Source organism: Enterobacter cloacae complex sp. I2 (genome assembly GCF_014896205.1).
Lineage (GTDB): Bacteria > Pseudomonadota > Gammaproteobacteria > Enterobacterales > Enterobacteriaceae > Enterobacter > Enterobacter quasihormaechei.
Genome location: NZ_JADBRA010000029.1, coordinates 1 through 50,297 on the forward strand (window position 1 = coordinate 1; position 50,297 = coordinate 50,297).

Here is a 50,297-nt window from a genome sequence, read left to right on the forward strand (position 1 = left end):
ATAAAAGCATGGTTATTAAATATGGGTCTGATAATATTCATAAATTACATAAACAAAAAGACAAATAATTTCTGCTGCACTTCTATAGGCGCCAGAATTTTTGTTGAGTATGTCCAGAACAACTTGGAATAAGTTTTTCTAAGCGTATTACATTATAGCTTGGCCTAACTTAATCATGGGTTTTCCAGAAAAATTAATTTTTCAAATCCTAAAAACAGTTTCCCACAGCTTTCTCCTTCCCCCAGATCTACCCTACCCCCAACTCATAGCAGTACCCCTAAAAGCTTCCTGTTCTAAGACGAACTGTGACCTGTAAGAAGCGCCTTTGGCGGTCAGCCCCCCGGTCAACCAGGGAACGAAGCGTGGTCTGAAACTGACCTCCTGTCTCGATACAGGTGACCACACCCTTTATCGCTACCCTGTTGCAAGCGTAGCGACAGACAGAACGCTGTAGAGAAGTCGGACGGCATTGCCGAAGGCTTTGCGTCCGTACTTCCTGCTAAATGTGCAAAACGCGGCGTCATTTTTAAGAGCGTAAGCGAGTGAAAGTGACGCCAGCGCGCAGATCAGCATCAACCCAGCTACTGCCTGCAAATCCACTGCAACAAATAGGCTGACACTCAAACAGATGTCAGAAATTCACTTACCAGGAGGAGAAACCAGCACTACCGAACCGATACCGGAGGACAGGTTATTTTACCTGTGGGGATATACCTGCCTGAGCAGGCGGCTGCATTCGTACATCACCGTACCCCGTCTTACCTCATCCGCGCATTCTCCGCCGCACCGGTATCGTTCAGCACAGCACGCTGTGTCCAACCGCGCGTCGGAGAATTGAGTGGAGAATAGCTATGTCGAAACTTACAAAACGCATGGAAAAACTCCCCCTGCTGGTTGGTGGCAGTTTTAAAACAGTCCATGATCGCCTCCGTATCGCCAGGCGTTTAAGCCAGCATCTGCACAAGCTGAATATCCAGATTCAGGCTCTCCAGCATCTGAAATCGTCACATATCGAAAGCTACGTGATGGCACGACGGGAAGCAGGCATTACGCCACGCACGCTACAAAACGAGATGGCCGCCCTGCGCACCATTTTTGCTCAGGCTGGACGCGAAAGGTTTACCCAATCGGAACGAAGCGTTCGAGTTGGGCAACGCTAGGCTCACTGGTAGTGAACCAGACAGGGTTGGCGTACCGGTTATCCGACCCCGTGCTTTTTTCGAAGCCCCTGCTGGGGGCTGAAATCTATTAGAATGAAAGCTTACATTAGTTAAGTAACCATCTGATATATAGAAATTTATAGGACATAGATAATGCCCTCAAAACAGTGTCTTTTTAATCAAAAATGGGCATCGCTAGTAGCTAAATCCAGTTGTCGCTCTTTTTGCCTTTTCTCTTAGTCTTCCAGTACGCTATCGTAATTAGTCATACGAAAAACAGGGATTTTCCCGCCACACAGACAGGAAGTCATCATGATTATCAGCCCGCCTTTTATCCGCGAACAGAACGCTGGTGAAAATGATTATACCTGGGTAAACAATATGCTTCCCATCGATGCACGCCGAAGTTTTCCGCTGAATACACATGGTTCTTGGCATGGTGGCGTGCATGTCACCCATACCGATGCAACCAGCCGCCCGGAAATGCTCCGGGCTATTGCTGATGGTGTGGTGGTTTCTTTTCGCAAACCTTCTGGTCTGGAAAAGCGCGATGCGTTCCCGCTGAACTACAACGGAAAAACAGATGACGGCTATGTGCTGCTAAAGCATGAAACAGCCATTGGTAGCGGAGACAGCGGCAGCATTGTTTTCTATTCCCTGTACATGCATCTGCGGGAGCGGCTGGACCCAGCCATCGTGGAAGGGGCCAAAATCTGGCGCAAGGATGTCATTGGACAGAGTGGCATGGTGGATGGCGCGAATGCCTTCCATTTTCAGGTGTTCTGTGACGATCAGAACATGATGAAGCTAACCGGCCGCACCACTCCGGGGCTGAATATTGCGTCAGACGGCAGAACGGACACCGTATACGGTGATATTCATTTTTATCTGCCTGCCGGGACCGTGTTTTACGAGCAGATCCCGGACATGGCGTCACCGGATGCCTCTCAGCTCAAAGTCATTCATACCAGCACAGAGTCGCTATACGTCAGTATGACCTTCGAAAAAGGTAGCTGTACGATGGTTACACGCAGGAAAAATTCTACTTGTGATGCTGCCTATGATGTTATCGGCGAAGCTCTGATTGATGTGGACCACAAAAATTATGAGTACACACTCTATGAACTGGCAAAACAACTTTACCCTCAAAACCGTTCTGCTGGTTTTGAGTTACTACGTTTTGGGCGCGTCATCAGTACCAATGTCACACTAACGCCAACAGATTCGCCATTATGGCGAACGATTAACTTCCCTGGTGGTTCAGGCATGGTCAATCTGGCCGTCCCAGAGATAAAAAAATTCAGCGACGCTGATTTCCCCCACTGGACAGGATGGTGGATGGTTGACGACGATACCGACAACAACAGCCAGTGCAATTCGTTATTCGTGAAATCATTACAGAAAGATGGGCATTTCAGTGCACTCAGCAATCGGCTGGTTTGCCAGTTCCCACTGGAGTGGAATGCAGCCACCTTCGATCAGCGTTATTCGTGGCTAAAGTCGGGCAACGACGATATTACAGCCATGCAGGATGCTGATTACGACAAACTGAAAACCCACGCATCAGCGTTATGTTTCGACCTGGGAGAACTGGGCTCAGGCCGTTTATGGCATTTTCACCCGGCTGAGTTTATTAGCCATTTCCGCAAATGCGGCTGGCTAAGCCAGCAGGAACTGAAGCAAATAGTTCCCATGCACGCCATCCGTAATGCAGGGAAAGTAAAAGGTATGGTGTGGGAATCCATCCCTTGGCATGACGGGGAAAAAAGCCTTGCTGAACTTCTTAATATCCCTCTGAACCGGGCGATGCAGAAATACCTTATCACTACTCCTCTGCGCACTGCCTGCTTCCTGGGAAATGCCATTCAGGAAACCCAGTGGCTAACGCGCACGGAAGAAGGCGGAAGCACTCACCTCTGGTACTACCCGTGGCACGGCCGCGGGCTGCTGCAACTAACGAATCCAATCAACTATTTCACCTATTTCACTTTCTGCGGCAAATCATACCCGGAAACGGTCAGTCAGAATCTGATGACGGAATACAGACGATTATCTAACCTCCCGGCAGACCAGCGGCATAAAAACAGTAAGCTGCCCGACGACGATCACCCTGATTTACCAGCAAATGTGATTGAGTGGCGAAATTATGTCGCCAGCTCTGATGAAACAGTAGCAGACAGTGCAGGGTTTTACTGGGCTTTAAACCCAATGGCCTTTTATGCCGATGAGGAACACAGCTTAGAACGATGCGCTGTTAGTGCCGGTATGCAAACACGTGTTTATTATCGTAGCCCAGCATTCTGGAAGGCTTGCGCCACAGTGAATCTACCAGGGAAAAGAGATGATCAATATTCACACGCCCTGAACGGTTTTGAGGCCCGCTGCTGTGTGTATGGTAATGCCATCTCTGTGCTGACGGAGATGAAATTCCCGAATGCAAATCAGAAGACAGTAAACGATAAACCAGAATCAAATCAGCTAAGGAGAGCAAAATGAGCAAACATTTTTTACCTATAATATTAATTCTTTGCTCATCAACAGCATGGGGAAATATCACACCAGGCATAACCATGCCTGATGGATTTAAAAAGAGCTCATTTTCAGCCGTTCGTCTTGATGCCGGTGGATTTGAAGGATACAACGCAGTGACAAATAACGGCTGTGGAGGGGTGACATATAAAGACTTCACTCCAACACCCTATCGCACCCTAAAAGATAAAAACAACGATCCTGTGTATAAAGGGATAGATTTTTGGTACTGCGAGTTTGAGAACACAGTAAGAAAGGATGGGTATGGTCCTGGTCGCCTGCTCCCGGAAAAAGTCTATTTTGATGAAAAAAACGGGATCTGGAAGAAAAAGAAATACCACCTGAGCAAGGAAGAAACGAAGGCGTCATTACGCACTTACGGGATCAGCGTTATCAACACCCTGCAACCGGTAACGGTATATAACATTGAGTCAGTGAACGCCAAAGGGTATGCCGTCATTGACAGCAACATCCCCAAAGAAGACCGCAACTACGGAATGAAAGGTAAAAGAATTTCATTCTGCCTAATGCACGATGGCGATGCTCTGTGTGGCTCTGGCCCGATGGTTTACACATTTGACGGCAAGGATGTTGATTTCAGCCCCTATGTGCTCAAATCCCTTGAAACGATTGAAATGGGTCTTCCGGCAAAGCTGTAAAAGAGTGGCTCCGATAAAGAACCAGGAAGCTATTAACGTCTTAGCCATTTCCCGGTTGCTGTATCGGTGATTTCCTCCCGGGAAATCACCATTGTCCAAATGGCAACTCGCTTTATCCCCTTCATGCCCCCTATCCTGCATGCCTGCATCCATGGGGGATTTATGGCTCGTTTTCTGTTCTGTAGTTTTGCACTCGTTCTGCTTTATCCATCCGGCATTGATATGTATCTGGTAGGGCTACCGCATATTGCCCGCGATCTGGGGGCCAGCGAGGCGCAGCTGCACATCGCGTTTTCGGCTTACCTTGGGGGGATGGCGTCGTCGATGGTGTTTGCCGGGAAAATCGCGGATAAAGCCGGTCGTCAGCCCGTCGCCATTACGGGTGCGGTTATCTTTGCGCTGGCATCGGTCCTGTGTTCAATGGCTCAGGAAAGCACAATGTTCCTGGCAGGGCGCTTTATTCAGGGCATTGGCGCGGGTGGATGCTACGTGGTGGCGTTTGCCATTCTTCGCGATACCTTAAGCGCCCAGCGCCGCGCCAGGGTGCTGTCGATGCTGAACGGCATTACCTGCATCATCCCGGTGCTGGCGCCGGTCGTGGGCTACCTGATCATGCTGAAATTTCCATGGCAGAGCCTTTTCTGGACCATGGCCACCATGGGCACTATGGTCTTTATTCTGTCCGTGACGGTGCTGAAAGAGACCCATCCCGGTTCGCAGCAGATGCACCACGCTGCTACCTTTCATCCGGCTGAAAAGCTTCTGAATCGCTTTTTCCTGAGCCGCCTGACCATCATCACGCTCAGCGTGGCGGTGATCCTCACCTATGTAAACGTTTCCCCGGTGTTACTGATGGAAACGATGGGCTTCGATCGCGGTGAGTATTCGACGATGATGGCGCTCAATGCGATGGTCAGCATGGTGGTTTCATTCTCGATGCCCTTTGCACTCAATATTTTCCGCCAGCGCACGATGATGCTCACTTCACAGACGCTGTTTCTCGCCGCCGGCGTGATTCTGGCGACCGCCACCTCACACGCGCTGATGCTGGTGAGTATGACCCTGATCTGCGCCGGATTCTCCGGCGGCTTCGGCGTGGCGATGAGTCAGGCGCTTGGTCCGTTCTCACTGCGGGCTGGCGTGGCAAGCTCGGTGCTGGGCATTGCGCAGGTCTGCGGTTCGTCGCTGTGGATTTGGCTGGCGGCAGTGATCGGCCTTCACGCGCTGAATATGCTGATCGGGGTGCTGATTGGCTGTAGCATACTTAGCATTATCTTACTTATGGTCATCCAGCCCGCGGCGCACTATGAAGAAGCCCATCAGCAGTCTCGATCTTAATCTTTTACTTTGCCTGCAACTGTTGTTGCAGGAGCGCAGCGTCACCAAAGCCGCGAAGCGGATGAACGTGACGCCGTCCGCGGTGAGTAAATCGCTGGCGAAGCTGCGCGACTGGTTCGACGATCCGCTGTTTGTAAAAACGCCTTTAGGGCTACTGCCCACGCCGCTGACGGTGAGCCTGGAACAGGACCTGGCCGACTGGATGCAGATTGGTAATCAGATCGTCGATAAATCTCACCACAGCTCTCCTGGCGGGCTCAAGTTTGTGCTCGCCGCCGAAACGCCGCTGATGCTGATTCGCTTTAACACCCTGCTGGAGCAGGTGAATCAGCGCTACCCGCAGGCGACGGTGAAGTTGCGCCAGTGGGATTACGATTCGCTGGACGCCATTACGCGCGGGGAGGTTGATCTCGGTTTTACCGGCCGCGAAACGCACCCGCGCTCCCGCGAGCTGCTGAAGCTGATGCCGTGGTTTGTTGACTACGAAATCCTGTTCAGCGACCGTCCGTGCGTCTATCTGCGAGAAGACCATCCGGCACTTCGCGAAGCGTGGAACCTCGAGACGTTTCTGCGCTACCCGCACATCAGCATCTTCTGGGAGCGCAGCGACACCTGGGCGCTTGATGAAGTGCTAAAGGAGATGGGCCGCGAGCGCAACGTCGCCATGTGCCTGCCCGGCTTTGAACAGTCGATGTTTGTGGCGGCCCAGCCGGACCACAACTGCATTGCCACTGCGCCTTACTACTGCCATCACTATAATCAACTCCACCAGCGTAAACTGGTCTGCCTTCCCATTCCTATCGCTGAGGCACAGGCAGAAAAGTTGACCGTCCCCTTCACGCTCATCTGGCATAAGCGGAACAGCCATAATCCGAAAATTATCTGGCTGCGCGAAACCATAAAAGCCCTGTATACCGCGCCAGGTCAGGTTTTTGCCTAAGATAATGTAAAGTTCGGTCCTCAGGCTTCTCTTATTTCTATTTACTGATTAAAACAGAAGCTGAGTTAAGCGATAATCATGTAACCGTTTAACCGACTACGACCATTATCAAGGAGCGAAAAATGGCTACGCACTTTGCACGAGGAACATTAGCGGAAGGGCATCTCGTATCGGCCAGAATGTCTTCAGCCTGCCACAGTGAGGCGCTCAAGCTACCTGAACACCGCAGGACGCGGTTTTTAGCCTCCAGAGCACTTCTCGCAGAACTGCTTTTTATGCTGTACGGCACCAGCGAATTACCGGACATACTCACCCAGCCAGAAGGTCGCCCGGTTTTTGCGGACCCGGCACTCCCCCATTTTTCCATTGCGTACACCGGCAACATTGTTGGCGTCGCGCTGACCACCGAAGGCGATTGCGGGCTGGATATGGAGTTGCAACGCGTCACGCGCAGCTTCCACGGGGCTAACGCGCTTGATGAATACCCGCTCTCCAGCAATGAAAGGCTGTGGATACGTAACCAGAACGACCCCGTTGAAGCCAGAGCGCAGCTCATTACCCTTCGCCAGAGCATCCGCAAACTGAGCGGTGCGGCGTCAGACGACGCCAGCCTGTTGCAGCTGCTGCCTGGCTCCGGACGCCTGCGGGCCACAAAAGCCTCGCTGGTAGAGGCGCTCAGCGACGCTGAGGACGTGTTGATCTGGTCTGTTGCGGTGAGTCCCGCCATCGAACGGCTGAAAATCTGGGAATTTGACAGTATTCGCGGTTGGCGTAGTCTTCCGGATGTCCCCGAGCGCGCCAACGAGCCCGCCGCGCGCCTGATGCGATTAACCAGTTTACCGGCAGAAAAAGCATACACCCATAGCTGATCCGTCCAGGATCATCATGATGAAACAGGAGTAATCATGTCTGATACGTTGAAAGTTGTTACGTTACTGGGAAGCCTGCGCAAAGGTTCTTTTAACGGGATGGTTGCCCGTACGCTGCCGCAGCTGGCGCCTGCGGGAATGGAAATCAGTGCCCTGCCGTCTATTGGCGACATCCCGCTTTATGATGCTGACGTTCAGCAGGAAGAAGGGTTTCCGCAGAGCGTGGAAGCGATAGCCGAGCAGATCCGCCAGGCTGACGGCGTGGTGATTGTAACGCCAGAATATAACTACTCGGTGCCGGGTGGCCTGAAGAACGCGATTGACTGGTTATCCCGTTTACCGGAGCAGCCGCTGTCAGGCAAACCGGTGCTGATCCAGACCAGCTCTATGGGCGCTATCGGCGGCGCGCGCTGCCAGTATCACCTGCGTCAGATCCTGGTATTCCTGGATGCGATGGTCATGAACAAGCCGGAATTTATGGGCGGTGTGATTCAGAACAAGGTCGACCCGCAGACGGGTGAAGTGGTGGATCAGAGTACGCGTGACCATCTGTCTGGCCAGCTGACCGCGTTTGGGGATTATATTAAGCGGGTTAAAGCCTGATAAAAAAGCCCGGTGGCGCTAGCGCTTACCGGGCCTACACGCGTCAGTAGGTCAGGTAAGCGAAGCGCCATCTGACACCACAAACCGCACCTTAGTGCGCGTCAATAAACACAATCTTCAGCACAAACAGCAGCGCCACAATCATCACGCACGGGCTGAGTTCGCGGAAGCGACCGGTACCGATCTTCATCACACAGTAAGAGATAAAGCCCAGCGCGATCCCTTCGGTGATCGAGAAGCTGAACGGCATCATTACGGCTGTAATAAAGGCTGGCACCGCTTCGGTTAAATCTTCCCACTTCACGCGCGCCAGGCTCGAGGTCATCAGCACGCCGACATAAATCAGCGCACCCGCCGCCGCGTACGGTGGCACCATCCCGGCGAGTGGAGAGAGGAAGATCACCAGCAGGAACAGCAGACCCACCACCACCGCCGTCAGGCCGGTACGGCCGCCCACGGAGACGCCGGAAGAGGATTCAATGTAAGCGGTAACAGACGAGGTGCCGATGAAAGAACCCGCAACGGAAGAGATGCTATCCACATACAGCGCCTGCTTCATGCGCGGGAATTTGCCTTTCTCGTCCGCCAGACCCGCTTTGTCCGTCACGCCAATCAGCGTACCGGAGGAGTCAAACAGGTTGACCAGCATGAAGGAGAAGATCACCCCCGCCAGGCCCAGGTTCAGAGAGCCCGCCAGATCAACGTGACCAATCACGGTAGAGACGCTCGGCGGCGCAGAGACAATACCGCTGTAATGCACGTCACCCAGCATCCAGCCCAGCAGCGTGGTCACGATGATAGAGACCAGCACCGCAGCATGGATGTTGCGCGACGCCAGGATCGCGATGATGAAGAAGCCCAGCACGCCCAGCAGCACGCTGTGCGAGGTCAGGTTACCGATGCTCACCAGCGTTTCCGGGTTCGCCACGATCACACCGGCGTTTTTTAGCCCCATCATACCGATGAACAGACCGATACCGCTGGTGATACCCACGCGCAGGCTCACCGGGATATTGGCAATCATCCAGTAGCGGACGCGGAAGATGGTCAGCAGCAGCAGGCCGACCGCGCCCCAGAAGATAGCGCCCATACCAACCTGCCACGGCAGGCCCATCGCCTGAACCACCACGAACGCGAAGAACGCGTTCAGACCCATCGCCGGGGCCAGCGCCACGGGCAGGTTAGCGAAAACGCCCATCAGAATGCTGCCAAGGGCCGCGATCAGACAGGTGGTAACAAAGACGGCGCTGGTGTCCATGCCAGCCACGCCCAGAATTTGCGGGTTCACAAAAACGATATAGACCATCGTCAGGAAGGTAGTAAAACCGGCGATCACTTCGGTGCGTGCCGTTGTGCCGTGCTCGCGCAGTTTGAATACGCGCTCAAGCAGACCCTGACCAGATGTCTGGGTTGTGTGTTGTTGACTCATCATCAATTTCCGAACAAGGAGGGAAAATTCGTCGCTATCCTATACCAAAATGCGACAATAGTGGCGGTTACGGGATACTTTTTTCATTGATTTTGCTTATACGGCAACGATTGCGTCTCGTAAATCTGTCGTACGTAAACGTTAAACTTGTTAAAAGGGAAGGGCATGTCCGGAATTGAAGCGGTATTTTTCGACTGTGACGGTACGCTGGTCGACAGTGAGGTCATTTGTTCCCGCGCGTATGTCGCCATGTTCCAGGAATTTGGCATTACGCTCGATCTCGAAGAGGTGTTCAAACGCTTTAAGGGCGTGAAGCTGTACGAGATCATCGACATCATTAACGAAGAGCACGGGGTGGATCTGGCGAAAGCGGATCTGGAACCGGTGTACCGCGCCGAGGTCGCACGCCTCTTCGACGCCGAGCTGGAGGTTATCGCCGGCGCTAACGCGCTGCTGGATGCGATGACGGTGCCGATCTGCGTGGTCTCTAACGGCCCGGTCAGCAAAATGCAGCATTCGCTCGGCAAGCTGGACATGCTGCACCACTTCCCGGAAAAACTGTTCAGCGGCTACGATATCCAGCGCTGGAAGCCCGATCCGGCATTGATGTTCCACGCGGCGAAGGCGATGAACGTCAACGTGGAGAACTGCATTCTGGTGGATGACTCGTCTGCGGGCGCGCAGTCGGGGATTGATGCAGGAATGGAAGTGTTTTACTTCTGTGCCGACCCGCACAACAAGCCGATCGATCATCCAAAAGTGACGACCTTCACCGACCTGGCGCAATTGCCAGAGTTGTGGAAGGCGCGCGGGTGGGATATTACGCGTTAAGCTAACGTAGGGCGGGTAAGCGCCAGCGCCACCCGCCACAAACATCACTCTTTCGGATCTTTACCCGCCAGCAGCTTGTCCAGCTCGTCGCCGCCCACGTGACGGAAGTCCTGCCCCTTCACGAAGTAGAAGATGTATTCACAAATGTTCTGGCAGCGGTCGCCAATACGCTCGATTGAGCGCGCGCAGAACAGCGCGGTCAGCACGCTTGGAATGGTACGGGAATCTTCCATCATGTAGGTCATCAGCTGACGCACAATGCCTTCGTATTCCTGGTCAACTTTCTTGTCTTCACGGTAGATACGCACCGCTTCGTCCAGATCCATGCGCGCAAAGGCGTCCAGCACGTCGTGCAGCATCTGCACGGTGTGGCGACCGAGAGACTCCAGGCTGACCAGCAGCGGCTGATGCTGCTGGGAGAATTTCTCCAGCGCGGTGCGGCAGATTTTATCCGCGACGTCGCCAATACGCTCCAGCTCGGCGATAGTTTTGATGATCGCCATGACCAGACGCAGGTCGCTCGCGGTCGGCTGACGCTTGGCAATGATGCGCACACACGCTTCGTCGATGGCGACTTCCATCATATTGACGTTGTGATCGCCTTCGATAACGCGCTTCGCCAGCTCGCTGTCCTGGTTGTGCATCGCCGTGATCGCATCAGAAAGCTGCTGCTCGACCATGCCGCCCATGGTCATCACCTGGGTGCGAATGCTTTCCAGCTCTGCGTTAAACTGGCCGGAAATGTGTTTATTAAGATTGAGGTTGTCCATGGTTTCTCCACATGCACTAAGGCAAATCAACCGTAGCGGCCAGTAATGTAATCTTCGGTTTGTTTCTTCGCGGGCCGGGTGAACAGCGCGTCCGTATCGCTGAACTCAATCAACTCGCCCAGGTACATAAACGCCGTGTGGTCAGAACAACGGGCAGCCTGCTGCATGTTGTGGGTGACGATCACCACGGTGTAATCCTGCTTCAGCTCGGTGATCAGCTCTTCAATACGCCCGGTTGAGATCGGGTCCAGCGCTGAGCACGGCTCATCCAGCAGCAATACTTCCGGGCGAATGGCGATACCGCGCGCAATGCACAGACGCTGCTGCTGACCACCGGAGAGAGAGTACCCGCTCTGGTGAAGTTTATCTTTGGTTTCGTTCCATAATGCGGCCTTGGTCAATGCCCACTGCACGCGCTCGTCCATGTCCGCACGGGAGAGCTTTTCAAACAGACGCACGCCAAAGGCGATGTTGTCATAGATCGACATCGGGAACGGCGTGGGTTTCTGGAACACCATCCCCACCTTCGCGCGCAGCAGGGCGATATCCTGGGTATTGGTCAGGATGTTGTCACCGTCCAGCAGAATTTCACCTTCCGCACGCTGCTCCGGATAGAGCGAATACATTTTGTTGAAGGTGCGCAGCAGCGTGGATTTACCACAGCCAGACGGACCGATAAATGCCGTGACCTGGTTCTTCGCGATATCCAGGTTGATATTCTTCAGGGCATGGAATTTGCCGTAGTAGAAGTTCAAATCACGAACCTGAATCTTACCCGGGGCAGTATCAACCATACTCATTGACTCATTTCCTCATTCGGCGCCGCGATGTGCCGCGCCGTAAAAATTTAACCGTGTTTCTTCTTCGCGAAAATGACGCGCGCCAGAATGTTCAGCAACAGTACGCAAAGGGTGATGATCAGCACCCCGGCCCAGGCCAGCTGCTGCCATTCCGCGAATGGGCTCATCGCAAATTTAAAGATCGTCACCGGCAGGTTGGCGATCGGCTGCATCATGTCCGTGCTCCAGAACTGGTTGGAGAGCGCGGTAAACAGCAGCGGTGCGGTTTCACCGGCGATACGGGCGATAGCCAGCAGGATACCGGTCATGATCCCCGAGACGGACGCTTTCAGGGTGATCGCCGAAATCATCTTCCATTTCGGCGTGCCCAGCGCGTAAGCCGCTTCACGCAGGCTGTCCGGCACCAGTTTCAGCATGTTTTCAGTGGTACGAATAACGATAGGCACCTGCAACAGCGCCAGCGCAATCACACCTGCCCAGCCGGAGAAGTGTTCCATTTGAGCCACCACGATGGTGTAAACAAACAGACCCACAACAATCGATGGGGCAGACAGCAGAATGTCGTTAATAAAGCGGATGACTTCAGCGATCCAGGATTTACGTCCATACTCCGCCAGATAGATACCCGCCATGATGCCCAGCGGCGTACCGAAAACGGTCGCCCACAGGATCAGCAGGCCGCTACCCGCCAGGGCGTTTGCCAGACCACCGCCCGCCGTGTTTGGCGGCGGCGTCATCTCGGTGAACAGCGCCAGGGACATTCCATCGATGCCGCGGGTGATGGTAGACATCAGGATCCAGATCAGCCAGAACAGGCCGAACGCCATCGTGGCCATGGAAAGCGTCAGCGCAATGCGGTTTTTAATCCGGCGCTTTGACTGCATTTTGCGACGGGATTCCGCAAGCTGAGCGGTGTTTTGCATGTCGAGAGTCGCCATTAGCGTGCCCCCTCGTTTTTAGCCAGACGCATAATCATCAGCTTGGAGATAGCCAGTACGATAAAGGTGATAACAAACAGGATCAGGCCCAGCTCCATCAGCGCGGCAACGTGCAGACCGGATTCCGCTTCGGCGAATTCGTTCGCCAGCGCAGAGGTAATGCTGTTGCCCGGCATGTACAGAGAGACGCTGTCGAGCTGGTAGGTGTTGCCGATGATAAAGGTCACCGCCATGGTTTCACCCAGCGCGCGGCCTAAGCCCAGCATGATGCCGCCGATCACCCCATTTTTGGTGAACGGAAGGACGATGCGCCAGATAACCTCCCAGGTGGTGCAGCCGATGCCGTAGGCCGACTCTTTCATCATCACCGGGGTTTGTTCGAAGACATCGCGCATAACTGCCGCAATGTACGGAATAATCATGATGGCGAGGATCACGCCAGCCGCCAGAATACCGATACCGAATGCCGGGCCAGAGAACAGGGCGCCCACAAACGGAACGGCAGAAAGCACGTTACCGACCGGCTCCTGGAAGTACGTTGCAAACAGCGGAGCAAAGATAAACAGGCCCCACATGCCGTAAACGATACTGGGAATGGCCGCCAGCAGTTCGATGGCGATACCCAGCGGGCGTCGCAGCCAGCCCGGCGCCAGCTCTGTCAGGAACAGGGCAATACCGAAGCTTACCGGCACCGCAATCAGCAGGGCGATAAAGGAGGTTACCAGCGTGCCGTAAATCGGCACCAGCGCACCGTAGATATCGTTCGGCGCATCCCACTCTTTGGTCCACAGGAAGGCGAAACCAAATTTCTGAATGCTCGGCCAGGAGGAAAAGATCAGGGACACGATAATGCCGCCCAGCAGCAATAGCACAATCAGCGCAGCCAGTTTCACCAGGGCGCTGAAAATCATGTCACCTTTTTTACCCGGAGGGTTAAATGCAGGCTTGGTTGCAGCCATAAATTACTCTTCTTTTTGAGACGTCTTACGAATATGCCCGGTGGCGCTGACGCTTACCGGGCCTACAGGATGAACCGTAGGGCGGGATCGCTGCGCGCCACCCGCCATCTTCGTCAAAAATATCCTGTTAGTACAGCGCTTTACCGCTGCTGTCTTTCACGTTGGTTTTCCATGCAGCGCGAATCTGCTCAACCACGCTGTCCGGCAGGCTGGCGTAGTCCAGGTCGTTAGCCTGTTTGCCGCCGTTTTTGTATGCCCAGTCGAAGAATTTCAGCACTTCTGCACCCTGCTCAGGTTTCTTCTGATCTTTGTGGACCAGAATGAAGGTGGTAGAAGTGATTGGCCACGCATCGTCGCCTTTCTGGTTAGTCAGGTCCTGCGCGAAGGATTTACTCCAGTCTGCGCCTTTTGCGGCGTTAGCGAAGTTCTCTTCGGTCGGGCTAACCGGTTTGCCGTCAGCAGAAACCAGTTTGGTATAAGCCAGGTTGTTCTGCTTCGCGTAAGCGTATTCTACGTAACCGATAGAGCCCGGCAGACGCTGTACGAAGGCAGCGATGCCGTCGTTACCTTTACCGCCCAGACCGGTTGGCCAGTTAACGGTAGAGCCGGAACCGACTTTGGATTTCCACTCTTCGTTCACTTTTGCCAGGTAGCTGGTGAACACGAAGGATGTACCGGAACCGTCAGCGCGGCGAACCACAGCGATGTTCTGCGAAGGCAGCTTAACGCCCGGGTTCAGCTTAGTGATGGCTTCGTCGTCCCATTTTTTGATTTTGCCCAGGTAGATGTCGCCCAGGGTTTTGCCGTCCAGCACCAGCTCGCCTGATTTCAGGCCAGGGATGTTAACGGCCAGCACAACGCCGCCGATCACGGTCGGGAACTGGAACAGGCCTTCCTGATTCAGTTTTTCATCAGACAGCGGAGCGTCGGATGCGCCGAAATCAACGGTATTCGCGGTAATTTGTTTTACGCCACCGGAGGAGCCGATACCCTGATAGTTAACCTTGTTGCCGGTTTCTTTCTGGTAGGTATCCGCCCATTTGGCATACACCGGCGCAGGGAAGGTTGCACCAGCGCCAGTCAGGCTTGCTGCTGCGAAGGCAGAGAAAGCGCTCAGGGATAAGGTCGCGGCGACAACAGTTGCGACAGTGGTACGCATAACTTTCATAATGTCTCCTGCAAGGATTTCGTAAATCATTGTTTAAGTGGCTACGATGAGCAAAATAGGACAAACAGGTGACAGATAAATGTACGAATTATGACAGTTTTATGACAATCAACGCATTTGCGTTAAGTGCATGATTTAAATATCAATAAAATCACGTCCTTGTCATGAGAATGTCACACTGAGATGCGTTAAGCCTGGTTCAAAGACGGGAATATGACAACGGCTGTCATAAACAGCCGTCATAAGATCAGTTAGAAAATTCCAGGGTTATGGTGGCATCCGCATTAAACGTGCCGGGCTTCGGTCTGGCTCCGGTAGCGCTGGCCGGGGCGGCAGAGAACGTAATAGTGCCGTTACTTCTTCCCCCAATAATGCTTGTAGAACCCATCTCCGTTTTGAGCGCGCCGCCGTTCACCATCACCGGGTCGCCGTTTGTATCATAGATTTTGATCCCCACGTCGTTGTTTGACGTTGAAACCATCGTGCTGTCGGCGCTGGCTGCCGTAGCGTTAAAATCAGCGTTCACCTTTTGCGAGCGGTCCAGACCGGAACAACTCACCGTAACGGTTTTCTCAATTTTTTTACTGGTTATCGATGTGCCGGGCGTGGCGGAAAATTCAGAGGCGGGGATCTGACCAAAATCGATATTAATCACCTGCCCGTCGTTAATTTCACACTGCTGGGATGCAATGATTGAGCCTTTAATCCTGACTTTTGCGATCGCCTCTCCCCTGGGCAAATCATTAGATATTCCGCCGTAGACGAGGGCGACATCGGTCAGGGGAATCGTGACCAACCCGGTGATCGATTTTCGAATATAAAACGAGAGCATCGAAGACGTTCCGGTATCAAGCGTAATATCGTTTGACGAACCACAGGTGTGAGAGGCCGTACTGCGGTTAGAAACGTGCTCAAAAGGAATTGCCGTATAACCCACGTTTTTGATGAAGATCTTTACGCCGACATCGAGATATTCGTTTAGATTGTAATAAGAGACCTCACCAATCTTTTTATCAAATACGAGACCGCCGGTTGGGTCCGCCGTGTAGTAGATTGCCGAAAATCCCTTATTAAGCCGGTGCTTTGAATCGCAGGAACAGTTGACCTGATAGCTGTCGCTGGCCGTCGCCTCGGCGACATCCACCATCGTCTTTCCCGGAACGTTATCTTTAGCGCTAATACTCGTTTGGGGAAAATTCAGGTTAAGCACATGCGTGCCTGAAGTGGTCGTGCAGGTTCCTGCCACCTCAGCGAACGCCGTCGGGCTGGCCAATATCAGCAGGCCAGCGATAAGTAAGCTCTTCATCTAAAATCCTTTTTAGTTACATACTACGGTTTGTTGGACCAGCGATGCTCCGGTCTGAGGGGAAATATGGAACGGTGCCCGGCATTCCACGCCGTTACCCGCACCCCACCGCAGCGCAAAAGTACCCTCTTCCGGAACGCCAGACAGGTAAAGTTGCCCGTTTTCTCCCACGATGCCCGTCAACAGCTCACCTTTACTTTCGCCGTTCGCGACGGCACCAAACGGTGCAGGCTTGCCGTTTGCCAGTATGACGTTGAATAGCACCCTATAACCCAGGTGGGTCAGAAACTCTGCTTTGACAATCGCACCGCGGGTCGGAACAAGATCGATCACGCTGTTTTCAAGCTCCACGTTGGCTCGGGAGAAATAGTCGTTGTCGATGGCAACCCGGTTTTCGTCATAAGGATTAAGCTGGGTTTTCACCGCATAACCGCGCCAGTCGGTGGCTACGCCAGAGGTGTTTTCAACGGCTAGCCCCGACGCGCCAGGCGTTTTGATCAGCGCAACCGTCTCTCCAAGCTGCTGCGAGAACGTGACGCCTTCACCGTGCACAATAACGCCCCCGCGCGCGCCGAAATTAAGGTGTTCGGCGTTTGCGCTGTAGGCGTAGCTGCCGTCCAGCGTGCCGTAAGTGCCGTTATAGGTCATCGCAAGGTTGCTGGCATCCGCTGCGCTATCGCCTGTCCAGGATTGTTGCAGGTTATACGAGAGATTATCTCGCTCCAGCAGCGTTCCGCTTAACCCCACCTGATGGGATGCCTGCGCATTGTCGTTTTGCGTCATGGCATAGTTGAGGTAACTGTTTTTCGCCCAGCCGGACAGCGGAACCGAAAGAGAAAACATAAAGATATTTTCACCCCCATTGTTATCCTCATCTTCGCTGGCGCTGTCGTGGTGCGTCGCGCTATCGGTGTAGCTCCACGACACGTTCCAGGAAACCATGCCGAGATTGTTGCTGTAGCCCGTCTGGATCAAGCGCTCTACCGCGTCGGTTTGCCAGTACTGTTGACGGCTCAGCGTCAGATAAACGTTCCCCCAGCCGCGTCCAAAAGACTGCGTCCATGTTCCCTCCAGACGGCTACGGCGGTTGCCCGTTTCCCAAAAATCACTTTCATCTCCCTGACGCGATGACCACTCGTTAAGGGTATAAAAACCCTGGGTAGAATAGCGGTAGCCCACCAGCCTGAAATTCGTGTCGGTGGCATCAATACGCTTGGAGTATAAGAAACGGTAGGATTGCCCCTGGGATTCATCGCCCTCATCAAACCGGGCTTTCGCCTGCGTCACGTCCATAGAAAGCGCACCAAACGCGCCCAGATCTTTACCCACGCCCAGCGCCGCCGCGCGGTACTCGTCCGCCAGCTGCACGCCGCCATAAAGCGTGACGCCGGCTGGCAGCCCGCGCATGATTTGCGCCTGCATGACGTTTGGGGTAAAGCGATTGTCTTCCCGCATTTCGCCAATGCTGACGTCGAAGTCGGTTTGTCCTTCACGTTTCAGAATGGCCAGCGAAGCATAAGGCTGGATAAAATGTTGCTCGCTGCCGTCCTCTTCTTTGATGGTCACGTCCAGATCCCCACCCGAGCTGGTGGTATTGAGATCGGTAAGGGCAAACGCCCCCTGCGGCACGGCAGACTGATAGATGACGTAACCATTTTGCTTGATCGTCACCATGGCGTTGCTTTTCGCTACGCCACGCACCACGGGGGCGAAGCCGTTCATGCTGGCGGGCAGCATGTCATCATCGGTGTAAAGCCGCACCCCGCGCAGTCTGGCCCCCTCAAAAACATCGCTTGCCGACCAGGTATCGCCCACCATGAACTGGCTGCGCAGCCCGGGAATATCACGCTGTAGCCACGAACTGACGGAGTGATATTCTGCATTGCCGCCTTCAGAGCTGAACGTGCTGTAGTTGCGTACCCGCCAGGCACCGAGATTCAGACCATTTTGCAGGTTGAGGTAATAGCTATCCGCCGTGTCGTCGTAGTCAGAGCGTACGGTATGGGAGCCTGAAAAATCATAATTAACCGAAAGCGCATTGATCCCCTGGTCCCAGCGTTCGGGGCTGATATAGCCCATGGCATAGTTGTCCAGCCAAATCTGCGGTATCACAATATTGAGCGTCAGCTTGTCCGTATCGAACTGCCATACGGAACCTTCAACAAGCGGCCCCGGCGCGACGCAGTCATCGTCATCAATGTGAGTAAGCGCTTTGATGGCATCCGCTTTTACACCGAACGCTTTCAGCTGGCTGGACAGGTGGGTGAAGCAGGGCTGAATCTCCCCCTCCGGCTTATCCGCTATAAATGTGACCTCGCGCCGCTCACGTTTTTTCCCGTTAATAAGGATATCCACTTTGTACGTGCCGGGTGGCAGCGTGTTTGCGCGATCGAACTGATGAATATCGATACCCACCGGATGGTCAATCTCCAGCAAGGCGGGGTTAAAGAAGGCTTCTTTCGCCTGTAGCTGGCAAGCCAGCAGGAGCAGCGCCCCGGAGGCAAAGAGAACGTGAACAGGTGAACCGGCCATCTCGCATCATTCCTTGTTTTGCACTTAAAGGGAGAGATTCAGAGGCTCGCTAATCGCACCGTAGTCATTGATAAAACGCCAACGAAGCGTTTTGCCAGCCGCACCAGCGGGTAAAGGCAGCTCTAGCTTCTCGAAGGGTTTAAGCATATTGAGCGGAACTTCTATGCCGTCGACGAACACATCCATCACGTTGATATGAATTGGAGCTGGGTTTTCTATTTGCAGATGGTTTCCCACGCGATGCCATTTCACCTTCATATACGCTTTTTCGGGCGTCATATTGAGCGCCACCGGGCGCCAGAACAGTTTGATTCGGGTTTTTATGGCAATTTCCATCGTGTTGCTATCCGCACTGCTCCCGGATGGTGGAATATTTTTGATATTCAGCCAGAAAACCGATTCCCGATCTTCGGGAAGCGCACCCTTGGTTTTAATAATGCGCAGGATTTTTTCCTGCTGCGGCTCCAGACGTGAAACCGGTGGAATAGCCGTGAAGGGAGGTGGGGTAGTCTCTTTTTTATCAAATGGCTCAACCCAAACCTGGATCAGGTAGGGAACGTTTGTCTCTTTATTGAAGATAGAAAACGTTTCATCAGCGCGATCGCTATTAAAAATCACGCGGGTGCCGCCGATAATGACCCCAGCCCAGGACGAAGACATATTCAAAAGACAAATAACAACGAACAGCGACTTAATAAGATTGCACAACATAATTTCATCCGTGAAATGAGCCTGCTAAAGGAAAATTCGCCAGTACTCTCGCTTTTAACGTCAGCAGGCCCGGGCGAAAATCGATTACTTCATGTATTCGATGGTGAACTGTGAATCAGCGTTAGCCGTGCCTGGCGTAACATCGGCAGAAGTCGCGATATAACGCGCGATAAATTTCAGCTCAGCATTTCCTGAATCAATGGTTGTATAAGCGGAATCTTTGTACAGCTTAACCTGTGAATTATCAGCGCGGTTATAGATACGAATTGCCACGCCCGTCGCCGCAGTCTCTGTACCCTCACCGGTATAGTCGCCTGGCGTCGATGCAGTTATCGGGGTGCCGATGGCTAAATCGCCGTTGCCGTCAGAGGCTTCGGTACCGTCAAAACGCGCTGCCGCCTGAGTGTACGTGGCCGGACATTTTTCCAGCTTAATGCTAAATTCGGTCGGGGCCGCCGTGGTGCCTACCGTGCTAAAAGCAGATCTATTGACTTTACCCAGAGCAACGGTCTGGCCAATAGTATCCGTGGTGACTTCACAGGTGCTGTCGATAACCTCACCGGTAAAATGCACCACGCCATCAGACGCGAGCGCCTGGTTTGCCATAAACAGTGAGCACAGAACAAAAGAACCTGTAATCCAATTACGTTTCATTACCACTCCGTTAAATCATGATTAATTCATTCACAAAACAAATATCAGCGAAAGAATTCTTCGCCTGAATGAGATTATATTTTATTAAGATTAACGGACAAAATCTGGAGCAGGTAAGCACAAGTTAAATGAAAAGGTAAATAAATTAACTTGATAAAATAAATGCTGATTAATTAGAGATTTAGAAGAAGTTAACTTTCTTTATATTAGCTAAAAAGACATATTCAGAAACATACACAAATAACACTTAATACTTTTTAGGAATAAATTTAGGTCGTAATAAAAAAGCCTCACATTTTCATGCGAGGCTTTTTCCATTATGTGTCGAGACGATTACTCTACGGTAACCGACTTCGCCAGGTTACGCGGCTGGTCAACGTCGGTGCCTTTGATCAGCGCCACGTGATAAGCCAGGAGTTGCAGCGGAACGGTGTAGAAGATCGGCGCAATCACCTCTTCCACATGCGGCATCTCGATGATGTGCATGTTGTCGCTGCTGACGAAACCGGCGTCTTTATCCGCGAAGACGTACAGCACGCCGCCACGGGCGCGGACTTCTTCGATGTTAGACTTCAGTTTTTCCAGCAGTTCGTTGTTTGGTGCAACAACGATCACCGGCATATCCGCGTCAATCAGCGCCAGCGGGCCGTGCTTCAGCTCGCCTGCCGCGTAGGCTTCCGCGTGGATGTAGGAGATCTCTTTCAGCTTCAGTGCGCCTTCCAGCGCGATAGGGTACTGATCGCCACGGCCCAGGAACAGAGCGTGGTGCTTATCAGAGAAATCTTCAGCCAGCGCCTCAATGCGTTTGTCCTGAGACAGCATCTGCTCGATACGGCTCGGCAGCGCCTGGAGACCGTGAACGATGTCATGCTCAACGGAAGCGTCTTCGCCTTTCAGTCGCGCCAGCTTCGCCACCAGCATCAGCAGAACGGTCAGCTGCGTGGTAAACGCTTTGGTGGAGGCCACGCCGATTTCAGTGCCCGCTTTGGTCATCAGCGCCAGATCGGATTCACGCACCAGCGAAGAGCCCGGCACGTTACAGATGGCCAGAGAGCCCAAGTAACCCAACTCTTTAGACAGACGCAGCGCCGCCAGGGTATCCGCCGTTTCGCCAGACTGGGAAAGGGTGATCATCAGGCTGTTACGGCGCACAGCGGATTTACGATAGCGGAACTCAGACGCGATTTCGACATCGCACGGCACGCCCGCCAGGGATTCAAACCAGTAGCGAGAGACCATCCCGGAGTTGTATGAGGTCCCGCAGGCCACAATCTGAATATGCTCAACCTTGCCGAGCAGCTCGTTGGCGTTCGCCCCCAGCTCGCTCAGATCCACCTCGCCATGGCTGATGCGCCCGGTCAGGGTGTTTTTGATGGCGTTAGGCTGCTCGTAGATCTCTTTCTGCATGTAGTGACGGTAAGCGCCTTTGTCGCCCGCGTCGTATTGCAGGTTAGATTCGATCTCCTGACGCTTCACCTGCTCGCCTTTGGTATCGAAGACGGTCACGCTGCGGCGCGTCACTTCCGCGATATCGCCCTCTTCCAGGAAGATAAAGCGACGGGTAACCGGCAGGAGCGCCAGCTGATCGGACGCGATAAAGTTCTCGCCCATGCCCAGACCGATAACCATCGGGCTACCGGAACGCGCGGCCAGCAGGGTAGATGGATCGCGAGAATCCATGATCACCGTACCGTAGGCGCCGCGCAGCTGAGGAATAGCACGCAGCACTGCCTCACGCAGCGTACCGCCCTGTGCCAGTTCCCAGTGTACGAGGTGAGCAATCACTTCGGTGTCGGTTTCAGAGACGAAGGTATAGCCGCGCGCTTTCAGTTCTTCGCGCAGCGGTTCGTGGTTTTCGATAATGCCGTTATGCACCACCACGATGTGTTCAGACACATGCGGGTGCGCGTTACCTTCAGACGGTTCGCCGTGCGTCGCCCAGCGGGTGTGCGCAATACCGGTTCCCCCGTGCAGCGGATGTTCTTCCGCGGCCTGGGCCAGCATCTGCACTTTACCGAGACGGCGCAGACGGGTCATATGACCTTCTGCATCCACGACAGCCAGACCGGCAGAGTCATAGCCACGGTATTCCAGACGACGTAAACCTTCGAGAAGGATTTCAGCAATATCACGCTGCGCAACTGCGCCAACAATTCCACACATAATTTAGATTCCGAATTTAGGCATTATGCCTGCGTTGTCGCTGACCTGTATTTACCCTTTCCGGGCACCCCGAGCCTTGTAGAGAGTGGGGTTATTTTTATGGGTACTGCCTGTGGGGGGAGATATATCTTTATCTCCTCTCCCGGGTTTGCCTGATGACGGCTACGCCTTATCAGGCCTACTCAATCGTAGGGCGGGTAAGCGCAGCGCCACCCGCCTTAGGGTTACTTTTTCTTCACCGGGCGTTTCCAGCCCTGCTTGCTGACCTGCGGCACGCGGCTTAACACCAGCTCGTTATCCGCTACGTCGCGCGTGACGGTCGTTCCGGCGGCAATGGTCACCCCGTTACCCACGGTGACGGGCGCCACCAGCTGCGTGTCAGAACCCACAAACACATCATCACCGATGATGGTTTTAAACTTATTGGCACCGTCATAGTTACAGGTGATGGTACCTGCACCAATATTCACGTTGTCGCCAATTTCTGCATCGCCCAGATAGGTTAAATGACCCGCTTTGGAGCCTTTACCCAGACGGGCTTTTTTCATTTCAACGAAGTTACCAACATGTGCGCCTTCCAGCAGCTCAGCGCCCGGGCGCAGACGCGCAAACGGGCCGATGGTACACGCCGCATCTAGACGCGCGTCTTCCACCACGCTGTACGGGCTGATTTCGCAGTCGTCGCCGATAACGCTGTTTTTAATCACGCAGCCAGCACCGATTTTGACGCGGTTACCCAGCGTGACGTTACCTTCCAGGATAACGTTAGTATCAATTTCAACGTCGCGCCCGTGGGACAGCGTACCGCGCAGATCGAAACGCGCCGGATCGCGCAGCATGACGCCTGCGAGCAGCAGTTTCTCTGCCTGCTCGGACTGGTAAATGCGCTCCAGACGGGAAAGCTGAAGACGGTTGTTTACCCCGTCCGTTTCGCTGATGCGTGCCGGGTGAACGGCGGCAATCTCACGCCCTTCCTGGTACGCCATAGCAATAATGTCGGTGATGTAATACTCACCCTGTGCGTTGTTGTTATTCAGCTTAGACAGCCAGCGCTTCATATCAGCACCGTTCGCAATCAGGATACCGGTGTTGATCTCCTGAATCTGACGCTGCGCTTCGCTGGCATCTTTATGCTCAACAATCCCCGTCACGTTGCCGTTTTCACGGGTAATGCGGCCATAGCCACTCGGATCGTCCAGCACGACGGTTAACAGCCCAATGCCGCCCTGCGGTTTGGCTTCACGCAAACGAGTGAGGGTTTCAACGGAGATCAGCGGGACGTCGCCGTAGAGCATCAGGATGTCTTCATCATCAGAGAAGAAAGGTGCAGCCTGCTGCATTGCATGACCGGTACCCAGCTGTTCTGCCTGTAGTACCCAGTTGAGATTGTCGTCACGCAGCGTTTTTTTCAGCAGATCGCCGCCGTGTCCATAAACCAGATGCACCTGGCGGGCGCCTAATTCATTAGCTGCATCAATAACATGCTGCACCATTGGCTTTCCTGCCAGCGTGTGGAGCACCTTAGGCAGATCGGAATACATGCGGGTACCTTTGCCTGCGGCAAGGATCACCACGCTCATCGCACTGTTTAACATACGCATCCTGACGGTAGTTTGTGTGAGAAGTAAAAACGTTTGATGCTTAAAATTCTACATCTTTTTCATCATGAATTAAGGCCGAAAAAAAAAGCCAGCCTGGGATCCAGACTGGCTTTTGTGCTTTTCAAGCCGGTGTTACATCGCTTTTTTGGTCAACTCGATAACGCGCAGTTTCGCGATCGCTTTGGCCAGCTCCGCAGACGCCTGAGCGTAATCCACGTCACCATGAGAGCTGTTAATGTGCTCTTCAGCCTTACGCTTCGATTCCAGGGCTCGCGCTTCGTCGAGATCCTGGCCACGAATAGCGGTATCGGCCAGAACGGTCACACTGCCAGGCTGCACTTCAAGAATGCCGCCGGACAGATAGATAAACTCTTCGTGACCGAACTGTTTAACGATGCGGATCATACCAGGCTTAATGGCGGTGAGCAGCGGTGCGTGACCCGGGAAAATACCCAGTTCACCTTCACTACCCGTTACCTGGATTTTCTCGACCAGACCAGAGAACATTTGTTGCTCTGCGCTGACGACGTCCAGGTGGTAAGTCATTGCCATATCACCCTCCGATTAAGGCGTTAAAGTTTTTTGGCTTTTTCCACGGCTTCTTCGATGGAACCAACCATGTAGAACGCCTGCTCTGGCAGGTGATCGTATTCGCCTTCCATGATGCCTTTAAAGCCACGGATGGTGTCTTTCAGGGAAACGTATTTACCTGGCGCACCGGTGAATACTTCCGCAACGAAGAACGGCTGGGACAGGAAGCGCTGGATCTTACGCGCACGTGCTACCACCAGTTTGTCTTCTTCAGACAGTTCATCCATACCCAGGATGGCGATGATGTCTTTCAGTTCCTGGTAACGTTGCAGCAGGGACTGTACGCCACGCGCGGTGTCGTAGTGTTCCTGGCCAACAACCAGTGGATCCAGCTGACGGCTGGTGGAGTCCAGCGGGTCAACGGCCGGGTAGATACCCAGAGACGCGATCTGACGGCTCAGTACCACGGTTGCGTCTAAGTGCGCAAAGGTGGTGGCTGGAGATGGGTCAGTCAAGTCATCCGCAGGTACGTATACCGCCTGAACGGAGGTGATAGAACCGGTTTTGGTCGAGGTGATACGTTCCTGAAGAACACCCATCTCTTCCGCCAGCGTAGGCTGATAACCTACCGCTGAAGGCATACGACCCAGCAGTGCAGATACTTCGGTACCGGCCAGGGTGTAACGATAGATGTTATCAACGAACAGCAGAACGTCACGGCCTTCGTCACGGAATTTCTCAGCCATTGTCAGGCCAGTCAGCGCAACGCGCAGACGGTTTCCTGGTGGCTCGTTCATCTGGCCGTAAACCAGGGATACTTTATCCAGAACGTTGGAGTCGGTCATTTCGTGGTAGAAGTCGTTACCCTCACGAGTACGTTCACCTACGCCCGCAAACACGGAGTAACCGGAGTGCTCGATCGCGATGTTACGGATCAGCTCCATCATGTTTACGGTTTTACCTACACCCGCACCGCCGAACAGACCGACTTTACCGCCCTTCGCGAACGGACACATCAGGTCGATAACTTTGATGCCGGTTTCCAGCAGTTCCTGAGAGCTGGACAGCTCTTCGTAGGAAGGTGCCGCGCGGTGGATAGCCCAACGCTCTTCTTCACCGATGTCGCCTTTCATGTCGATTGGCTGACCCAATACGTTCATGATACGACCCAGCGTTGCTTTACCTACCGGGACTTCGATCGGGTGCTCAAGGTCTTTAACTTCCAGACCACGACGCAGACCGTCGGAAGAACCCATGGCGATGGTACGCACGATACCGCCGCCGAGCTGCTGCTGAACTTCCAGCACCAGGCTCTCGTTACCATTCTGTACCTCAAGCGCGTCGTACACGCGTGGTACGGCGTCCTGAGGGAACTCGACGTCCACCACGGCGCCGATTACCTGGACAATCTTTCCAGTAGCCATCTTGAATCCTCTACGTAATTCGTAAACCTGGTTAAACCGCGGCGGCCCCCGAGACGATCTCGGTGAGTTCCTGAGTAATGCTGGCCTGACGAGCTTTGTTGTAAACCAACTGCAGCTCTTTAATCAGGCTGCCGCCATTATCGGTCGCGGCTTTCATCGCCACCATTCGTGCGGCCTGCTCGCTGGCCAGGTTTTCTACAACGCCCTGATAAACCTGTGATTCAACGTAACGACGCAGCAGGGTATCCAGCAGCGGTTTCGGATCGGGTTCATACAGGTAATCCCAGGCTTTCTGTTTCAGCTCGTCATCTTCTGATGCCGGTAACGGCAGCATCTGAGTGAGCGTAGGCACCTGAGACATGGTGTTAATAAATTTGTTGCTGACAACGTACAGTCTGTCCAGACGGCCTTCATCGTAGGCCTGCAACATCACTTTAACCGGGCCGATAAGTTCGGACAGGGACGGGTTATCACCCATACCGGTCACCTGAGCGACAATGTTGCCGCCAACGGAGTTAAAGAAAGAGACGCCTTTAGAGCCAATCAGTGCCAGATCGCACTGAACGCCTTTATCGGACCAGACTTTCATATCCGCCAGCAGTTTTTTGAACAGGTTAATGTTCAAGCCGCCACACAGACCACGGTCAGTCGACACCACCAGGTAGCCCACGCGCTTAACGTCGCGTTCTTCCAGGTAAGGGTGCTTATATTCCAGATTACCGTTTGCAAGGTGACCAATCACTTTGCGCATGGTCTCTGCATAAGGACGGCTGGCCGCCATGCGATCCTGCGATTTACGCATTTTGGAAGCGGCGACCATCTCCATCGCTTTAGTGATCTTTTGCGTGTTCTGGACGCTTGCGATCTTACTACGTATCTCTTTTGCGCCGGCCATGAGCTTCTCCTCAATGCCAGACGGCTTGTCCTGAGACAAGCCGCCGGACGATTACCAGGATTGGGTTGCTTTGAAGGAATCGAGGATAGCTTTCAGCTTGCCTTCGATTTCGTCGTTATAGCCACCGGTCTGGTTGATCTCTTGCATCAGCGGAGCGTGATCACGGTCAGCGTAAGCCAGCAGAGCGGCTTCGAAGCTACCGATTTTCGCCAGTTCCACATCTTCGAGGTAACCGCGTTCAGCCGCGAACAGTACCAGGCCCTGCTGAGCAACAGACATTGGCGCGTACTGTTTCTGCTTCAGCAGCTCGGTCACTTTCTGACCGTGGCTCAGCTGTTTACGGGTTGCTTCGTCCAGATCGGATGCGAACTGAGAGAACGCAGCCAGTTCACGATACTGTGCCAGCGCGGTACGGATACCACCGGACAGTTTCTTGATGATCTTGGTCTGAGCAGCACCACCCACACGGGATACGGAGATACCCGGGTTAACTGCCGGACGAATACCGGAGTTAAACAGGTTGGTTTCCAGGAAGATCTGACCATCGGTAATGGAGATTACGTTGGTCGGAACGAACGCAGAAACGTCACCCGCCTGGGTTTCAATAATCGGCAGCGCGGTCAGAGAGCCCGTTTTACCCTTCACTTCACCTTTGGTGAAGTTCTCGACGTATTCCGCGTTAACGCGGGAAGCACGCTCCAGCAGACGAGAGTGGAGGTAGAATACGTCGCCCGGGAATGCTTCACGTCCTGGTGGACGACGGAGCAGCAGGGAAACCTGACGATACGCAACAGCCTGTTTGGACAGGTCATCGTATACGATCAGCGCATCTTCACCGCGGTCACGGAAGTATTCGCCCATTGCGCAACCGGCGTATGGCGCCAGGTATTGCAGTGCAGCAGATTCAGACGCGGTTGCTACCACAACGATGGTGTTAGACAGTGCGCCGTGCTCTTCCAGTTTACGAACCACGTTGGAAATGGTGGACGCTTTCTGGCCGATAGCCACGTACACACATTTGATGCCGGAGTCACGCTGGTTGATGATGGCGTCGATTGCCATCGCGGTTTTACCGGTCTGACGGTCACCGATGATCAGTTCACGCTGACCACGACCGATTGGGATCATGGCATCAACGGACTTATAACCCGTCTGCACAGGCTGATCAACGGACTGACGGTCGATAACGCCCGGTGCGATAACTTCGATTGGCGAGAAGCCATCGTTATCAACCGGACCTTTACCGTCGATTGGCGCACCCAGGGTGTTAACAACGCGACCCAGCAGGCCACGGCCAACCGGCACTTCCAGAATACGGCCAGTACACTTAACCTTCATGCCTTCGGCGAGGTCAGCGTATGGACCCATCACAACGGCACCTACGGAGTCGCGCTCCAGGTTCAGTGCGATAGCGTAACGGTTACCCGGCAGGGAAATCATCTCACCCTGCATACAATCGGCCAGGCCGTGGATGCGGATAACACCGTCACTTACAGAAACAATAGTACCTTCGTTGTGAGCTTCACTCACAACACTGAACTGAGCAATGCGCTGCTTGATCAGTTCGCTGATTTCGGTGGAATTCAGTTGCATGCTCCAGTCCCCTTAAGACTGCAAGACGTCTGCAAGGCGCTCAAGACGGCCGCGTACGCTGCCATCAATGACCATATCACCCGAGCGGATGATTACGCCTGCCATTACAGACTTATCGATTTTGCAATTCAGCTTAACTTTGCGTGACAGACGTTTTTCCATCGCGGCGGTGATTTTCGCAAGCTGTTCATCACTCAGTTCAGTTGCGGAAGTTACTTCAACTTCAGCGGTAGCTTCACTGAGGGCACGTAAGTGCTCAAACTGCTCGAGAACATCCGGGAGCACACGGAGACGACCATTTTCTGCCATGACCTTAATCAGGTTCTGGCCGTTGGCATCCAGTTGCTCTCCGCACACGGCGATAAACGACGCGGCGAGGGTTTCAGGCGCTAACGCACCGGAAAGCAACTCGGCCATTTGTTCGTTTTTCGTCACCTCAGCGGCAAACGCCAGCATATTCTGCCAGCGATCGACATTTTGGTGTTCGACAGCAAAGTCAAAAGCTGCTTTGGCGTAGGGGCGAGCTACCGTAACAAATTCAGACATCAGCCCCTCCCTCCTTACAGTTCAGCGACAAGTTTGTCCACGATGTCGCTGTTAGCAGCTTCATCCACGGAACGTTCGATGATCTTCTCGGCGCCAGCAACAGCCAGAATCGCAACCTGCTTACGCAGTTCTTCACGAGCACGTTTACGCTCAGCTTCAATTTCAGCCTGAGCCTGTGTCACGATCTTAGTACGTTCCTGTTCTGCTTCAGCTTTGGCTTCGTCCAGGATCTGAGAACGGCGTTTGTTAGCCTGTTCAATGATTACCTGAGCTTCAGCTTTCGCTTTTTTCAGCTGGTCTGTCGCGTTGGCCTGTGCAAGGTCCAAATCTTTCTTAGCGCGTTCTGCGGAAGCCAGACCGTCAGCAATTTCTTTCTGACGTTTTTCGATGGCAGCCATTAAAGGCGGCCATACATACTTCATGCAGAACCAGACAAAGAGAATAAACGCGATGGCCTGGCCGAGGATTGTTGCGTTCATGTTCACAGCACAATACCTCTTAAATTTCTGTGGCTTGGGGTTTTAAAACAACTACTACGCGACAGCAAACATCACGTACAGACCCAGACCTACAGCGATCATTGGGATTGCATCCACCAGACCCATAACGATAAAGAACTGAGTACGCAGCAGAGGAATCAGATCAGGTTGACGCGCAGCGCCTTCCAGGAATTTGCCCCCGAGGATGCCGATACCGATCGCAGCACCGATAGCCGCCAGACCCATCATCACAGCGGCAGCCATGTACAGCAGATCCATATTCAGGTTTTCCATGACAGTCTCCAGTTTGTTTCAATTAAAACGTAGTAGTGTTGGTAAAAAATCAGTGCTCTTCAGACGCCATCGACAGATAGACGATCGTCAGAACCATGAAGATAAAGGCTTGCAGCGTAATGATCAGGATGTGGAAAATGGCCCATGGCACATTCAGAATCCACTGTGACCACCACGGCAGAAGACCCGCGATCAGAATGAAAATCAGCTCACCCGCATACATGTTGCCGAACAGTCGCAGACCCAGTGAAACAGGTTTGGACAGCAGGCTAACGCCTTCCAGGATCAGGTTGACCGGAATAAACGCCCAGTGGTTGAACGGCTGCAAGGTAAGCTCTTTCACAAAGCCGCTTACGCCTTTCATTTTGATGCTGTAGAAAAGAATCAGGATAAACACGCCCAGCGCCATCGACAGGGTGATGTTCACGTCCGCAGACGGTACAACACGCAGCGCAGGCAGGCCGAAGATGTGCTCGCCGATGAACGGCAGCAGGTCAATTGGCAGCAGGTCCATCAGGTTCATCAGGAAGACCCAAACGAACACGGTCAGGGCCAGCGGAGCAATCAGCTTGCTCTTACCATGGTACATGTCTTTCACGCTGCCATGGACGAAGCCGATGATCATCTCAACGAACGTCTGGAATTTCCCTGGAACACCGCTGGTCGCCTTTTTAGCAACGCTGCGGAACATGGCCAGGAACAGAAGACCCAAAACCACCGAGAAGAACATGGAGTCGATGTTGATCGTCCAGAAGGTGGCCGGGGGGTTATGTGGATCCACCAGCGAGAATGTACGCAGGTCCAGCTGAAGGTTATTCAGATGGTGACCTATGTAATCCTGCGGCGTCATATTTTCTGAAGCCATGATGCCTTTTACCCTTTGTTATTGATTACAGCTGGAGCCAGAACTTGTACCACCAGCACCAAAACCCACGTTGCTATCAGCGGCATGAATACCACTTTCAAAACCGCCAGCGCCATCACCAGTAGAGCAAAGGTCAGCAACACCTTACACACTTCGCCGAGAGCGAAGGACCAGGCCACGCGGCCTTTGGCGGGTGTATGCGCCTGATGACGCCAGGCAAAAATCATAAACAACACGTTTGGCAGCACAACCGCCAAACCTCCGCACGCGGCGGAGATGCCCCAGAAGGGGTCTTTGAGGCTAAACAGCAGTCCACTTGCTATTACCGCCAGAAACTGAATGAACAGAAGCTTACGAGCAACGTTTCTACTCAAGAGCGACACAGACATCACGTTTTTACTCCTGCTCCCTTCGAGGTATGCCGCGTGTCGTATAAAACGTCCTTTAAGGCTCAGAGTCAAGCATCAAAAAGCGGTCAAATTATACGGTGCGTACCCGTGATTTCAAACATTAAGTAGCGAAAAGGTGAATAAATGTTTAAATATTTTTCCCCAGCGCTATTTTTCAACTTTTGACCAATGCGTCGACCTTCAGGCGAAACTGCAAACAGCGCGAAAACGTTGGCGATAAAGCGTGCACGAGATCACAAAATGCACATTTGCGATAAAGCGGTAATTATCAAACACGTAAATCGTTTTATTTCATCTTCATGAATTTAAAGCCAAAAAATCGCAACTATTTCTAAAACAGCCCTATATACAACAAAAACCTTTTATTGACATTTTTAATAAATATTTAACATTGCATTCTGGTTGCTAAAGCCCACTTTTAGCAGACTGATATTTTCGTAGTTGATTATCATTACGGTGAATGAATCAGCTCAGGTTAACCGCAAGAAAAACCATGGTGAACACAAGGTTAAAATGACTTCAGAATTATCCTCATGGGTGTGCTGTTTTTTAACACAATAAGAACAGCACAAATTCCCCATTTTTTATTTAATTTTTAAAATTTGTTTGGCTTAAGAATCACCAAATGCCGTTCACCGTCGAGATGAGGAACCTGTAACTTCTCGATTGATTCAACAGCAAAATCCGCTGGCAGCTGTTGAATCTCATCTTCAGGCACCAGCCCTTTCAGGGCATAAAAGCGGCCATTTTCCGCCGGCAGGTGTTTACACCAGCTCACCATGTCGTTGAGCGATGCAAAGGCACGGCTGATAACGCCGTCAAACGGCGGCTCTGCCGGGAACGCCTCTACCCTGCTCTGCACCGGCGAAATGTTTTCCAGCTTCAGCTCATGCTGTACCTGGCGTAAAAAGCGCACGCGCTTGCCCAGGCTGTCCAGCAGCGTGAAATGGCTCTCCGGGCGGACAATAGACAACGGGATCCCCGGCAGCCCCGGACCGGTGCCAACGTCGATAAAACGTTCACCTTTCAGGTACGGCGCCACCACGATGCTATCGAGAATATGGCGAACCAGCATCTCGTTGGGATCGCGCACCGAGGTCAGGTTGTACGCTTTGTTCCATTTGTTCAGCATATCGACATAGGCCACCAGCTGGTTTTTCTGGTGATCGGTGAGCGAAATACCTGCTTCATCCAGCAGACGAGAGAGTTTATTGAGCACGGTGGATACCTGTTGAGATACATACTGGCGGGTGGCGCTTCGCTTACCCGCCCTACGGGGTTCTGTAGGCCCGGTAAGCGCAGCGCCACCGGGCAATGTTCAAACGTTACGCGCTGCGGCGCAGCATACCCTGCTTTTTCAGCCACACCAGCAGAATTGAAATCGCGGCAGGCGTGACGCCGGAGATCCGCGAGGCCTGGCCAATCGACACCGGTTTATGATCGTTCAGCTTAGCGATCACTTCGTTGGAAAGGCCCGTCACCTGACGATAGTCCAGCATTTCCGGCAGCAGCGTATTTTCATTACGCTGCTGTTTTTCGATCTCATCCTGCTGACGCGCAATGTAGCCTTCGTATTTCACCTGAATCTCGACCTGCTCAGCCGCTTCAGCGTCTTCAAGGCCCGGTGCGAACGCGGTCAGTTTGACCAGATTCTCGTAGGTGACTTCAGGACGGCGCAGCAGATCTTCGCCGCTGGCTTCGCGCGAAAGCGGCGCTGTTAAGTGAGCGTTCACTTCGGCAGCGGTTTCCGCCTGCGGGTTTACCCAGGTGGTTTTCAGGCGCTGACGTTCCTGTTCAATGCGTTCCAGCTTCTCGTTGAAGCGCGCCCAGCGTTCGTCATCCACCAGACCCAGCTCTCGACCCATTTCGGTCAGACGCAGATCGGCGTTGTCTTCGCGCAGCATCAGGCGATATTCCGCGCGGGAGGTAAACATGCGGTACGGTTCTTTGGTCCCCAGCGTACAGAGATCGTCGACCAGTACGCCCAGGTACGCCTGAGAGCGCGCCGGCGCCCAGCCCTCTTTCTCGGCGGAGAAGCGGGCGGCGTTCAGACCGGCCAGCAGCCCTTGCGCAGCGGCTTCTTCATACCCGGTGGTGCCGTTAATCTGGCCCGCGAAGAACAGACCGTGGATGAATTTGCTCTCCAGGGTTGGCTTCAGGTCACGCGGATCGAAGAAATCGTACTCAATGGCGTAGCCAGGACGAACGATTCTCGCGTTCTCCATACCCTGCATTGAGCGAACAATTTGCATCTGCACGTCGAACGGCAGGCTGGTGGAGATGCCGTTCGGGTAAATTTCGTTAGAGGTCAGTCCTTCCGGCTCCAGGAAGATCTGGTGCTGGTTACGATCGGCAAAGCGCATCACCTTGTCTTCGATCGACGGGCAGTAGCGCGGGCCGATCCCTTCGATCACGCCCGCGTACATTGGGCTGCGATCGAGGTTATTGCGGATCACGTCGTGCGTTTTCTCATTGGTGTGCGTGATGTAGCACGGCACCTGCTGCGGATGTTGTGCCGCATTGCCCATGAACGAGAACACCGGCATTGGGTTATCGCCGTGCTGCTGTGCCAGCACGCTGAAGTCAATGGTGCGCGCATCAATGCGCGGCGGTGTACCGGTTTTCAGGCGGCTTACGCGCAGCGGCAGCTCACGCAGACGACGAGACAGCGGAATGGACGGCGGATCGCCAGCACGGCCACCGCTGTAGTTGTCCAGACCGATATGGATTTTACCGTCCAGGAATGTCCCGACCGTCAGCACAACCGCTTTTGCGCGGAACTTGAGGCCCATTTGGGTCACAGCGCCGACAACACGATCGTTCTCCACGATAAGATCTTCTACCGCCTGCTGGAAGATCATCAGGTTCGGCTGGTTCTCCAGCGCGGTGCGGACAGCCTGACGATAAAGCACGCGGTCTGCCTGCGCACGAGTGGCGCGGACAGCAGGGCCTTTACTCGCGTTTAGTATCCTAAACTGAATGCCCGCATGATCGATCGCTTTCGCCATCAGGCCGCCAAGTGCATCCACTTCTTTTACCAGGTGTCCTTTCCCAATGCCGCCAATCGCCGGATTACAGGACATTTGTCCCAGCGTGTCGATATTGTGTGTCAAAAGCAGGGTCTGCTGACCCATTCGCGCTGCGGCCATTGCGGCCTCAGTGCCTGCATGACCCCCGCCAATGATGATGACGTCAAAAGGATCCTGATAAAACATGGTGGTCTGCCTCGCGTAAAGCGGTATGAAAATGGATTGAAGCCCGGGCCGTGGATTCTACTCAACTTTAGTCTTTCGAGAAAGCATTGGGATCCTGGGCTATTAAAAAGAAGATCTTTTTATTTAGAGATCTGTTCTATTGTGATCTCTTATTAGGATCGCAGACCTTTGTGGATAAGTCCGATCCCATAAATAAGATCATGCAGTTAGGAAGGATCGTTTGCTGTGAATGATCGGTGATCCTGGACAGTATAAGCTGGGATCAGATCGCCGCTTTATCCACAGGTCAAAAACTAAACCAACATTGTTCTTTGGATAACTACGGGTTAATACGAGCTTTTAACCAGAGTTATCCACATCTGATCGCACGATCTTTAATCGTTTTTGAGTAAATTTTTCCATTCTGCGAGCCAGATCTCGGCTGGATCTTCCGGAATATCATGATCGAGGATGTTGATCTTCAGGGTTTCACCCAGCTGTTTTGCTCCGCAGGCGGTTACAGCGGCTTCTACTTTCTCTATTGCACCGCAGAAGGTGTCATATTCACGGCTGCCGATCCCGATCGCACCAAACCGGACGTTTGACAGACTGGGCTGCTGTTCCAGCAGTTCGTCATATAAAGGTTGCAGGTTATCCGGCAGATCGCCCGCGCCGTGCGTGGAGGTGATCAGCAGCCAGACCCCATCAGTCGGGAGATCTTCCAGCAGCGGGCCGTGCAGGGTTTCCGTTGAAAAGCCCGCGTCTTCCAGCTTCTCAGCCAGATGTTCCGCTACGTATTCCGCACCGCCCAGGGTGCTGCCGCTGATAAGAGTAATGTCCGCCATTGATCGCTCGCTCAGATAAAGAGGCGGCCATTGTACGCTGTGAACGAGCTGGGATCTACCTGTGGAAAATGTGGGAATGAAATTGCCCGATCACGGGCGGATGGTACGCATGATCGGGTTTTGCAGGGAGATCAGGGTTTCGGTGGACTGAATTTCATCGATTGTTTGGATCTTGTTGATAAGTACCTGCTGGAGGGCATCGATGGATCGGCACATTACCTTAATAAAGATGCTGTAATGCCCGGTGGTGTAGTACGCCTCGGTGACTTCATCCAGCGCGTTCAGCTTCTCCAGCGCGGAGGGGTAATCTTTTGCACTTTTAAGAATGATGCCAATGAAGCAGCAGACGTCGTAGCCGAGCTGCTTCGGACTGACGTCAATGCGTGCGCCGGTGATGATCCCGGCCTGCTTCATTTTCTCTACGCGGACGTGAATTGTCCCCGGGCTGACGCCAAACTGTTTCGCCAGTTCGGCATACGCGGTGCGCGCATTGGCCATCAGCGCCTCCAGGATGCCGCGGTCCAGATTGTCGATCTGATAATTTTCCATAGCTTTTTCTTATGAAGATTGATGAATCCCTCTATTCTAGCGGCTAATTTTATCGAATCAAAAGTGAATCCGGCTTTTTGTTGATGGGTTATTGAATAAGGTGCCATTTTTGTTGCTTAATCAATACCAACAGGACGCAGGAGTATAAATAATGAAAACCGCTTACATCGCAAAACAACGCCAGATCAGTTTCGTAAAATCCCATTTTTCCCGCCAGCTGGAAGAGAAGCTTGGCCTTATTGAAGTTCAGGCGCCGATTCTGAGCCGCGTGGGTGACGGGACGCAGGATAATCTGTCTGGTTGCGAAAAAGCGGTACAGGTAAAAGTGAAAACACTGCCAGACGCCCAGTTCGAAGTGGTGCATTCCCTGGCGAAGTGGAAGCGTCAAACCCTGGGACAACACGACTTCAGCGCGGGCGAAGGGCTTTACACGCACATGAAAGCCCTTCGCCCCGATGAAGACCGTCTCTCCCCAATTCACTCTGTCTACGTTGACCAGTGGGACTGGGAGCGCGTAATGGGTGACGGCGAGCGTCATGTCGGTACGCTGAAATCCACCGTAGAGGCGATCTACGCAGGGATCAAAGCAACCGAAGCAGCCGTGAGCAAAGAGTTTGGTCTGGCACCGTTCCTGCCGGAAACGATCCACTTTGTTCACAGTCAGGAATTGCTGAGCCGTTATCCGGATCTGGATGCCAAAGGCCGTGAACGCGCGATCGCCAAAGCGCTGGGCGCGGTATTCCTGATCGGCATCGGCGGAAAACTGTCTGACGGTAAACGTCACGACGTCCGTGCGCCGGATTACGATGACTGGAGCACCGTGGGCGAAAGCGAATATGCCGGACTGAACGGCGATATTCTGGTCTGGAACCCGGTTCTGGAAGATGCGTTTGAACTCTCTTCTATGGGGATCCGCGTGGATGCTGAAGCACTGAAGCGTCAGCTGGCCGTGACCGGTGATGAAGATCGTCTGCAACTGGAGTGGCACCAGGCGCTGCTGCGCGGTGAAATGCCGCAGACCATCGGCGGCGGTATTGGCCAGTCTCGTCTGACCATGCTGCTGCTGCAACTGTCCCACATTGGTCAGGTGCAGTGTGGGGTCTGGCCGCAGCAGGTACGTGAAAGCGTCGGTTCTCTTCTTTAATTAACGTCGCCAGCGTCTGAGCAGGCGGCTACGCAACCCGGTATCAAAGCGCCAGATGTGATCGAAGATGCGCATGATGCCGGGTTTTCCATGTGCGGACATCGCCACGGCATGAAAGCGGTGCTGGTGTACGCGCTGCATCTCCTTCACTTTACTCACCACGTCGTCCGGCAGCCGCTGGGCAATAAAATCGGAAATCACCACTGCATCCGCGTCGTACCAGTCGCCGCCCTGCATACGCTCAATGATGCTGCGAAAACAGCTGGCCAGATCGGTGCCGCCGCGAAAGCGTTGGCTTAAAAAGCGGATCGCCTGCTCCAGCCCCTGTGAGCCGGTAAGTTCATACCCGACCACTTCGCTGGAAAATAACATGATGTAGCAGCGACGACGATCGGCGAGCGCCACGCGCATCAGGGCCAGGCAGAACGCTTTTGCGCACTGTTCATTAAACCCCCCCATCGATCCGGACGTATCGACGCAAACAATGAACGGGCCGCGCGGTTGCTCATCAAAGTCCTGATGCACCACCGGACGCTGGCTGATCTTCTCGCGCCAGGCTTCGCCGTGTAGCCGATAGGTGAGCAGCTGTTTTTCCACCAGCCGACGATAAAACTCATACTCCAGCTCGGTCATTCCCAGCGTGCTGAGTTCCGTGGGCAGCAGGCGCAGGATGTCATCGCTTTGCTGTAGCCCGTCAACCTGCTCCGGCACGGTGGAGGGTTCACGCACCAGGGTGCGGAAGGTTTCCATCGGCGCATCGTTCTTTGGGACCGATTTTGCCTCCCGGGAGCGCCCAAGCTGTTCCGCGAGCTTCATCAGCTCCGGCTGTTGCGCCAGAAAGTCGCCGTACCTGACGATCAGCTGATAGTCGCCGCGCTTTAGCTGTCCGGCACTCATATCCCAGAGGCGTCCGGCAGCGTTCTCATTCTCCACCAACACCTGTTCTAGCTGGCCGCTTAACGTCATCCGCTCCTGTACCTCGCTCAACAGCTGTTCGCGCTCTTCGTCCAGCAATTGCTGGTTGAGCGAGGTGGCCTGAACGACAAGGCTGAGCCGCCAGCGCTGTAAAAACAGGGTGTGCAGGGCGGGAGTAAAGCTCGGGTTGTCCGTGACCAGCGCTCTGGCCTGGCTGGCAAACGGGGAATGAACGTTATCAAGCAATGTCAGGGTTTGCGGAAGCTGGGCAATAAACTGCGGCGTTGAAAGCCGCTGGCACTGCTGGTAACCAGCCACTTCCTCTGTCAGTTCCGGCGGGACTTCCGTCTCCTTAAACCGCTGTCGCAGGCTATCGCGCCAGCGAGGAAGATCGTCCGTCATTGCCTTTCTGAGCTTCGGGAATTTTTCAAAAAAGGCCGCCAGCTGCGGTGAAGCGAGCAGGGTAATGACGACCTCTTCGATTAAACCGTCCTCGCTAACCGCCAGCATGACGTTGAGCGTATCCAGCGTTAGCATTGACGCGCCTGTTTGATCTGCGTGCTGACATCCTGCAAGCTGGCTTCAATGCGGCCTAACCAGTCGCTATGAATAAAGAGGCATTTCTGCTGCTCGCTAAAGCGCGTGTGCTGCTGATGCCATTCGTTATCCAGCGCGTCGAGCTGCTGTTTGATTTCCTCCGGAAGGCTGTCGGAGGCCGTTCCCGGCAGCGCCAGGCGCGATCCCTGAAGGCTGACGTCGCGGATCACCAGATGCTGGCTGCTATCGACTTCCAGCGACAGCGGCTGTGCAAAGCCAATACCGTTGAGTTTACCGCGGATCTCACCGCCCTTATCCAGCCACTGAACCAGCGCAACGCGTTCGATCGTCACGTGCACCACCTGCATATCATGAAGCTTAAGCGGCTGCTGGAGGAGGAGCGTGAGCGAGGCGTCAGTCAGCCCGGCGGGCAGTTCGTAGTGTGGCTTACGGGCAAACATCCCGCCGAGACGGTTCACCTTCAGCGCGGTTTTGTCACTTTGCTGCTGCTGGAGCTGAAGGCGACGTTGGGCAATCGCTCCCAGCTGATTGAGCATCGACTGCTGGCCCCACGCGTGTCCGGTCATCAAAACGTCCAGCTGCTGCTGCATCAGATTCATCCCTTCTGCGTCGTGCCACAGACAGTCTTTCAGCAGGATCAGATCGACAGGGGCAACAGCATCGCGGCCGCTGAACAGGGCGCTTGCCTGGAGCAGGCGAATGGCTTTTTTCCAGCGACGGTCGGAGACGTACGGCGCGGAGGGCAGTAAATCAAGCTGCTGGCGCAGCATGAAGATCAGCTCAAATACGGTATCAGGCAGTTTTATCTTGCCGATATCCTCCTGCCACTGGTGATATTCCTCGTCCGTGACCTGTAACGATGCTGCCACCGGGTTTTCGTTTTCGTCCTGCTGGCTCACCAGCATTGAACGGAAGTTCGATTTATCCTGGACTTTATCCAGCCACAGGCGGATCAGCATGCGGTCATACAGCGCCTCCAGGCTGCTGTCGGCTTCGGGCAATTCGTTTGACGCGGCCACCAGCAGGCGCATGGGGATCTTCTCTTCGCTCGCGCCGTTGCGGAAGCGGCGTTCGTTGATTGCCGTCAGCAGGGTGTTCAGAATGGCCGGGCCGGCTTTCCAGATCTCATCAAGAAAGACGATTTCCGCTTCCGGGAGATAGCCCGCCGTCAGACGCTCGTAGCGTCCCTCGTCTTTTAACGCCTGAATGGAGAGCGGGCCGAAAACTTCTTCCGGCGTGGAGAAGCGCGTCATCAAATACTCAAACGCGCGAGCGTTCTGGAAAGCGAACTTGAGGCGGCGTGCGATCAGACTTTTGGCAATGCCCGGCGGGCCCAGCAGAAACACGCTTTCCCCGCTCAACGCCGCCAGTAAACAGAGGCGAATGGCGTGGCTACGCTCGTAAAGGCCTTTCTCCAGCGCGCTGCTGAGGCGGGAAATTCTTTCTGCTAATAAATGTGAGTGAGCCATAATAGTTTTGCATCCTTTCACCGTGGTGGCGGCTAATTGAAGCGAGTATAGACGTTTCGGTCTGGCCTGGTAATAGGCTGAAGTGCGGCGCTATTTTCTTTGCGCTACATTAATGCGGCTGCATTTAGGGGTACGATTTTGCATTGAATCGTGCATACTGTGCGCTTTTTGTGGGCCAAGGGACTAAGCACACATTTGTTATTCAAACGAAAAGACTAGTCTATGAGCACTGATAATAAGCAATCATTACCCGCAGTAACGCTTGCGGCGATCGGGGTTGTCTACGGTGATATCGGCACCAGCCCGCTTTATACGCTTCGCGAATGTCTGTCCGGTCAGTTTGGTTTTGGTGTAGAGCGTGACGCCGTATTTGGTTTTCTCTCGCTCATCTTCTGGCTGCTGATCCTGGTGGTCTCCCTGAAATATCTCTCCTTCGTTATGCGGGCTGATAACGCGGGCGAGGGCGGTATTCTGACCCTGATGTCCCTTGCCGGGCGCAATACCTCTGCAAGAATGACCTCTGTGCTGGTCATTATCGGCCTGATTGGCGGCAGCTTCTTCTATGGGGAAGTGGTGATTACGCCGGCGATTTCGGTGATGTCGGCCATAGAGGGGCTGGAGATTGTCGCGCCGCAGCTTGATACGTGGGTCGTGCCACTCGCTATTATCGTGCTGACATTGCTGTTTGCCATACAAAAACACGGTACCGGGCTGGTGGGTAAGCTGTTTGCGCCTATCATGCTGGCCTGGTTCCTGATCCTGGCGGCGCTGGGCTTGCGCAGCATTATTGCCAACCCCGACGTCCTGCACGCGCTGAACCCGATGTGGGCGGTTCATTTCTTCCTTGAATATAAAGTGGTGTCGTTCGTAGCGCTGGGCGCGGTGGTGCTTTCCATTACCGGTGTTGAAGCGCTGTATGCGGATATGGGCCACTTCGGGAAACTCCCTATTCGCGTCGCCTGGTTTAGCGTTGTCCTGCCTTCACTGGTGCTGAATTACTTCGGCCAGGGCGCGCTGCTGCTTGCCCATCCTGAAGCGATTAAAAACCCGTTCTTCCTGCTGGCGCCGGACTGGGCGCTGGTTCCGATGCTGATCCTGGCGACGCTGGCGACGGTCATTGCTTCTCAGGCCGTTATTTCCGGCGTCTTCTCCCTGACGCGTCAGGCCGTGCGTCTGGGGTATCTCTCGCCAATGCGCATTATTCATACCTCTGAGATGGAGTCAGGCCAGATCTACATTCCGTTCGTCAACTGGCTGCTCTATTTCGCGGTTGTGATTGTTATCGTCAGCTTCGAGCACTCCAGTAACCTGGCGGCGGCGTACGGTATCGCGGTGACCGGAACGATGGTGTTGACCTCTATTCTCTCCACCACCGTGGCGTACCGTAACTGGCACTGGAATAAGTTCCTCGTGGGGCTGATCCTGGTTGGCTTCCTCTGCATCGACGTACCGCTGTTCTCTGCGAACCTCGACAAAATTGTCTCCGGTGGCTGGCTGCCGCTGACGCTGGGTCTGGTGATGTTCATCGTGATGACGACGTGGAAGAGCGAACGTTTCCGCCTGCTGCGTCGTATGCATGAGCACGGTAATTCTCTGGAGGCGATGATCTCCTCGCTGGAGAAATCCCCGCCGGTGCGCGTGCCGGGCACGGCGGTGTATATGTCTCGTGCGCTGAACGTGATCCCGTTTGCACTGATGCATAACCTTAAGCACAACAAAGTGCTGCACGAGCGCGTGATCCTGCTGACGCTGCGCACCGAAGATGCGCCGTACGTTCACAACGTGCGCCGCGTACAGATCGAGCAACTGTCGCCAACCTTCTGGCGCGTGGTGGCGAGCTACGGCTGGCGCGAAACGCCGAACGTGGAAGAAGTATTCCACCGCTGCGGTCTGGAAGGGCTGAGCTGCCGCATGATGGAGACGTCGTTCTTTATGTCCCACGAGTCGCTGATCATCGGCAAGCGCCCATGGTATCTGCGTCTTCGCGGTAAGTTGTATCTCATCCTGCAACGTAACGCCCTGCGTGCGCCTGACCAGTTTGAGATCCCGCCGAATCGCGTGATTGAGCTGGGGACGCAGGTCGAGATTTAAGTCCTTCTAAAAATGCCGGGTGACGCTGCGCTTACCCGGCCTACCAGATCCTCAACATACCCGCCAAAATCACCTCAATATTTCACTTAGCGAAACGTTTCGACGTTGATCACAAATCCGTTACGTCATGATGGTTTTCTGAACATTTTTGCGGCTACACTGTTTTTAGCGAAACGTTTCGCTAGTGGAGCAAAAAATGAAGAAAGGCACGGTACTCAACTCAGAAATCTCGTCGGTTATTTCCCGTCTTGGGCATACCGATACGCTGGTGGTTTGCGATGCAGGCTTACCGGTTCCGCGCAGCACAACCCGTATCGATATGGCGTTAACGCAGGGCGTGCCCTCGTTCATGCAGGTACTGGAGGTGGTGACCGCGGAAATGCAGGTTGAGACGGCCATTCTCGCCGCGGAAATCAAACAACATAATCCGCAACTCCACGAAACGTTGCTCAGCCACATTGAGCAGCTGCAACAACGCCAGGGAAACACCATTGAAATTCGTTACACAACGCACGAGCAGTTCAAACAACAAACCGCAGACAGTCAGGCGGTGATTCGCAGCGGGGAGTGTTCCCCGTATGCGAATATCATTCTCTGTGCTGGCGTCACCTTCTGAGGCCATCATGGACGCATTACTCCAACTCAAAGGGATCGATAAGTCGTTCCCGGGCGTTAAAGCCCTCTCCGGCGCGGCGCTGAACGTCTATTCCGGGCGCGTAATGGCGCTGGTGGGCGAAAACGGCGCCGGCAAATCCACCATGATGAAAGTGCTGACCGGTATCTACCAACGCGATGCCGGTTCGCTCTTATGGCTGGGTAAAGAGACCACCTTCAGCGGCCCGAAATCCTCTCAGGAAGCGGGCATCGGCATTATTCACCAGGAGCTAAACCTGATCCCGCAGTTGACCATTGCGGAGAACATCTTCCTGGGCCGCGAGTTCGTGAACCGGTTTGGCAAAATCGACTGGAAAACCATGTATGCCGAAGCGGACAAACTGCTGGCGAAGCTGAACCTGCGCTTCAAGAGCGACCGCCTGGTGGGCGACCTCTCCATCGGCGATCAGCAGATGGTGGAAATCGCGAAGGTGCTGAGCTTTGAATCGAAGGTCATCATTATGGATGAACCGACCGACGCCCTGACCGATACCGAAACCGAATCCCTGTTCCGCGTGATCCGCGAGCTGAAAGCGCAGGGGCGCGGCATTGTCTATATCTCTCACCGCATGAAAGAGATCTTCGAAATTTGCGACGACGTGACCGTCTTCCGCGACGGGCAGTTTATCGCCGAGCGCGAAGTGGCGACGCTGACCGAAGATACGCTGATCGAAATGATGGTGGGACGTAAGCTCGAAGATCAGTATCCGCATCTGGACAAAGCGCCGGGCGAGATCCGCCTGAAGGTAGATAACCTCTGCGGTCCGGGCGTTAACGATGTGACCTTTACCCTGCGCCAGGGCGAGATCCTGGGCGTCGCGGGTCTGATGGGCGCGGGCCGTACCGAACTGATGAAAGTGCTGTATGGCGCACTGCCGCGCACCAGCGGTTACGTTACCCTTGATGGTCATGAAGTGGTCACCCGCTCGCCGCAGGACGGGCTGGCGAACGGCATCGTCTATATCTCCGAAGACCGCAAGCGCGACGGCTTAGTGCTGGGCATGTCGGTTAAAGAGAACATGTCCCTGACCGCGCTGCGCTATTTCAGCCGCAGCGGCGGCAGCCTGAAGCACAAAGACGAACAGCAGGCGGTCAGCGATTTTATCCGTCTCTTCAACGTTAAAACGCCGTCGATGGAGCAGGCGATTGGCCTGCTGTCCGGCGGGAATCAGCAGAAAGTGGCGATTGCCCGCGGGCTGATGACGCGCCCGAAAGTGCTGATCCTCGACGAGCCAACCCGCGGCGTGGACGTGGGCGCGAAAAAAGAGATCTATCAGCTGATTAACCAGTTCAAGGCCGACGGTCTGAGCATCATTCTGGTCTCTTCCGAGATGCCAGAAGTATTAGGTATGAGCGATCGCATTATCGTCATGCATGAAGGGCATCTCGGCGGTGAATTCACTCGCGAGCAGGCCACCCAGGAAGTTCTGATGGCTGCCGCTGTGGGCAAGCTTAATCGCGTGAATCAGGAGTAAGAAGATGACTACCCAGGCTGTTTCTGGTCGCCGCTATTTCACAAAGGCATGGCTGATGGAACAAAAATCGCTGATTGCCCTACTGGTGCTGATCGCGATTGTCTCGACCATGAGCCCGAACTTTTTTACCGTCAATAACCTGTTCAATATTCTTCAGCAGACTTCCGTCAACGCCATTATGGCGGTGGGGATGACGCTGGTGATTCTGACCTCGGGTATCGATCTGTCCGTCGGTTCCCTGCTGGCGCTCACCGGTGCGATTGCCGCGTCGATTGTCGGCATTGAAGTTAACGCGCTGGTGGCCGTTGCCGCTGCCCTGGCGGCAGGCGCGGCGATTGGCGCCGTTACCGGTGTGATTGTGGCAAAAGGCCGCGTTCAGGCGTTTATCGCCACGCTGGTGATGATGCTGCTGCTGCGCGGCGTGACCATGGTGTACACCAACGGTAGCCCGGTGAATACCGGGTTTACGGATAACGCCGATCTGTTTGGCTGGTTCGGTATCGGTCGCCCGCTGGGCATCCCGACGCCGGTCTGGATCATGGCTATCGTCTTCCTGGCGGCGTGGTACATGCTGCACCATACCCGCCTGGGCCGGTATATCTATGCGCTGGGCGGTAATGAAGCGGCCACGCGTCTGTCCGGCATCAGCGTCAATAAAGTCAAAATTATCGTTTACTCCCTGTGCGGCCTGCTGGCCTCTCTGGCGGGCATCATCGAAGTGGCGCGCCTCTCTTCCGCACAGCCAACGGCGGGAACGGGGTACGAGCTGGATGCCATCGCGGCGGTGGTTCTGGGCGGTACGAGCCTTGCGGGCGGTAAAGGTCGCATTGTTGGGACATTGATCGGCGCACTGATCCTCGGTTTCCTGAATAATGGTTTGAATTTGTTAGGTGTTTCCTCCTATTACCAGATGATCGTTAAGGCAGTGGTGATTTTGCTGGCGGTACTGGTAGACAACAAAAAACAGTAACTGACGACACTACAGGACATCTTAGATATGAACATGAAAAAACTGGCTACCCTGGTTTCTGCTGTCGCGCTGAGCGCAACCGTAAGTGCTAACGCCATGGCGAAAGATACCATCGCGCTGGTTGTCTCTACCCTGAACAACCCGTTCTTCGTCTCTCTGAAGGATGGTGCGCAGAAAGAAGCAGACAAACTGGGCTACAACCTGGTGGTGCTGGATTCACAGAACAACCCGGCGAAAGAGCTGGCTAACGTTCAGGACTTAACCGTACGCGGTACGAAAATTCTGCTGATCAACCCAACGGATTCCGACGCGGTCGGTAACGCCGTGAAGATGGCAAACCAGGCGAAGATCCCGGTGATCACCCTGGACCGTCAGGCGACGAAAGGCGACGTGGTCAGCCACATTGCGTCTGATAACGTACTGGGCGGAAAAATCGCCGGTGACTACATTGCTAAGAAAGCCGGTGAAGGCGCGAAAGTGATCGAGTTGCAGGGTATCGCCGGGACTTCCGCGGCCCGTGAACGTGGTGAAGGCTTCCAGCAGGCTGTTGCGGCGCATAAATTTAACGTACTGGCGAGCCAGCCGGCAGACTTCGACCGTACTAAGGGTCTGAACGTTATGCAGAACCTGCTGACCGCGCATCCTGATGTGCAGGCGGTATTTGCACAGAACGACGAAATGGCGCTCGGTGCGCTGCGTGCGCTCCAGACTGCGGGTAAATCAGATGTGATGGTTGTCGGATTTGACGGCACGCCGGATGGTGAAAAAGCAGTAAATGATGGCAAACTGGCTGCGACCATCGCTCAGCTGCCTGAGCAGATTGGCGCGACTGGCGTGCAAACTGCCGATAAAGTGCTGAAGGGCGAAAAAGTTCAGGCCAAATACCCTGTTGACCTGAAGCTGGTCATTAAGCAGTAAAGGCGATTCAGGCAGTCGCTGGCTGCCTGAGGGACACCAAATAAAAGAAAAGTGTGGCATACGCCACCGGGTAATACCGGTGGCGCTCTCAGATGGACACCTCAATACATGAAAACCGCAGGCAACCTCGTCGTCCTTGGCAGTATCAATGCCGATCACATTCTTAACCTTGAAACGTTCCCCACGCCGGGCGAAACCGTCACCGGCAATCAGTATCAGGTCGCGTTCGGCGGTAAGGGCGCAAACCAGGCGGTTGCCGCAGGGCGCAGCGGGGCGAATATCGCGTTTATCGCCTGTACGGGTGATGACGATACCGGCGAGCGCGTACGTAATCAGCTGGCAAGCGACAACATCGATACTGCACCCGTCAGCATTGTTGAAGGGGAATCTACCGGCGTGGCGCTGATCTTCGTCAATGCGGAAGGTGAGAATGTCATCGGTATTCATGCGGGGGCTAACGCCGCGTTAACGACTGAACGCGTCGAAGCGCAGCGTGGGATCATCGCCGGCGCGGAAGCCCTGCTGATGCAGCTGGAGTCTCCGGTTAAAAGCGTGCTGGCCGCCGCGAAAATTGCGCATGAGAATCATACCACTGTCGTACTTAACCCTGCGCCTGCCCGTGTATTATCAGACGAACTGCTGGCGCTGGTGGATATTATTACCCCGAACGAAACCGAAGCGGAAAAGTTGACGGGTATCCGTGTCGAAAATGATGACGATGCAGCGCGTGCGGCGCGTGCGCTGCACGAAAAAGGCATTGGAACCGTGATAATCACCCTCGGCAGCCGTGGGGTGTGGGCTAGCGTCAATGGCGAAGGCCGTCGCGTACCGGGCTTTAAGGTCAAAGCCATTGATACCATCGCCGCAGGCGACACCTTCAACGGTGCGCTGGTAACGGCATTGCTGGAAGGAAAAGCAATGGATGACGCGATCCGCTTTGCGCATGCCGCCGCCGCGATTGCAGTGACGCGTAAAGGCGCTCAGCCTTCTGTTCCATGGCGTAAAGAGATTGATGAATTCTTAAGTCAGCAGGGGTAATGCTTGGCCACAATGAAAGATGTCGCCCGTATGGCGGGCGTTTCTACCTCGACCGTCTCCCACGTTATCAATAACGATCGCTTCGTCAGCGAGGCGATTCGGGAGAAAGTTAACGCTGCAATTAAAGAACTCAACTATGCACCGTCCGCGCTGGCGCGCAGCCTGAAGCTTAACCAGACGCGCACCATCGGCATGCTGATCACGGCCAGTACCAATCCTTTCTATTCTGAACTGGTGCGCGGCGTGGAGCGCAGCTGCTTCGAGCGCGGCTATAGCCTGGTGCTGTGCAATACCGAAGGGGACGAGCAGCGCATGAACCGTAACCTGGAGACGCTCATGCAAAAACGCGTCGACGGATTGCTGCTGCTCTGTACCGAAACGCATCAGCCCTCGAAAGAGATCATTCAGCGCTACCCTTCTATTCCCACGGTAATGATGGACTGGGCGCCGTTCGACGGGACCAGCGATCTGATTCAGGATAACTCCCTGCTGGGCGGTGATATGGCGACGCAGCACCTGATTGATAAAGGTCATACCCGCATTGCCTGTATTACCGGCCCGCTGGATAAAACCCCGGCGCGCTTGCGTCTGGAAGGCTATCTTTCGGCAATGGAGCGGGCAGGGCTTGCCATTCCTGATGGCTATCGCATCACCGGCGATTTCGAATTTAACGGTGGATTTGAAGCAATGCAGAAACTGCTGGCGCAAGAGCCGCGCCCGCAGGCCGTGTTTATTGGTAACGATGCGATGGCATTCGGAGCTTACCAGGCGCTGTATCAGGCGGGGTTACGTGTTCCGGACGATATGGCGATCGTGGGCTACGATGATATCGAACTGGCGCGCTACATGACGCCGCCGCTGACCACAATCCATCAGCCGAAGGATGAGCTGGGTGAGCTGGCCATCGACGTGTTGATCCACCGTATGGCGCAGCCCACGCTGCAACAGCAACGTTTGCAGCTTACTCCTGTTCTGATGGAACGCGGTTCGGTTTAGCCTTTTCTTTGTGACGCTCTTTAATCAGGTTCCGGCCGTCTTTCGGCTTTAACAACATAAAGACCACCGCCGATACCACGGTAAGTGCGCCCATGGTGATAAAGGTATAGTGGAACTGCTCAACGGTGTTCGTACCGTCAAACCCTTCATAAAACCGCAGTACCGCCGCGCTCACGGCTACCCCGAGGCTGATCGACAGCTGTTGGGTCACCGCCAGTACGCTGTTGCCGCTGCTGGCGTTCTCATCGGTGAGATCCGCAAGCGTAATCGTGTTCATCGACGTGAACTGCGTCGACATGGCCATCCCCAGCACAAACAGCGGCAGGATCAGCATCCATATCGGTAACGCCGCAGATTGCAGGGAGAACTGCGCAATCATCAAGCCGATAAATACCGTCACGCCAACCAGCGTCTTACGATAGCCAAACCAGCGCAGCACCTGCGTGACCGTCGATTTTGCCAGGATAGAGCCCATCGCCGTGGGGGCCATCATGCAGCCGGCAATCAGCGCCGGATAGCCAAAACCGACCTGAAGCATCAGCGGCATCAGGAAAGGCACACAGCCCGTGCCGAGACGTGATGCTATATTGCCCGCGATCCCGACGGAGAACGTTCGGGTGTTAAAGAGAGATAAAGAGATAAGCGGCGTCGGGTGGCGGCGCGCATGGCGTATATAAAGAAGGAACAGCAGAATACCGCTGAGGATGACGGCCAGCGCCAGCCACGTCGCTACGATTTTCTCGCCAAACAGCTCCATCCCGCTGGAGAACAGGACCAGGCTCAGGCCAAACAGGAAGAAGCCGCCCATATCGAAGCTGCGCCGTGGCGTGGTGAAGTTCGGCATATATTTGCGGGCGTAAATCAGCCCTGCCACACCAATCGGAATGTTAATCAGGAAGATCCAGTGCCAGCTTGCCCAGGTCACCAGTACCCCGCCGAGTACCGGGCCAAGTATCGGCCCGACCAGCCCCGGCATGGTCACAAAGTTGAGCACCGGGAGCAGTTCGCTGCGCGGATAGGCGCGCAATAACGCCAGACGCGCGACGGGCATCATCATCGCGCCGCCTATCCCCTGTAGGACGCGGAAGATAACCAGTTCCGTCAGAGAAGTGGAGAGGGCGCACGCCAGAGAACCGAGGGTGAACAGCGTCACCGCCAGCATGAACACTTTACGCGTGCCGAAACGATCGGCCAGCCAGCCGCTGACCGGAATAAGCATCGCCACCGTCAGGGTATAGCTGATGATGGCGGATTGCATCGCCAGCGGGGAGCGATTAAGGCTTTGGGCTATGGCGGGAAGGGCGGTATTAAGGATAGTGGCATCCAGTGCCTGCATAAAGAACGCCATGGCTGCAATCCACGGCAATCCGGCCATACTGCGTGCTTTTTTCTCAGTCATTTATTTACCTGCTGGTGGGTTGGCGCGGCCAGCAACGCCTGGCACGCACTCAGGGCTCGCTGCCCGTCGCTCTCCTGAATGGCATCGACTATCGCCTGATGCAGATCCAGCTTCACCACCTCATCTTGTGTGATAGAGGTAAAGTAAGTGTGGTACACAGAATGGAATAAAGAAGCAAAGGAGGTCAGGAAAGGATTTCCGCTCATATTATAGATATGTTCGTGCCAGGCCATATCGACCTCTATCCAGCGTTCGCGGTTAAAGTGCTTTTTCAGAAACACCATCTCTTCCATTAATGTATTGAGCTGCGCTTTTTGCTCTGCCGTGCCGAGCGTGGCGGCAAGCAGGCAGGCCTGAGGCTCAAGACTGCTGCGCATGACCAGAAAGTGATCAACGACCTGATTAAAGTTATCTTCGGTCATCCACCAGGTGAGTAATTCCTGATCGAGAAAGTTCCAGTTCCCCTGAGGCATAACGCGGGTGCCAATGCGCGGGCGTGGAAGCACCATTCCTTTCGCCGTTAATGTTTTTACCGCTTCGCGAACGGCGGTACGGCTTACGCCAAACCGATCCCCCAGTTCCATCTCGCTGGGCAGAATGCTCCCTGGGGCATATTTACCCGCTAAGATCAGCTGGGCCAGCTTTTCTGCCAGCACATACGACAGGTTTTTTTGAGCTGCCAACTGTTGTGCGCTTAATGGCATCGCTTTTATTCCTTAAATATTGATGCGGCTAATTATGCCATCTCAGGTGTGATTGTGGTTGCAGATACATCAAATAGAACAATTTGTAGCTTGATCTCATCGCTTTTGGTGAAAAAAAACACGGTCAGAAACTTTTTTTAAATTTCCTCTTGTCACTTCAGAAGAACTCCCTATAATGCGCCTCCACTGACACGGAACAACGGCACGCAAGCCGCCGGGTCAGCAGAGAAAAGCAAAATAAACGCTTGACTCTGAAGCGGGAAAGCGTAATATGCACACCCCGCGCCGCAGCGAAAACGTAGCGGCACTGCTCTTTAACAATTTATCAGACAATCTGTGTGGGCACTCAAAGTGACATGGATTCTTAACGTCGCAAGACGA

45 protein-coding genes are annotated in these 50,297 nt (G+C 54.1%); 16 read left to right on the forward strand and 29 right to left on the reverse strand.

The annotated features are described in order from the left end of the window. The first annotated feature begins 851 nt into the window (after nucleotides 1-851). The 7 genes from IM300_RS20705 to IM300_RS20735 all read left to right on the forward strand — a co-directional run bounded on the left by IM300_RS20705 (nucleotide 852) and on the right by IM300_RS20735 (nucleotide 8,098). Nucleotides 852-1,160, forward strand: a complete 309-nt coding sequence (locus IM300_RS20705) for a phage integrase N-terminal domain-containing protein (protein WP_226842393.1) — start codon at nucleotides 852-854, stop codon at nucleotides 1,158-1,160. A gap of 312 nt (nucleotides 1,161-1,472) precedes the next feature. After that, nucleotides 1,473-3,656: a M23 family metallopeptidase gene (locus IM300_RS20710; protein WP_193038149.1), complete on the forward strand. Its 2,184-nt coding sequence runs from the start codon at nucleotides 1,473-1,475 to the stop codon at nucleotides 3,654-3,656. Further along, a complete protein-coding gene (locus IM300_RS20715; RefSeq protein ID WP_193038173.1) occupies nucleotides 3,653-4,348 on the forward strand; it encodes a hypothetical protein in 696 nt (231 codons plus the stop codon). The genes IM300_RS20710 and IM300_RS20715 overlap by 4 nt, the downstream gene beginning before the upstream one ends. A gap of 162 nt (nucleotides 4,349-4,510) precedes the next feature. Next, nucleotides 4,511-5,686, forward strand: a complete 1,176-nt coding sequence (locus tag IM300_RS20720; RefSeq protein WP_193038151.1) for an MFS transporter — start codon at nucleotides 4,511-4,513, stop codon at nucleotides 5,684-5,686. After that, nucleotides 5,655-6,626 (forward strand): HTH-type transcriptional regulator YidZ, encoded by a 972-nt coding sequence (yidZ, locus tag IM300_RS20725; RefSeq protein WP_193038153.1) that lies wholly within the window; start codon nucleotides 5,655-5,657, stop codon nucleotides 6,624-6,626. Before IM300_RS20720 ends, yidZ begins: the two co-directional genes overlap by 32 nt. 122 nt (nucleotides 6,627-6,748) lie before the next feature. Beyond that, complete coding sequence (locus IM300_RS20730) at nucleotides 6,749-7,495, forward strand: 4'-phosphopantetheinyl transferase superfamily protein (protein ID WP_193038155.1); 747 nt, start codon at nucleotides 6,749-6,751, stop codon at nucleotides 7,493-7,495. A 36-nt stretch (nucleotides 7,496-7,531) separates the two neighbouring features. Beyond that, nucleotides 7,532-8,098, forward strand: a complete 567-nt coding sequence (locus tag IM300_RS20735; RefSeq protein ID WP_003861147.1) for an NADPH-dependent FMN reductase — start codon at nucleotides 7,532-7,534, stop codon at nucleotides 8,096-8,098. Between the two features lie 91 nt (nucleotides 8,099-8,189). Here the strand turns inward: IM300_RS20735 and adeP are convergent, their stop codons facing one another. After that, nucleotides 8,190-9,527, reverse strand: a complete 1,338-nt coding sequence (gene adeP, locus IM300_RS20740; RefSeq protein ID WP_139152660.1) for an adenine permease AdeP — start codon at nucleotides 9,525-9,527, stop codon at nucleotides 8,190-8,192. A 165-nt stretch (nucleotides 9,528-9,692) separates the two neighbouring features. On the opposite strand from adeP, the gene yieH reads away from it, so the two are divergent. Then, complete coding sequence (yieH, locus tag IM300_RS20745; RefSeq protein WP_022649879.1) at nucleotides 9,693-10,358, forward strand: 6-phosphogluconate phosphatase; 666 nt, start codon at nucleotides 9,693-9,695, stop codon at nucleotides 10,356-10,358. 44 nt (nucleotides 10,359-10,402) lie between these two features. Here yieH and phoU read toward each other — a convergent pair whose 3' ends face one another. From phoU to asnC, 24 genes are all read right to left on the reverse strand, one after another. Then, nucleotides 10,403-11,128: a phosphate signaling complex protein PhoU gene (gene phoU, locus IM300_RS20750; protein WP_003861153.1), complete on the reverse strand. Its 726-nt coding sequence runs from the start codon at nucleotides 11,126-11,128 to the stop codon at nucleotides 10,403-10,405. 26 nt (nucleotides 11,129-11,154) lie between these two features. Next, a complete protein-coding gene (pstB, locus tag IM300_RS20755; protein ID WP_003861154.1) occupies nucleotides 11,155-11,928 on the reverse strand; it encodes a phosphate ABC transporter ATP-binding protein PstB in 774 nt (257 codons plus the stop codon). A 47-nt stretch (nucleotides 11,929-11,975) separates the two neighbouring features. Next, nucleotides 11,976-12,866: a phosphate ABC transporter permease PstA gene (gene pstA / locus IM300_RS20760; protein ID WP_003861156.1), complete on the reverse strand. Its 891-nt coding sequence runs from the start codon at nucleotides 12,864-12,866 to the stop codon at nucleotides 11,976-11,978. After that, nucleotides 12,866-13,825, reverse strand: coding sequence for a phosphate ABC transporter permease PstC (gene pstC, locus IM300_RS20765; RefSeq protein ID WP_022649877.1), 960 nt, complete (start codon nucleotides 13,823-13,825; stop codon nucleotides 12,866-12,868). Before pstC ends, pstA begins: the two co-directional genes overlap by 1 nt. 127 nt (nucleotides 13,826-13,952) lie before the next feature. Further along, entirely contained in the window at nucleotides 13,953-14,993 is a 1,041-nt protein-coding gene (gene pstS / locus IM300_RS20770) for a phosphate ABC transporter substrate-binding protein PstS (RefSeq protein ID WP_063452042.1), read from the reverse strand. Between the two features lie 247 nt (nucleotides 14,994-15,240). After that, nucleotides 15,241-16,299, reverse strand: a complete 1,059-nt coding sequence (locus IM300_RS20775) for a fimbrial protein (protein ID WP_193038157.1) — start codon at nucleotides 16,297-16,299, stop codon at nucleotides 15,241-15,243. Nucleotides 16,300-16,311: 12 nt separating this feature from the next. Next, entirely contained in the window at nucleotides 16,312-18,831 is a 2,520-nt protein-coding gene (locus tag IM300_RS20780; RefSeq protein WP_193038159.1) for a fimbria/pilus outer membrane usher protein, read from the reverse strand. A gap of 24 nt (nucleotides 18,832-18,855) precedes the next feature. Beyond that, nucleotides 18,856-19,542, reverse strand: coding sequence for a fimbrial chaperone (locus tag IM300_RS20785; RefSeq protein WP_193038161.1), 687 nt, complete (start codon nucleotides 19,540-19,542; stop codon nucleotides 18,856-18,858). Between the two features lie 84 nt (nucleotides 19,543-19,626). Beyond that, complete coding sequence (locus tag IM300_RS20790; protein ID WP_063868590.1) at nucleotides 19,627-20,196, reverse strand: chaperone-usher fimbrial major subunit; 570 nt, start codon at nucleotides 20,194-20,196, stop codon at nucleotides 19,627-19,629. Nucleotides 20,197-20,529: 333 nt separating this feature from the next. After that, nucleotides 20,530-22,359: a glutamine--fructose-6-phosphate transaminase (isomerizing) gene (gene glmS, locus IM300_RS20795; protein ID WP_063452041.1), complete on the reverse strand. Its 1,830-nt coding sequence runs from the start codon at nucleotides 22,357-22,359 to the stop codon at nucleotides 20,530-20,532. A 224-nt stretch (nucleotides 22,360-22,583) separates the two neighbouring features. Beyond that, on the reverse strand, nucleotides 22,584-23,954 hold the full coding sequence (glmU, locus tag IM300_RS20800) for a bifunctional UDP-N-acetylglucosamine diphosphorylase/glucosamine-1-phosphate N-acetyltransferase GlmU (RefSeq protein WP_063868585.1): 1,371 nt from the start codon (nucleotides 23,952-23,954) through the stop codon (nucleotides 22,584-22,586). Nucleotides 23,955-24,092: 138 nt separating this feature from the next. Beyond that, on the reverse strand, nucleotides 24,093-24,512 hold the full coding sequence (locus tag IM300_RS20805; protein ID WP_003862360.1) for a F0F1 ATP synthase subunit epsilon: 420 nt from the start codon (nucleotides 24,510-24,512) through the stop codon (nucleotides 24,093-24,095). A 20-nt stretch (nucleotides 24,513-24,532) separates the two neighbouring features. Further along, nucleotides 24,533-25,915: a F0F1 ATP synthase subunit beta gene (gene atpD / locus IM300_RS20810; protein WP_015570150.1), complete on the reverse strand. Its 1,383-nt coding sequence runs from the start codon at nucleotides 25,913-25,915 to the stop codon at nucleotides 24,533-24,535. 31 nt (nucleotides 25,916-25,946) lie between these two features. Further along, nucleotides 25,947-26,810, reverse strand: coding sequence for a F0F1 ATP synthase subunit gamma (atpG, locus tag IM300_RS20815; protein ID WP_063452039.1), 864 nt, complete (start codon nucleotides 26,808-26,810; stop codon nucleotides 25,947-25,949). A gap of 51 nt (nucleotides 26,811-26,861) precedes the next feature. Further along, a complete protein-coding gene (gene atpA, locus IM300_RS20820; protein WP_063452038.1) occupies nucleotides 26,862-28,403 on the reverse strand; it encodes a F0F1 ATP synthase subunit alpha in 1,542 nt (513 codons plus the stop codon). 12 nt (nucleotides 28,404-28,415) lie between these two features. Next, complete coding sequence (gene atpH, locus IM300_RS20825) at nucleotides 28,416-28,949, reverse strand: F0F1 ATP synthase subunit delta (RefSeq protein ID WP_003862369.1); 534 nt, start codon at nucleotides 28,947-28,949, stop codon at nucleotides 28,416-28,418. Nucleotides 28,950-28,963: 14 nt separating this feature from the next. Further along, nucleotides 28,964-29,434, reverse strand: a complete 471-nt coding sequence (atpF, locus tag IM300_RS20830) for a F0F1 ATP synthase subunit B (protein ID WP_003862370.1) — start codon at nucleotides 29,432-29,434, stop codon at nucleotides 28,964-28,966. 48 nt (nucleotides 29,435-29,482) lie between these two features. Beyond that, a complete protein-coding gene (gene atpE, locus IM300_RS20835; RefSeq protein ID WP_000429386.1) occupies nucleotides 29,483-29,722 on the reverse strand; it encodes a F0F1 ATP synthase subunit C in 240 nt (79 codons plus the stop codon). Nucleotides 29,723-29,771: 49 nt separating this feature from the next. Continuing rightward, a complete protein-coding gene (gene atpB / locus IM300_RS20840; RefSeq protein ID WP_014881883.1) occupies nucleotides 29,772-30,587 on the reverse strand; it encodes a F0F1 ATP synthase subunit A in 816 nt (271 codons plus the stop codon). Between the two features lie 8 nt (nucleotides 30,588-30,595). Beyond that, nucleotides 30,596-30,976, reverse strand: a complete 381-nt coding sequence (atpI, locus tag IM300_RS20845; RefSeq protein WP_003862375.1) for a F0F1 ATP synthase subunit I — start codon at nucleotides 30,974-30,976, stop codon at nucleotides 30,596-30,598. A 616-nt stretch (nucleotides 30,977-31,592) separates the two neighbouring features. Then, nucleotides 31,593-32,216 carry a 16S rRNA (guanine(527)-N(7))-methyltransferase RsmG gene (rsmG, locus tag IM300_RS20850; RefSeq protein ID WP_193038163.1) on the reverse strand — a complete coding sequence of 208 codons (624 nt, stop codon included), beginning with the start codon at nucleotides 32,214-32,216 and terminating at the stop codon, nucleotides 31,593-31,595. 106 nt (nucleotides 32,217-32,322) lie between these two features. After that, complete coding sequence (gene mnmG / locus IM300_RS20855) at nucleotides 32,323-34,212, reverse strand: tRNA uridine-5-carboxymethylaminomethyl(34) synthesis enzyme MnmG (protein ID WP_107534297.1); 1,890 nt, start codon at nucleotides 34,210-34,212, stop codon at nucleotides 32,323-32,325. 374 nt (nucleotides 34,213-34,586) lie between these two features. After that, nucleotides 34,587-35,036: an FMN-binding protein MioC gene (gene mioC / locus IM300_RS20860; protein WP_063452035.1), complete on the reverse strand. Its 450-nt coding sequence runs from the start codon at nucleotides 35,034-35,036 to the stop codon at nucleotides 34,587-34,589. A gap of 90 nt (nucleotides 35,037-35,126) precedes the next feature. Next, on the reverse strand, nucleotides 35,127-35,585 hold the full coding sequence (gene asnC / locus IM300_RS20865) for a transcriptional regulator AsnC (RefSeq protein WP_003862383.1): 459 nt from the start codon (nucleotides 35,583-35,585) through the stop codon (nucleotides 35,127-35,129). Nucleotides 35,586-35,736: 151 nt separating this feature from the next. On the opposite strand from asnC, the gene asnA reads away from it, so the two are divergent. Continuing rightward, on the forward strand, nucleotides 35,737-36,729 hold the full coding sequence (gene asnA, locus IM300_RS20870) for an aspartate--ammonia ligase (RefSeq protein WP_107534295.1): 993 nt from the start codon (nucleotides 35,737-35,739) through the stop codon (nucleotides 36,727-36,729). Here asnA and viaA read toward each other — a convergent pair whose 3' ends face one another. After that, the gene (viaA, locus tag IM300_RS20875) at nucleotides 36,730-38,181 is read right to left on the reverse strand and encodes an ATPase RavA stimulator ViaA (protein WP_107534293.1); all 1,452 of its coding nucleotides are present in this window, start codon (nucleotides 38,179-38,181) and stop codon (nucleotides 36,730-36,732) included. It abuts the gene before it with no gap. Then, nucleotides 38,175-39,671: an ATPase RavA gene (gene ravA, locus IM300_RS20880; protein WP_193038165.1), complete on the reverse strand. Its 1,497-nt coding sequence runs from the start codon at nucleotides 39,669-39,671 to the stop codon at nucleotides 38,175-38,177. The genes viaA and ravA overlap by 7 nt, the downstream gene beginning before the upstream one ends. Nucleotides 39,672-39,893: 222 nt before the next feature. Between ravA and kup the strand changes: the two genes are divergently transcribed. The 7 genes from kup (at nucleotide 39,894) to rbsR (ending at nucleotide 47,813) form a co-directional block, all read left to right on the forward strand. After that, the gene (gene kup / locus IM300_RS20885) at nucleotides 39,894-41,762 is read left to right on the forward strand and encodes a low affinity potassium transporter Kup (RefSeq protein WP_193038167.1); all 1,869 of its coding nucleotides are present in this window, start codon (nucleotides 39,894-39,896) and stop codon (nucleotides 41,760-41,762) included. A 196-nt stretch (nucleotides 41,763-41,958) separates the two neighbouring features. Then, the gene (gene rbsD / locus IM300_RS20890; protein ID WP_063868573.1) at nucleotides 41,959-42,378 is read left to right on the forward strand and encodes a D-ribose pyranase; all 420 of its coding nucleotides are present in this window, start codon (nucleotides 41,959-41,961) and stop codon (nucleotides 42,376-42,378) included. Between the two features lie 7 nt (nucleotides 42,379-42,385). After that, nucleotides 42,386-43,891: a ribose ABC transporter ATP-binding protein RbsA gene (gene rbsA, locus IM300_RS20895; RefSeq protein ID WP_107534287.1), complete on the forward strand. Its 1,506-nt coding sequence runs from the start codon at nucleotides 42,386-42,388 to the stop codon at nucleotides 43,889-43,891. A gap of 4 nt (nucleotides 43,892-43,895) precedes the next feature. Further along, the gene (gene rbsC / locus IM300_RS20900) at nucleotides 43,896-44,861 is read left to right on the forward strand and encodes a ribose ABC transporter permease (protein ID WP_047360514.1); all 966 of its coding nucleotides are present in this window, start codon (nucleotides 43,896-43,898) and stop codon (nucleotides 44,859-44,861) included. A gap of 27 nt (nucleotides 44,862-44,888) precedes the next feature. Continuing rightward, a complete protein-coding gene (gene rbsB / locus IM300_RS20905) occupies nucleotides 44,889-45,779 on the forward strand; it encodes a ribose ABC transporter substrate-binding protein RbsB (RefSeq protein WP_003862397.1) in 891 nt (296 codons plus the stop codon). A 108-nt stretch (nucleotides 45,780-45,887) separates the two neighbouring features. After that, nucleotides 45,888-46,817: a ribokinase gene (gene rbsK / locus IM300_RS20910; RefSeq protein ID WP_193038169.1), complete on the forward strand. Its 930-nt coding sequence runs from the start codon at nucleotides 45,888-45,890 to the stop codon at nucleotides 46,815-46,817. A 3-nt stretch (nucleotides 46,818-46,820) separates the two neighbouring features. Next, nucleotides 46,821-47,813, forward strand: coding sequence for a ribose operon transcriptional repressor RbsR (rbsR, locus tag IM300_RS20915; RefSeq protein ID WP_193038170.1), 993 nt, complete (start codon nucleotides 46,821-46,823; stop codon nucleotides 47,811-47,813). On the opposite strand, the gene mdtD is transcribed toward rbsR, so the two are convergent. After that, the gene (gene mdtD / locus IM300_RS20920) at nucleotides 47,779-49,212 is read right to left on the reverse strand and encodes a multidrug transporter subunit MdtD (protein ID WP_063452027.1); all 1,434 of its coding nucleotides are present in this window, start codon (nucleotides 49,210-49,212) and stop codon (nucleotides 47,779-47,781) included. The two genes, rbsR and mdtD, sit on opposite strands and share 35 nt — an antisense overlap. Beyond that, nucleotides 49,209-49,916, reverse strand: a complete 708-nt coding sequence (locus tag IM300_RS20925) for a FadR/GntR family transcriptional regulator (protein ID WP_064910073.1) — start codon at nucleotides 49,914-49,916, stop codon at nucleotides 49,209-49,211. Before IM300_RS20925 ends, mdtD begins: the two co-directional genes overlap by 4 nt. Nucleotides 49,917-50,297: the final 381 nt, after the last annotated feature.

Bases quoted from the DNA above. Each gene is read 5' to 3' on its own strand.
- IM300_RS20705 (WP_226842393.1), top strand. From the start codon at position 852: ATGTCGAAACTTACAAAACGCATGGAAAAACTCCCCCTGCTGGTTGGT.
- IM300_RS20710 (WP_193038149.1), top strand. From the start codon at position 1,473: ATGATTATCAGCCCGCCTTTTATCCGCGAACAGAACGCTGGTGAAAAT.
- IM300_RS20715 (WP_193038173.1), top strand. From the start codon at position 3,653: ATGAGCAAACATTTTTTACCTATAATATTAATTCTTTGCTCATCAACA.
- IM300_RS20720 (WP_193038151.1), top strand. From the start codon at position 4,511: ATGGCTCGTTTTCTGTTCTGTAGTTTTGCACTCGTTCTGCTTTATCCA.
- yidZ (WP_193038153.1), top strand. From the start codon at position 5,655: ATGAAGAAGCCCATCAGCAGTCTCGATCTTAATCTTTTACTTTGCCTG.
- IM300_RS20730 (WP_193038155.1), top strand. From the start codon at position 6,749: ATGGCTACGCACTTTGCACGAGGAACATTAGCGGAAGGGCATCTCGTA.
- IM300_RS20735 (WP_003861147.1), top strand. From the start codon at position 7,532: ATGTCTGATACGTTGAAAGTTGTTACGTTACTGGGAAGCCTGCGCAAA.
- adeP (WP_139152660.1), bottom strand. From the start codon at position 9,527: ATGAGTCAACAACACACAACCCAGACATCTGGTCAGGGTCTGCTTGAG.
- yieH (WP_022649879.1), top strand. From the start codon at position 9,693: ATGTCCGGAATTGAAGCGGTATTTTTCGACTGTGACGGTACGCTGGTC.
- phoU (WP_003861153.1), bottom strand. From the start codon at position 11,128: ATGGACAACCTCAATCTTAATAAACACATTTCCGGCCAGTTTAACGCA.
- pstB (WP_003861154.1), bottom strand. From the start codon at position 11,928: ATGAGTATGGTTGATACTGCCCCGGGTAAGATTCAGGTTCGTGATTTG.
- pstA (WP_003861156.1), bottom strand. From the start codon at position 12,866: ATGGCGACTCTCGACATGCAAAACACCGCTCAGCTTGCGGAATCCCGT.
- pstC (WP_022649877.1), bottom strand. From the start codon at position 13,825: ATGGCTGCAACCAAGCCTGCATTTAACCCTCCGGGTAAAAAAGGTGAC.
- pstS (WP_063452042.1), bottom strand. From the start codon at position 14,993: ATGAAAGTTATGCGTACCACTGTCGCAACTGTTGTCGCCGCGACCTTA.
- IM300_RS20775 (WP_193038157.1), bottom strand. From the start codon at position 16,299: ATGAAGAGCTTACTTATCGCTGGCCTGCTGATATTGGCCAGCCCGACG.
- IM300_RS20780 (WP_193038159.1), bottom strand. From the start codon at position 18,831: ATGGCCGGTTCACCTGTTCACGTTCTCTTTGCCTCCGGGGCGCTGCTC.
- IM300_RS20785 (WP_193038161.1), bottom strand. From the start codon at position 19,542: ATGTTGTGCAATCTTATTAAGTCGCTGTTCGTTGTTATTTGTCTTTTG.
- IM300_RS20790 (WP_063868590.1), bottom strand. From the start codon at position 20,196: ATGAAACGTAATTGGATTACAGGTTCTTTTGTTCTGTGCTCACTGTTT.
- glmS (WP_063452041.1), bottom strand. From the start codon at position 22,359: ATGTGTGGAATTGTTGGCGCAGTTGCGCAGCGTGATATTGCTGAAATC.
- glmU (WP_063868585.1), bottom strand. From the start codon at position 23,954: ATGTTAAACAGTGCGATGAGCGTGGTGATCCTTGCCGCAGGCAAAGGT.
- IM300_RS20805 (WP_003862360.1), bottom strand. From the start codon at position 24,512: ATGGCAATGACTTACCACCTGGACGTCGTCAGCGCAGAGCAACAAATG.
- atpD (WP_015570150.1), bottom strand. From the start codon at position 25,915: ATGGCTACTGGAAAGATTGTCCAGGTAATCGGCGCCGTGGTGGACGTC.
- atpG (WP_063452039.1), bottom strand. From the start codon at position 26,810: ATGGCCGGCGCAAAAGAGATACGTAGTAAGATCGCAAGCGTCCAGAAC.
- atpA (WP_063452038.1), bottom strand. From the start codon at position 28,403: ATGCAACTGAATTCCACCGAAATCAGCGAACTGATCAAGCAGCGCATT.
- atpH (WP_003862369.1), bottom strand. From the start codon at position 28,949: ATGTCTGAATTTGTTACGGTAGCTCGCCCCTACGCCAAAGCAGCTTTT.
- atpE (WP_000429386.1), bottom strand. From the start codon at position 29,722: ATGGAAAACCTGAATATGGATCTGCTGTACATGGCTGCCGCTGTGATG.
- atpB (WP_014881883.1), bottom strand. From the start codon at position 30,587: ATGGCTTCAGAAAATATGACGCCGCAGGATTACATAGGTCACCATCTG.
- atpI (WP_003862375.1), bottom strand. From the start codon at position 30,976: ATGTCTGTGTCGCTCTTGAGTAGAAACGTTGCTCGTAAGCTTCTGTTC.
- mnmG (WP_107534297.1), bottom strand. From the start codon at position 34,212: ATGTTTTATCAGGATCCTTTTGACGTCATCATCATTGGCGGGGGTCAT.
- mioC (WP_063452035.1), bottom strand. From the start codon at position 35,036: ATGGCGGACATTACTCTTATCAGCGGCAGCACCCTGGGCGGTGCGGAA.
- asnC (WP_003862383.1), bottom strand. From the start codon at position 35,585: ATGGAAAATTATCAGATCGACAATCTGGACCGCGGCATCCTGGAGGCG.
- asnA (WP_107534295.1), top strand. From the start codon at position 35,737: ATGAAAACCGCTTACATCGCAAAACAACGCCAGATCAGTTTCGTAAAA.
- viaA (WP_107534293.1), bottom strand. From the start codon at position 38,181: ATGCTAACGCTGGATACGCTCAACGTCATGCTGGCGGTTAGCGAGGAC.
- ravA (WP_193038165.1), bottom strand. From the start codon at position 39,671: ATGGCTCACTCACATTTATTAGCAGAAAGAATTTCCCGCCTCAGCAGC.
- kup (WP_193038167.1), top strand. From the start codon at position 39,894: ATGAGCACTGATAATAAGCAATCATTACCCGCAGTAACGCTTGCGGCG.
- rbsD (WP_063868573.1), top strand. From the start codon at position 41,959: ATGAAGAAAGGCACGGTACTCAACTCAGAAATCTCGTCGGTTATTTCC.
- rbsA (WP_107534287.1), top strand. From the start codon at position 42,386: ATGGACGCATTACTCCAACTCAAAGGGATCGATAAGTCGTTCCCGGGC.
- rbsC (WP_047360514.1), top strand. From the start codon at position 43,896: ATGACTACCCAGGCTGTTTCTGGTCGCCGCTATTTCACAAAGGCATGG.
- rbsB (WP_003862397.1), top strand. From the start codon at position 44,889: ATGAACATGAAAAAACTGGCTACCCTGGTTTCTGCTGTCGCGCTGAGC.
- rbsK (WP_193038169.1), top strand. From the start codon at position 45,888: ATGAAAACCGCAGGCAACCTCGTCGTCCTTGGCAGTATCAATGCCGAT.
- mdtD (WP_063452027.1), bottom strand. From the start codon at position 49,212: ATGACTGAGAAAAAAGCACGCAGTATGGCCGGATTGCCGTGGATTGCA.
- IM300_RS20925 (WP_064910073.1), bottom strand. From the start codon at position 49,916: ATGCCATTAAGCGCACAACAGTTGGCAGCTCAAAAAAACCTGTCGTAT.